General features: G+C 59.4%; 50 protein-coding genes (2 of these 50 cut by a window edge). 14 read left to right on the top strand and 36 right to left on the bottom strand.

The window, feature by feature from the left end; genetic code table 11:
- Window positions 1-291, top strand: partial view of an FAD-binding oxidoreductase gene (locus RCO31_RS09820; RefSeq protein WP_308968134.1) — the end only. 999 nt of this gene lie to the left of the window's left edge; the window shows 291 of its 1,290 coding nt (coding positions 1,000-1,290); the start codon falls outside the window, past its left edge; its stop codon occupies window positions 289-291.
- A gap of 19 nt (window positions 292-310) precedes the next feature.
- Here RCO31_RS09820 and RCO31_RS09825 read toward each other — a convergent pair whose 3' ends face one another.
- Window positions 311-1,996: a gamma-glutamyltransferase gene (locus RCO31_RS09825; protein ID WP_308968135.1), complete on the bottom strand. Its 1,686-nt coding sequence runs from the start codon at window positions 1,994-1,996 to the stop codon at window positions 311-313.
- Window positions 1,997-2,202: 206 nt separating this feature from the next.
- Window positions 2,203-3,318, bottom strand: coding sequence for an alanine dehydrogenase (gene ald / locus RCO31_RS09830; protein WP_308968136.1), 1,116 nt, complete (start codon window positions 3,316-3,318; stop codon window positions 2,203-2,205).
- A gap of 133 nt (window positions 3,319-3,451) precedes the next feature.
- On the opposite strand from ald, the gene RCO31_RS09835 reads away from it, so the two are divergent.
- The gene (locus tag RCO31_RS09835) at window positions 3,452-3,922 is read left to right on the top strand and encodes an Lrp/AsnC family transcriptional regulator (RefSeq protein WP_308968137.1); all 471 of its coding nucleotides are present in this window, start codon (window positions 3,452-3,454) and stop codon (window positions 3,920-3,922) included.
- Between the two features lie 23 nt (window positions 3,923-3,945).
- Here the strand turns inward: RCO31_RS09835 and RCO31_RS09840 are convergent, their stop codons facing one another.
- On the bottom strand, window positions 3,946-5,271 hold the full coding sequence (locus tag RCO31_RS09840; RefSeq protein ID WP_308968138.1) for an aspartate aminotransferase family protein: 1,326 nt from the start codon (window positions 5,269-5,271) through the stop codon (window positions 3,946-3,948).
- A 145-nt stretch (window positions 5,272-5,416) separates the two neighbouring features.
- Here RCO31_RS09840 and RCO31_RS09845 point away from each other — a divergent pair, with 145 nt between their 5' ends.
- A complete protein-coding gene (locus tag RCO31_RS09845; protein WP_308968139.1) occupies window positions 5,417-5,965 on the top strand; it encodes a cupin domain-containing protein in 549 nt (182 codons plus the stop codon).
- Window positions 5,966-5,969: 4 nt separating this feature from the next.
- On the opposite strand, the gene RCO31_RS09850 is transcribed toward RCO31_RS09845, so the two are convergent.
- From RCO31_RS09850 to RCO31_RS09860, 3 genes are read right to left on the bottom strand one after another with little or no spacing between them, the layout of a single operon-like run.
- Window positions 5,970-6,887, bottom strand: a complete 918-nt coding sequence (locus RCO31_RS09850) for a DUF6282 family protein (protein ID WP_308968140.1) — start codon at window positions 6,885-6,887, stop codon at window positions 5,970-5,972.
- A 48-nt stretch (window positions 6,888-6,935) separates the two neighbouring features.
- Window positions 6,936-7,847: a hypothetical protein gene (locus RCO31_RS09855; RefSeq protein ID WP_308968141.1), complete on the bottom strand. Its 912-nt coding sequence runs from the start codon at window positions 7,845-7,847 to the stop codon at window positions 6,936-6,938.
- A gap of 54 nt (window positions 7,848-7,901) precedes the next feature.
- The gene (locus RCO31_RS09860; protein WP_308968142.1) at window positions 7,902-8,690 is read right to left on the bottom strand and encodes an aldolase/citrate lyase family protein; all 789 of its coding nucleotides are present in this window, start codon (window positions 8,688-8,690) and stop codon (window positions 7,902-7,904) included.
- Between the two features lie 173 nt (window positions 8,691-8,863).
- Here RCO31_RS09860 and RCO31_RS09865 point away from each other — a divergent pair, with 173 nt between their 5' ends.
- Entirely contained in the window at window positions 8,864-9,718 is an 855-nt protein-coding gene (locus RCO31_RS09865) for a DNA-binding transcriptional regulator (protein WP_308968143.1), read from the top strand.
- A gap of 54 nt (window positions 9,719-9,772) precedes the next feature.
- Here the strand turns inward: RCO31_RS09865 and RCO31_RS09870 are convergent, their stop codons facing one another.
- From RCO31_RS09870 to RCO31_RS09890, 5 genes are all read right to left on the bottom strand, one after another.
- Window positions 9,773-10,489, bottom strand: coding sequence for an ABC transporter ATP-binding protein (locus RCO31_RS09870; protein WP_308968144.1), 717 nt, complete (start codon window positions 10,487-10,489; stop codon window positions 9,773-9,775).
- Window positions 10,486-11,244, bottom strand: a complete 759-nt coding sequence (locus RCO31_RS09875; RefSeq protein ID WP_308968145.1) for an ABC transporter ATP-binding protein — start codon at window positions 11,242-11,244, stop codon at window positions 10,486-10,488. The genes RCO31_RS09870 and RCO31_RS09875 overlap by 4 nt, the downstream gene beginning before the upstream one ends.
- Before the next feature lie 3 nt (window positions 11,245-11,247).
- Window positions 11,248-12,267 carry a branched-chain amino acid ABC transporter permease gene (locus RCO31_RS09880; RefSeq protein ID WP_308968146.1) on the bottom strand — a complete coding sequence of 340 codons (1,020 nt, stop codon included), beginning with the start codon at window positions 12,265-12,267 and terminating at the stop codon, window positions 11,248-11,250.
- The gene (locus RCO31_RS09885; protein WP_308968147.1) at window positions 12,264-13,166 is read right to left on the bottom strand and encodes a branched-chain amino acid ABC transporter permease; all 903 of its coding nucleotides are present in this window, start codon (window positions 13,164-13,166) and stop codon (window positions 12,264-12,266) included. Before RCO31_RS09885 ends, RCO31_RS09880 begins: the two co-directional genes overlap by 4 nt.
- A gap of 91 nt (window positions 13,167-13,257) precedes the next feature.
- Complete coding sequence (locus RCO31_RS09890; protein ID WP_308968148.1) at window positions 13,258-14,517, bottom strand: ABC transporter substrate-binding protein; 1,260 nt, start codon at window positions 14,515-14,517, stop codon at window positions 13,258-13,260.
- Between the two features lie 351 nt (window positions 14,518-14,868).
- Here RCO31_RS09890 and RCO31_RS09895 point away from each other — a divergent pair, with 351 nt between their 5' ends.
- From RCO31_RS09895 to RCO31_RS09905, 3 genes are all read left to right on the top strand, one after another.
- Window positions 14,869-15,498 carry a DsbA family protein gene (locus RCO31_RS09895; RefSeq protein ID WP_308968149.1) on the top strand — a complete coding sequence of 210 codons (630 nt, stop codon included), beginning with the start codon at window positions 14,869-14,871 and terminating at the stop codon, window positions 15,496-15,498.
- 59 nt (window positions 15,499-15,557) lie between these two features.
- The gene (locus tag RCO31_RS09900; RefSeq protein WP_308968150.1) at window positions 15,558-16,406 is read left to right on the top strand and encodes an enoyl-CoA hydratase/isomerase family protein; all 849 of its coding nucleotides are present in this window, start codon (window positions 15,558-15,560) and stop codon (window positions 16,404-16,406) included.
- A gap of 261 nt (window positions 16,407-16,667) precedes the next feature.
- Window positions 16,668-17,561: a LysR substrate-binding domain-containing protein gene (locus RCO31_RS09905; protein WP_308968151.1), complete on the top strand. Its 894-nt coding sequence runs from the start codon at window positions 16,668-16,670 to the stop codon at window positions 17,559-17,561.
- A 6-nt stretch (window positions 17,562-17,567) separates the two neighbouring features.
- Here RCO31_RS09905 and RCO31_RS09910 read toward each other — a convergent pair whose 3' ends face one another.
- From RCO31_RS09910 to RCO31_RS09935, 6 genes are all read right to left on the bottom strand, one after another.
- Window positions 17,568-18,410, bottom strand: coding sequence for a tripartite tricarboxylate transporter substrate binding protein (locus RCO31_RS09910; RefSeq protein ID WP_308968152.1), 843 nt, complete (start codon window positions 18,408-18,410; stop codon window positions 17,568-17,570).
- Window positions 18,411-18,737: 327 nt separating this feature from the next.
- Entirely contained in the window at window positions 18,738-19,643 is a 906-nt protein-coding gene (locus RCO31_RS09915; RefSeq protein WP_308968153.1) for a citryl-CoA lyase, read from the bottom strand.
- The gene (locus RCO31_RS09920; protein WP_308968154.1) at window positions 19,601-20,575 is read right to left on the bottom strand and encodes a tripartite tricarboxylate transporter substrate binding protein; all 975 of its coding nucleotides are present in this window, start codon (window positions 20,573-20,575) and stop codon (window positions 19,601-19,603) included. Before RCO31_RS09920 ends, RCO31_RS09915 begins: the two co-directional genes overlap by 43 nt.
- A gap of 46 nt (window positions 20,576-20,621) precedes the next feature.
- Window positions 20,622-21,980: an LLM class flavin-dependent oxidoreductase gene (locus RCO31_RS09925; protein ID WP_308968155.1), complete on the bottom strand. Its 1,359-nt coding sequence runs from the start codon at window positions 21,978-21,980 to the stop codon at window positions 20,622-20,624.
- 39 nt (window positions 21,981-22,019) lie between these two features.
- Window positions 22,020-23,219 (bottom strand): CaiB/BaiF CoA-transferase family protein, encoded by a 1,200-nt coding sequence (locus tag RCO31_RS09930; RefSeq protein WP_308968156.1) that lies wholly within the window; start codon window positions 23,217-23,219, stop codon window positions 22,020-22,022.
- Window positions 23,209-24,225: a CoA ester lyase gene (locus tag RCO31_RS09935; protein WP_308968157.1), complete on the bottom strand. Its 1,017-nt coding sequence runs from the start codon at window positions 24,223-24,225 to the stop codon at window positions 23,209-23,211. The genes RCO31_RS09930 and RCO31_RS09935 overlap by 11 nt, the downstream gene beginning before the upstream one ends.
- Before the next feature lie 151 nt (window positions 24,226-24,376).
- On the opposite strand from RCO31_RS09935, the gene RCO31_RS09940 reads away from it, so the two are divergent.
- Complete coding sequence (locus tag RCO31_RS09940) at window positions 24,377-25,276, top strand: LysR substrate-binding domain-containing protein (RefSeq protein WP_308968158.1); 900 nt, start codon at window positions 24,377-24,379, stop codon at window positions 25,274-25,276.
- 17 nt (window positions 25,277-25,293) lie between these two features.
- Here the strand turns inward: RCO31_RS09940 and RCO31_RS09945 are convergent, their stop codons facing one another.
- The 4 genes from RCO31_RS09945 to RCO31_RS09960 form a co-directional block, all read right to left on the bottom strand.
- Window positions 25,294-25,650, bottom strand: coding sequence for a hypothetical protein (locus tag RCO31_RS09945; protein ID WP_308968159.1), 357 nt, complete (start codon window positions 25,648-25,650; stop codon window positions 25,294-25,296).
- 193 nt (window positions 25,651-25,843) lie between these two features.
- Window positions 25,844-27,088: a glycosyltransferase family 4 protein gene (locus RCO31_RS09950; protein ID WP_308968160.1), complete on the bottom strand. Its 1,245-nt coding sequence runs from the start codon at window positions 27,086-27,088 to the stop codon at window positions 25,844-25,846.
- A gap of 17 nt (window positions 27,089-27,105) precedes the next feature.
- Window positions 27,106-28,239 (bottom strand): radical SAM protein, encoded by a 1,134-nt coding sequence (locus RCO31_RS09955; RefSeq protein ID WP_308968161.1) that lies wholly within the window; start codon window positions 28,237-28,239, stop codon window positions 27,106-27,108.
- 1 nt (window position 28,240) lies between these two features.
- Entirely contained in the window at window positions 28,241-29,509 is a 1,269-nt protein-coding gene (locus tag RCO31_RS09960) for a glycosyltransferase family 4 protein (RefSeq protein ID WP_374991459.1), read from the bottom strand.
- An 833-nt stretch (window positions 29,510-30,342) separates the two neighbouring features.
- On the opposite strand from RCO31_RS09960, the gene RCO31_RS09965 reads away from it, so the two are divergent.
- Together RCO31_RS09965 and RCO31_RS09970 are read left to right on the top strand one after the other, a co-directional pair.
- The gene (locus tag RCO31_RS09965) at window positions 30,343-32,502 is read left to right on the top strand and encodes a type I secretion system permease/ATPase (protein WP_308968163.1); all 2,160 of its coding nucleotides are present in this window, start codon (window positions 30,343-30,345) and stop codon (window positions 32,500-32,502) included.
- Between the two features lie 70 nt (window positions 32,503-32,572).
- Window positions 32,573-34,561 (top strand): HlyD family type I secretion periplasmic adaptor subunit, encoded by a 1,989-nt coding sequence (locus tag RCO31_RS09970; protein WP_308968164.1) that lies wholly within the window; start codon window positions 32,573-32,575, stop codon window positions 34,559-34,561.
- Window positions 34,562-34,599: 38 nt separating this feature from the next.
- Here RCO31_RS09970 and RCO31_RS09975 read toward each other — a convergent pair whose 3' ends face one another.
- From RCO31_RS09975 to rfbF, 8 genes are all read right to left on the bottom strand, one after another.
- A complete protein-coding gene (locus RCO31_RS09975; protein WP_374991460.1) occupies window positions 34,600-35,856 on the bottom strand; it encodes a DUF4910 domain-containing protein in 1,257 nt (418 codons plus the stop codon).
- A 131-nt stretch (window positions 35,857-35,987) separates the two neighbouring features.
- Window positions 35,988-37,283 carry a class I SAM-dependent methyltransferase gene (locus tag RCO31_RS09980; RefSeq protein WP_308968166.1) on the bottom strand — a complete coding sequence of 432 codons (1,296 nt, stop codon included), beginning with the start codon at window positions 37,281-37,283 and terminating at the stop codon, window positions 35,988-35,990.
- A 169-nt stretch (window positions 37,284-37,452) separates the two neighbouring features.
- Window positions 37,453-38,031, bottom strand: a complete 579-nt coding sequence (gene rfbC / locus RCO31_RS09985) for a dTDP-4-dehydrorhamnose 3,5-epimerase (RefSeq protein ID WP_308968167.1) — start codon at window positions 38,029-38,031, stop codon at window positions 37,453-37,455.
- Window positions 38,032-39,232: 1,201 nt separating this feature from the next.
- Window positions 39,233-40,693, bottom strand: coding sequence for an undecaprenyl-phosphate glucose phosphotransferase (locus RCO31_RS09990; RefSeq protein WP_308968168.1), 1,461 nt, complete (start codon window positions 40,691-40,693; stop codon window positions 39,233-39,235).
- Window positions 40,694-40,742: 49 nt separating this feature from the next.
- Entirely contained in the window at window positions 40,743-41,408 is a 666-nt protein-coding gene (locus RCO31_RS34715; protein ID WP_374991457.1) for a Crp/Fnr family transcriptional regulator, read from the bottom strand.
- A 542-nt stretch (window positions 41,409-41,950) separates the two neighbouring features.
- Window positions 41,951-42,649: a response regulator transcription factor gene (locus tag RCO31_RS10000; protein WP_308968170.1), complete on the bottom strand. Its 699-nt coding sequence runs from the start codon at window positions 42,647-42,649 to the stop codon at window positions 41,951-41,953.
- A gap of 519 nt (window positions 42,650-43,168) precedes the next feature.
- Window positions 43,169-44,227 (bottom strand): SDR family oxidoreductase, encoded by a 1,059-nt coding sequence (locus tag RCO31_RS10005; RefSeq protein ID WP_308968171.1) that lies wholly within the window; start codon window positions 44,225-44,227, stop codon window positions 43,169-43,171.
- Between the two features lie 9 nt (window positions 44,228-44,236).
- The gene (gene rfbF / locus RCO31_RS10010; protein WP_308968172.1) at window positions 44,237-45,067 is read right to left on the bottom strand and encodes a glucose-1-phosphate cytidylyltransferase; all 831 of its coding nucleotides are present in this window, start codon (window positions 45,065-45,067) and stop codon (window positions 44,237-44,239) included.
- A 215-nt stretch (window positions 45,068-45,282) separates the two neighbouring features.
- Here rfbF and RCO31_RS10015 point away from each other — a divergent pair, with 215 nt between their 5' ends.
- Entirely contained in the window at window positions 45,283-46,725 is a 1,443-nt protein-coding gene (locus tag RCO31_RS10015) for a UbiA family prenyltransferase (protein ID WP_308968173.1), read from the top strand.
- Here RCO31_RS10015 and RCO31_RS10020 read toward each other — a convergent pair.
- The 6 genes from RCO31_RS10020 to RCO31_RS10045 form a co-directional block, all read right to left on the bottom strand.
- The gene (locus tag RCO31_RS10020; RefSeq protein WP_308968174.1) at window positions 46,720-47,124 is read right to left on the bottom strand and encodes a GtrA family protein; all 405 of its coding nucleotides are present in this window, start codon (window positions 47,122-47,124) and stop codon (window positions 46,720-46,722) included. The two genes, RCO31_RS10015 and RCO31_RS10020, sit on opposite strands and share 6 nt — an antisense overlap.
- A complete protein-coding gene (locus RCO31_RS10025) occupies window positions 47,121-48,413 on the bottom strand; it encodes an NAD(P)/FAD-dependent oxidoreductase (RefSeq protein WP_308968175.1) in 1,293 nt (430 codons plus the stop codon). Before RCO31_RS10025 ends, RCO31_RS10020 begins: the two co-directional genes overlap by 4 nt.
- Window positions 48,414-49,346 (bottom strand): NAD(P)-dependent oxidoreductase, encoded by a 933-nt coding sequence (locus tag RCO31_RS10030; protein WP_308968176.1) that lies wholly within the window; start codon window positions 49,344-49,346, stop codon window positions 48,414-48,416.
- A gap of 9 nt (window positions 49,347-49,355) precedes the next feature.
- Window positions 49,356-50,159 (bottom strand): SDR family NAD(P)-dependent oxidoreductase, encoded by an 804-nt coding sequence (locus tag RCO31_RS10035; RefSeq protein WP_308968177.1) that lies wholly within the window; start codon window positions 50,157-50,159, stop codon window positions 49,356-49,358.
- On the bottom strand, window positions 50,096-51,424 hold the full coding sequence (locus RCO31_RS10040) for an FAD-binding oxidoreductase (RefSeq protein ID WP_308968178.1): 1,329 nt from the start codon (window positions 51,422-51,424) through the stop codon (window positions 50,096-50,098). Before RCO31_RS10040 ends, RCO31_RS10035 begins: the two co-directional genes overlap by 64 nt.
- Before the next feature lie 149 nt (window positions 51,425-51,573).
- Window positions 51,574-53,226 carry a hypothetical protein gene (locus RCO31_RS10045; RefSeq protein WP_308968179.1) on the bottom strand — a complete coding sequence of 551 codons (1,653 nt, stop codon included), beginning with the start codon at window positions 53,224-53,226 and terminating at the stop codon, window positions 51,574-51,576.
- Between the two features lie 339 nt (window positions 53,227-53,565).
- Between RCO31_RS10045 and RCO31_RS10050 the strand changes: the two genes are divergently transcribed.
- The 3 genes from RCO31_RS10050 (at window position 53,566) to RCO31_RS10060 (ending at window position 57,013) form a co-directional block, all read left to right on the top strand.
- Window positions 53,566-54,630, top strand: coding sequence for a glycosyltransferase family 2 protein (locus RCO31_RS10050; RefSeq protein ID WP_308968180.1), 1,065 nt, complete (start codon window positions 53,566-53,568; stop codon window positions 54,628-54,630).
- Between the two features lie 500 nt (window positions 54,631-55,130).
- Window positions 55,131-56,219 (top strand): polysaccharide biosynthesis protein, encoded by a 1,089-nt coding sequence (locus tag RCO31_RS10055; protein WP_308968181.1) that lies wholly within the window; start codon window positions 55,131-55,133, stop codon window positions 56,217-56,219.
- A gap of 47 nt (window positions 56,220-56,266) precedes the next feature.
- Complete coding sequence (locus RCO31_RS10060; RefSeq protein WP_308968182.1) at window positions 56,267-57,013, top strand: TylF/MycF/NovP-related O-methyltransferase; 747 nt, start codon at window positions 56,267-56,269, stop codon at window positions 57,011-57,013.
- A gap of 287 nt (window positions 57,014-57,300) precedes the next feature.
- Here the strand turns inward: RCO31_RS10060 and RCO31_RS10065 are convergent, their stop codons facing one another.
- Window positions 57,301-57,671, bottom strand: the 3' portion of a protein-coding gene (locus RCO31_RS10065; RefSeq protein ID WP_308968183.1) for a hypothetical protein. 607 nt of this gene lie beyond the right edge of the window; 371 of the gene's 978 nt are visible here — the last part of the coding sequence; its start codon lies off the right edge, out of view — the gene reads right to left on this strand; it ends in the stop codon at window positions 57,301-57,303.

A 57,671-nucleotide genomic window follows, 5' to 3' on the forward strand; every position in this document is an offset into this window, starting at 1 on the left:
GTCGGCTGGACCCATTGCTGGAACGGACAGCTCGCAATCACGACCGATCACTACCCGCACCTGCATACGCCGGCCGAAAACGTGATGATCTGTCTTGGTTACAACGGGCGCGGCGTCGCGATGAGTACGGCGATGGGAGGCGAGATCGCCCGCTGGGCAACGGGCGCCAGGACATCCGAGCTGAACATGCCGGTCACGACGTTAAAGGAAATTCCCTTTCACGGCCTGTGGAAAGTCGGCGCCGGTGCGCGCATCACCTATGGGCGCATCCGCGACTATCTCGGACTTTAGATACCGCAGGCCTGGGAATTCAGATTGTAATGGCATAGGCGGGCTGTCGCGGGTCGGCGCCTGATCGAAAGAATCCCGTCTTCGGCTGATAGAGGATCGCTTCTACGGACGCAAAGCGACGCGAGTAGGCCGGCAGCATTTCGATCTTGTGGCCGAGCCCTTTCAACTCGTCCGCAACGCCAGGCGTGAAACGATCCTCCAACGCCATCAGTCCCGGATAGTGACTATAGGGCGCAAATGAATTCGGAAAGCTAAGGCTGATAAAGCGGGGCGCATCGATCGCTTCCTGGATATCCATTCCGAAATGGAAGGCGTTGAGCGCGACTTGCAGCATGGCCTGGACCTGGCTGTCGCCCCCGGGAGCTCCGAACGGCATCACAGAGCCGTCATCGCGCAGAAGGATCGCCGGGTTTGGCGTGAGCCTCGGCCTCTTACCGGGCGCGACACCTGACGGATGCTTCGGATCAGGCCTCGATTGCGTGCCGCGGCCCGAAGGTACGATGCCAAGCCCCGGAACCACTGGTGAGCGCCACGAGGCATCCGAAGGCGTCGCCGAGAAAGCATTTCCCCAGCGATCGACGACACATAGATACGAGGTGTCGGGATCGCGCTCCGACGGCTGCGTCGCCGCCTTGAACGGCCCACTATTGTGGTAGAGGTTCGGCGGCATATCAGGCATGGCTGCGTTGCGGTCGATGCCCGCGACGCGCTTTCCGATGTGTTCGTCCGACAGTAAGGTCGACAGGCCGACATCCACAAAGCGCGGATCACCGTAGTGATACTCGCGATCTGCGAATGCGCCCTTCAGGATTTCGACCAGCAGATGAATATAAGCCGGCTCGTTATGCTTCAGGCCCTCCAGCCCGGCGCGCTCGACCATCAGCAACGCCTGCACAAGCATCGGTCCCTGACACCATGGGCCGCAGGTAATGACCTGGAAATCCCGCCAGCGTATGATCACCGGGTCTTCATAGCGTGAGTGAAAATTCGCCAGGTCCTCGAACGAAAGATAGCCCCCTTCTTCCTTCTGATGCTGCGCAATCCGCGTCGCGATGTCGCCGCAATAGAAGGCCGCCCGCGCCGCTTCGAGCGCCGCAACTCGCCCCTTCCCGGCAGCGGCCCTCTCCTCGTCGACCATATACTGGATCGTTGCGGCAAGATCCGTCTGAACGAAACGTTCGTTCAGCCTCAGTGCACGGCCTTCGGGAAGGAACAGTTTGGCGTTGGTAGGCCAGCGCCGATAGTCCTCCTCGTGCTTGGCGAACTCGTCGGCGAGGAACTTGAAGACAGCAAAACCTTCTTTGGCAAAGCGGATCGACGCGGCGGCCACGTCACCAAAGGACATCGTGCCGAAGTCCTTTAAGGCGGTGATCCATGCATCGGGCGCTGCCGGCACCACGGTCCGCAGCACGCCGAGCGGCATTGTGCCGTTGTGTTCGCGCATGAACAGGTCTTGCGGGAACGATTTCGGCCAGTGACCCAGGCCGGCGATCGTGACGACCTTCCCCGCGCCGGTTCGGATCATGATCGGCGCGACGCCGGCAAAATTCACCTCGTCGGGATGCAGGACCGCCAACGCCATTCCAGCGCAACATCCCGCATCGATGGCATTGCCTCCGTTCTCGAGAATTGAGAAGGCTGCTGCGGCGGCCAGATAGTGTCCTGCGGACACGGCGTGCTGAGAGCCATAGAGAGTCGGACGCATTCCTTTTCCTTATTCTTCGTTTGAAGAAAGCGCGTCTAGAGTCGTCAGCGAGTGCTGCACGATGCAACGTAGCCCGAGCTATCTGCGGCCGCAACAAGGTTTTCATATGGATGAAATCGGCGGCGGCTACCGCGGAATGCCGGTAATAAAAAAAGGCGCCGCGAGTGATCGCGGCGCACAGTTTGCGGGAGCACACCCCGGGGGAACTAAGCGACCAATCGTTCGGCAGGAACGAACTTGAGATTCTGCGCATGGGCGACGGGCTCGCACGTCACCTGATTACGAACCACGTTCAATCCCGCCATCAGATGCCGGTCTTCAAAACACGCGCGCCTCCAGCCCTTCGTCGCGAGCGCCAGCACGAACGGCAGCGTCGCGTTGTTGAGGGCGAGGGTCGACGTCCTGGCGACCGCGCCCGGCATGTTGGCTACGCAATAATGAACGATCCCGCCCAACACATACGTCGGGTCATCGTGTGTCGTCGGTTTTGAGGTCTCGAAACAACCGCCCTGATCGATCGAAATGTCGACGAGCACCGACCCCTTCTGCATCGTTCCAAGCATCGCGCGCGTGACGAGCCGCGGCGCTGTCGCACCAGGAACGAGCACTGCGCCGATCACCAGGTCCGACTGCTGAACCTGATCCTCGATGGTCGCTCGCGTCGCGTGTAAGGTTTTCAGACGGCCCTCGAAACGGGCCTCCAATCTTTTCAAGGCATCAGACGAACGGTCGAGCACGGTCACGTCCGCGCCCATTCCAAGGGCGATCGTCGCGGCGTGCGAACCGGAAACACCGCCGCCCAGGATTACGACCTTCGCCGGCAGCACGCCGGGTACGCCGCCCAGCAAGACGCCGCGCCCACCTTGCGCCTTTTGCAGCGCCGTGGCGCCGACTTGCGGCGCCAGTCGGCCCGCCACTTCCGACATCGGGGCGAGCAGCGGAAGCGCGCCAGATGGCGACGTGACTGTCTCATAGGCAATGCAGACAGCGCCCGACTCGACGAGATCCGCCGTCTGTGGGCGATCCGGGGCAAGGTGCAGATAGGTAAACAGCACCTGATCCGACCGCAGCATCGCCCTCTCTTTGGGCGACGGCTCCTTGACCTTCACGATCATGTCGGAGGTAGCGAACAGCTCGCTGGCGTTTTCGATGATCACCGCGCCAACCCGGACATACTCCTCATCGGAGAACCCGGCACCGAGACCCGCACCGGCCTCGACAAAGACTTCGTGTCCGGCGGTGACGAGCTCCTGGATTGACGCCGGCGTCAGACCGACACGGTATTCGTGGTTCTTCGTCTCTTTGGGAACACCGACTTTCATAAAATGTCTTTCCCCTGCAGGACTCTTTCAGGATATCGAAAGCCCTACGATTGATGTCACCGAATAATGCGGCTAGTTTTTTCCATGGCGCCGTTTTCGGGCGCCGATAGGGACGCTCGCGAGGTTTTCCTGCATGCCCGATCTCGACAAGATTGATCTCGCGCTACTCTCTGCACTCACGCGATCGGGACGCGCGTCGCATGCGACATTATCCGAAGAGATCGGGCTGTCGCCAACGGCCTGCGCAAGACGGCAAAAGCACTTGGAAGATCAAGGCGTCATCACCGGCTATCAGGCAATTCTCGGCCTGGATACTTTGGGACTGACAACCACGATCATCGTTCGCATCACGCTGGAAAGCCAGAACGAGGAAGCACTCCGCAAGTTCGAGCAGGCGATTGCGGCCTGTCCATCGGTGGTGCGATGCTTTCTGATGTCAGGGAGTGATGATTATCTGGTCACCGTGCTTGCTCGCGGCATCGAGGATTACGAGCATATCCACAAGACGCAGCTTTCCCGCCTGCCGAAAGTCGCGCGAATTCAGTCCAGTTTCGCGATCCGAGAGATAGTCAACCGATCGGTCCCTCTTACCGCTCTTGGATAAGCCCCCTTACGGTCGTCTGCACGTCATGCGACGCGTTTGAGCGCATCGGAGAGCTTCGCCACGATCTCGTCGATGTGCTCCCGTTCCACGATCAGCGGCGGCGAAAAGGCGATGATATCGCCTGTGACGCGAATCAAAAGGCCGCGCTCAAAGCAATCGACGAAGACGTCATAGGCGCGGGCGCCAACCGCATTGGGCCGCGAGGTCAACTCGATCCCGGCGATGATTCCTATCGTCCTGATATCGACGACATGGGGCAGTCCCTTGAGGCTGTGCATCGCCTCTTGCCAGTATTCTGCAAGCTGTGCGCCGCGGGTCAGCAACCCCTCTTTTTCATAGATGTCGAGCGTGGCGAGGCCTGCCGCGCAGGCAGCCGGATGTCCCGAATAAGTGTAGCCATGGAACAGCTCGATCTGGCTCTCCGGCCCCTGCATCAGGGCGTCGTGGATCTTGCGGCTTGCGAACACCGCTCCCATAGGCAAGGCGCCGTTCGTCAGGCCCTTGGCCGTCGACATCAGGTCCGGCTTTACGCCGAAGTAATCAGCGGCAAATGGCGTGCCGAGACGGCCAAAGCCGGTGATCACCTCATCGAAGATCAGTAGAATGCCGTGCCGATCGCATATGGCGCGCAACTTCTGCAGGTAACCTTTGGGAGGAACGAGAACACCCGTCGAGCCCGCGACCGGCTCGACGATCACTGCCGCGATGCTGTCGGCACCATGCAAGCCTACCAGGCGTTCAAGGTCGTCGGCCAGCTCAGCACCATACTGCGGCTGCCCCTTCGCATAGGCGTTCCGCGCCGGGTCGTGGGTGTGGGGTAGATGATCGACGCCGGGCAGATGGGTTGGAAAGGCGCGTCGGTTGTTGACCAGACCGCCAACTGAAATGCCGCCAAATCCGACGCCGTGATATCCGCGTTCGCGACCGATCAGTCGCGTCCGTGTCCCCTGTCCGATCGCTCGTTGATACGCGAGCGCTATCTTCAGTGTCGTATCGACCGATTCCGAGCCTGAATTCGTGAAAAAGATTCGATCAAGGCCTGCAGGCGCGATCGCAGCCAGCCGCTCGGAAAAATCGAAGGCGATCGGATGCGAGAGCTGAAAGGACGGCGCGTAGTCCAGCTCTGCCAACTGCCGCTCCACCGCCTGAGCAATTTCACGCCGACCATGTCCGGCATTGACGCACCATAGACCAGCGGTGCCGTCGAGCACCTTGGCGCCATCTGCACGGGCATAGTGCATCCCTGCGGCCGAGACGAGCAGACGTGGCGCCGCCTTGAACTGGCGATTGGCCGTGAACGGCATCCAGTAGCTATCGAGGCTTCTGATATTCGACCGATAGATGTTCATGCGCTCGCTCCCGCTTGGAGGCAAAGCGCATGGTTTCTGTGCCCCAACAAGATCTTTTCTGATTGGCGCTAAGCCATTGAAATATATTGTGCCACCTTCAAGGGTTTGCTCTATTTCGAACAGGTGAAACGGGTGGGTTGGTCAAATGACTGTCGATGTCGGGCGCAGGCTTCGTTATGTCCGGACACGTCACGGCCTGTCGCAACGCCAGCTGGCAAAACGTGCGGGCGTTACCAACTCGACCGTGTCGTTGATTGAATCGAATCACACCAATCCATCGGTCGGCGCTTTGAAACGTATCCTGGACGGAATTCCGATCGGGCTGGCGGAGTTCTTTTCTTTGCAGCCGGAACAACCGAAGAAGGTATTCTACCAGTCTGACGAACTCGTAGAGATCGGCAAGGGTCGCATCTCCTACCGCCAGGTCGGCGAGAACCTGTTCGGACGCGCCTTGCAGATCCTGAAAGAGCGGTACGAGCCCGGTACTGACACAGGAAAGATCCCGCTCTCGCATGACGGCGAGGAAGGAGGGATCATCATCTCAGGGCGCCTTGAAGTCACGGTCGATAACGAGCGCCACGTTCTCGGCCCCGGAGACGCGTACTATTTCGAAAGTCGTCGACCGCATCGCTTTCGATGCATCGGGCCAAAAGCTTGCGAGGTCGTGAGCGCCTGCACGCCACCCTCGTTCTGATTTCCTAACTTTCGAAACCCAGCACACGCGCGGTGTTGGTGGCGACCATTTTGTGAATGTCTGCGTCCTCGTAGCCGAGGTCCATGCACAGCTCCACGCCGCGCCGGAAGCCTTCGAGCGGACTTTCTCTCCCGGCCTGGCCAAGGTCCGAACACAGGATGGTGCTATCGACGCCCGCAGCGTCGATCTGTCGGCGCAGATCGGATGGCGTTCGTCCTTCGATGACCTTCTTGCCGAGAAACATCGCCAACGAGTGCTCGACGGCAGCACCCATGGCTGCGATGCCTTTGACGTCGTTAAGGCTTGCGCCGACGATGTCCTCAGGGTGCGTAAAAATCAGGCGTTTGACGCCGCGACGCTGCGCTTCCTCGAATACCAGCCAGGTCTCGCTGACGTGGATGTGGCCGCTGGCGAGCACCATGTCGTTCTTGGCGACGATATCCAGGACTTCCTTAACGTCGTCGCGGACCTTGTCACCTGCATCCACCACCGGGACAGGCGATGCCGGACGCATCTTCGTCGTCGAGGCGGGGTGCGACCACGTTGCCGTCTTCTCCCAGCGAAGATGGTTTTCCGCTGCCAGCGTCGGCATCCACACGATCCTGCCGCCCATCGCGGCGGTGTGCTCGACGGCATAGGGATTCATGCCACCGACGACATTGTTGAGCACAATGCCCGAGAAGATCTTCGCCTTCAGTTCCGGGTAATGGGCGCTGATCAGCGCAGCGGTCGCGACACCCGCATAGTCGTGGTCCTTGGTGACAACCGCCGCAAATCCGGCGTCCGACATCTGCCGCACCAGTTCGAGATGGTCGAGCGAGCGCCTGGCGATGGACGGCCCGCTGTGAACGTGCGGGTCGATGGCATCCTTCAGGATCACTTCGATCCGCTCTTTGCGAGACAATTTTTCTGGTGTCGTCATTCTCGAAATCCCAGGATCAGTGCAATGGACCGGGGTCTGTTCAACCCCTCATGTCCGATCAGGCATCGGGTAGTCGTCCGCATTCAGCACCCAGCCCTCTTTCATCGAAAAATCGACCCGAGGCGGCGAGAATATATCGACGAGTTGGTTCAAACCCGGCCCGATCGCCCGTGTCGTATGCGTCGCTGGCGGTGGAATGACCGCGGCGGACGGCGCCGCACAACGCTCGTGCTCGTCTTCTCTCCAGGCGGCCATGTCTGGAATCCACGGCCATCGGATATCGTGGATGAAATCGCCATCAAGCGCCAATGAGCACTGCTCGAAATCGTCGTGAAAGTGCGGCGATAATTTCGAGGTGTCGCGCGGGCCCGCTTTCGGCTCCAGATAGTTGATCATGAAGTTCGTGCAGCGAAATATCCGTCCGAAACGTCCCTGCTCGCCCTTTACGTCCAGGCTGTAGTGCCTGACCCTGTAACCGCCCTTCGGCTCCGGCCACGGTTCGAACGGCGGGATATTGGGATGCGGCTCGGCGTATGAGTCCGCGTTCGAGCACTTGGACGCCAGATCCTTTGCCTTGAAGCTGAAGAGGCGAACGATCCGACCGCCTTCGGGCAGGGTTATGCGGCTATCGCCAGGCGGCACGAACGCGATCGAATGGCCGGGCACCATCACGGTTTCGCCTGCGGCGGTAATTTCGACAGCAACGTCCCGGTCCGGGATCAGGACCGCGTACTCATCGGGATGTCCCTGTCGGACGAACGCCGCTTCCGGCTTTGTTTCGCTGTAGCACAGGATGAAATTCTGGCCGCGCATGTACCACGACCGTCCGCTGGCGTCGTCGTCGCGCGGGGCGGTCTCGTAGAACTTTGCATACTCTGCGCCACTGAACGCGGTCGGCGCAGGCGCCTTCCGCTCAGAAGGCTTGGCAAGGGCTGCTCTCGGATCCCCCGCTGCATACATTTGCATCTCCTTCGTTGCTTGCGCTCGTTTCACCCCACCCGAATGCCCCGCGGTTCAGACCTCGGTTCGGGAGAACTCCTTCAGCGCCTCAGACGCTGCCCGGCGAAGGAATCCCTGATCAGATGAGACGATGAAAGCCGTCGCGCCGAGTTCCTGAAACGATCGCGCCTCAGTCGCGGATCCGACCATCACGCAGACGGGCTTGTTGGCAGAACGCGCAGCCGCCGATATCCGCCGAACCGCGTCCTGCACTTCGGGAGCTGATGACGACTCGGCACCGAGCGACACCGTGAGGTCCCCTCGCCCGATGAAGAAACCATCGATCCCCTCGACCCCCGCAATTGCATCGATCGTCTCGAGTGCTTCCGGATCTTCGATCATCGCAATAACGGTGGTTCTCGCGTCGGACCGAGCGACATTTGTCCACACGGGCGTTGCGCCGTACCGACCCGCTCTCGCCGAGCCGGAATACCCGCGACGCCCTCCACCGTATCTGCTCCAGGACGCAATCTCTCTCGCCTTGTCGGCCGAGAAAACGTGCGGCACCAGAACGCCGGCAGCACCACAGTCGAGAGCCGACAGAATGCTTGAGGCTCTCGCCTCGTCCACGCGCACGATCGATGCGATGTTGCTCGCGCGCGCTGCCAACAAGGCGATATCGATCGCGCCACGATCAAAAGGCGCATGCTCCTGATCGATCACGACAAAGTCGAACCCGACGTCGCCAAGGATCTCGATTGCATGGCTTGTCTGTGTCTTGATGAATGTGCCGACAAGGCGTTCACGCGCTGAAAACCGCCGGCGGAAATCGTTCCCGGATTCGACGTTTGTCCTGGGATTCACAGCGCTATCTCCGCGCACAATTGTACCATTGGCCGCCTCGCGACGCGTGCAGCCAGCGTCGCCATTCTCTCGAAAAGAGAACCGACATCCAGTGACATGAGAGGCCATTCCACGGTATGGAATGGGGTCAAGTGAGTGGATCGAACCACGAGAAGCAAAATAGGGGGAAGCCCATGAGTCTCCCGGTCGAGTCTGTGCGGCGGACCTTTGCGCTGCTCGAGGAGCTGAATCGTCAGCGCATCAGCAGTGTACGACATCTGCATGAAGCCACGGGTTTGCCGAAGTCGACGATCGTGCGCCTTCTCGAAACGCTTCGCGCGCTTGGTTACGTGACGAACGATCCTCGACAGGGCGGTTATCAGGTGACCTCCGGTGTGCGCTCGTTGAGCGCCGGCTTTCATGGCGATCCACTGGTGGTCGAGGCCGCTCGCCCATGGGCGATCGAGTTCAGCCGGCAATTCAAGCTGCCCATCGGCGTTGCGGTTTTCGATCAGCGCACCATGGTGGTGCGCTATTCCACCGCACTCGACAGTCCGATGTCGCCCTTTCATGCAACGGTCAACACGAAGCTTCGGGTGCTGACGCGCGCCATGGGACGCGCTTACGTTGCATTTTGTCCGGCCGAGGAACGCAAATACATTATGGATGTCCTCGCGGCATCCAGCCATCCCGAAGATCAGGTCGCACGTTGCCCCGATGAGGTGCGTGAGATTATCGCACGCGTACGACGCAACGGTTTCGCTGAACGATCGCCGACGGTAGAACCGAAGTCATCAAACACGTTCAGCGTTCCCATCCTGCTGGACGGCACAGTACTGGCGACGATCGGCATCAGCTACTTCTGTTCTTCGATGCCAAAGGCCAAGGCGGTTTCGTCGTACGTTCCCTTGATCATGGAGCTCGCCAGGAAGATCGAGTCCAGCGTGCGCGCGCTGAACACGAATTTTGCAGACGGGCCGTCCCATGTGCTGGAGAACCCCACAGCCTCGCGAGCCGGCAAAGCGCGAGCGACCCGTGCCGCCTCATGAAGCTGCAACGACGGCAACGGCGCTGGCTTGGCCATCTGCACCGCTGAATCCGCTTTATAGGGCAAGATAGCGATTGCGAACGTCGTCGTTGCTTTTCAGCTCGTCGATCGTCCCGGTGTACACGGTCTGGCCCTTGTCGATCACCGTCGCATGACTTGCAAGCCCCATGCAGAAGTGCATGTTCTGCTCTGCGATCAGAACCGTGGCGCCGATGCTGCGCAGTTGCCGTAGAAGTTCGCCGATCCGCTGCACGATGATCGGCGCCAGCCCCTCGCTCGGCTCGTCCAGCAGCAGCAGCGCCGGGTTACCCATCAGCGTGCGGGCAATCGCGAGCATCTGCTGCTCGCCGCCGGACAACCGTCCTGCAATCCGGTGACGCAACGGATCGAGCAGCGGGAAGATCTCGTAGATCCGATCGATCGACCATTCGTCCTGTCCGTCGGGCCCTTTCTTGTGCCCGATGACGAGGTTGTCCTCGACCGTGTGTTCAGGGAAGATCTGACGATCTTCCGGAACGAAGCCGAGGCCGGCACGCGCGATGCGATGCGGTGCCAGTCCCGTGATCGCCTCTCCGCGCAGCATGACGGTTCCGCGCCGCGGTGGCGCAAGGCCCATGATGGCCTTCATGGTCGTCGATTTACCGGCGCCGTTGCGTCCGAGCAGCGCCATGGTCTCGCCCCGGCGCACCGAGAGACCAATACCGAACAGGATCTGACTCGTGCCGTAATATACGTCGAGGTCCCTGACCTCGATGATCGGTTGCGCACTCATGCGACCGTCCCGGCATGATGGTCGGTGCCGAGATAGGCGTCGATGACCGCCTTGTCATTGCGGATCGCGTCCGCCGTGCCGGTAGCCAGAATGCGGCCGTAGCACAGGACCACGATCGAGGGCGCGATTCTGAACACGATATCCATGTCGTGTTCGATGAAGACCACGGTGATCTTCTGCTTTTCCCAGAGCTCACGGACTTTTTCGATCATGCGCCAGCGCTCTTCGGTGCCCATGCCGGCGGTGGGCTCATCGAGCAGCAGCACCTTCGGCTCGAGCACCAGCGCGAGAGCGATATCCAGCAGCTTCTGATCACCGTGCGACAGGGTCGCCGCTTTGCGGTCACGTTTGCTCGCAAGCCCAAGCAGTTCCATGACATGGTCGGCGCGATCGCGCGTTTCCGGGAGCGGAAACCGCCGATGAATCACACTGGCGCGACGCTGATCAGCGCCGACCGCGGCCAGCATCGTCTCCTCCACTGTCAGTGACGGGAAAATGCTCGCAACCTGGAACGCTCGCCCGATACCGTGACGTACGATCTCGGGGGGCGAACGCCCGGCCATGTCAGCGCCGTCCAGCAGGACCTGTCCCGAATCCGGCCTCAAGGCGCCAGTGATCAGGTTGAAGAAGGTGCTCTTGCCGGCGCCGTTCGGCCCGATCACAGCTGTCAGCGACCCATCGGCGAAGTCGAGCGTGATATCGTCGGCAGCCTTCACGCCGCCGAAGGATTTCGAAAGGCGTCGCACCTCCAGCATGACTTAAGCCTGTTCCCCACGGCCGCGACGGGCCGCGTACCATTCGATTGCGAAATCCATCAGCCCTTTGCGCAGTCCGATCGCAAAGAACAGGATGACGATCCCGAGTACGATCCCATGGTACTCGGTGAAGCGCGTGACAGTGTCGTTGAGGATGAGAAACAGCACCGTGCCCAGCATGGGGCCGAGGAAGGTGGTCACACCACCCAGCATGTTGATGAAGATACCCTCTCCCGAAATCGTCCAGTAGGCAAATTCCGGATAGGCGCCCGACACGAACAGGCTCATGATGACGCCGCCAGTGGAAGCGAACAGCGCCGCCAGCACGAAGATCGTCAGTTTCGCGCGCCAGACATCGATACCGACAAAACTGGCGCGCGCGGCATTGTCGCGGATCATCCGCAGCGTATAGCCGAATGGCGATTGTGCAATCTGGCGCATCAAGAGAAGGCCGATCACGAGCAGCGCACAGCTCGCCACGTAGAGATGAACCTGATTTCCGAGATCGATGCCCAGAAAGACCGGACGCGGGATGCCGCCGCGCAGGCCTTGATCGCCGCCGGTTAGCGATACCCACGACAGGATTGTCGAGTGGATCAGCATCTGAAACGCCAGCGTGACGAACGCGAAATAGATTTCCTTCAACCGCACACAGATCGCACCGATGACCGCCGCAGCGACGGCCGAGAGCACAAGCGTGGCAATGAAAGCGACTGGAATCGGCACACCGGTCTTCTGCATGATGAGGCCAAAACTGTACGCACCGAGGCCGAAGAACATGCCATGACCGAACGAGATCATGCCGGTATAGCCGACCAGGAGATTGAGCGATGTTGCGAACAGGCCAAAGGCGGAGCAGCGGATAACGAAATCCAGCAGCGCTTTGCTGTCGAAAAACAGCGGCAACGAGGCGAGCACCACGAAGGCCACGATCGCAGTGAGGGCGTCGCGATAGCGTGCTCTCGTTTCGAGGCGAGGAAGATTCAAGGGCTTACCACGCGGTGCGGCCTGCAATTCGGTCATGCGACCTCCTTGCCGAACAAGCCGGTCGGGCGCGACACGAGCACGATCACCATAAAGAGATACATCAACCCTTCGGTGAATAGCGGAAAGCCGAGCGAGCCGAAGGAACGAATCAAGCCGATCAGCAGCGCACCGATCAGCGCTCCCAGGATTGATCCCATTCCGCCGATCACAGTGACGATGAAGGATTCGATCAGCACCGAGAATCCCATGCCGGGGGTCAGTGACCTCACCGGTGCGGCGAGCGCACCTGCGAGCCCCGCCAGCATGCCGCCGAGCGCGAACACGCCGCCATAGATCAAACCCGTATTGATGCCGAGTGCGGACGTCATCGACGGATTATGCGCCGCGGCGCGGACCACCTTGCCGATCCGCGTGCGGGAAAGGCCGGCGCCAAGCACGATGGCCGCAACCAGCGCCACACCGATCAGAAGGAGATAGTAGGGCGGCACCACGCCGCCAGCGATGAACAGCGGCATCACCTGGAACGCGGTCGGCATGCCCATGGACTTGAATTCCGGTCCCCAGACCATGCGCACGACGTCGTCGAAAATCAGCACGAAGGCGTAACAGACGAGGAGCTGCATCAGGACATCGGCCCCGTAGACGCGACTCATGAAGACGCGTTCGAAGATCAGTCCTAGAATGGCAGTGCCTGCTGCACCGCATAACATTGCGGCGGCAAAGCTGCCTGTGATCTGATATGTCGTCATCGCGAAATAGGCACCAAACATATAAAAGGCGCCATGACTGAAATTAACGACCTTCAGCACCCCGAAGATCAGCGTCAGCCCAACCGCCACGAGAAACAGCAGCATGCCGATAATGAGTCCGCTGGTGGTTTGCGTCACCAGGCAGGCTGAGCTGGCGAGACAAGCGATAAGCGCGTTGAGATCCAAAGCAAAGCGTCCGTTGCAGGAGGGCCGGTCTCGTCGTCAGAACGTTTGTCGGCGGCAAGGGCGCCGGCCCTTGCCGCCGTCTGCCACGAGGTCAACTGTAGCCGTTGCTCTTCTTCCACTCCGCTTCGAGCTCGAAGATCGTCTTCCAGTCGCCGGGCTTCACCTCCGGCACATAGGGCTCCTGCGGGATGGTCGTCCCCCATCCGATGGCGTAGCCCACGAGCGTCTGATCGTCGGCGCGCATGGTGACGGTACCATCGGTGCCAAAGGGTGATTTGATGGTCAAACCGCGCATGGCCTCGGCGATCTTCTTGCCATCGGCGGAATTCGCCTTCTTGGAAGCTTCCGCGAGCAGCATGATCGCGGTGGCGTTCTCCCATGACCAGTTGGTGGGATATTCGCCGTATTTCGCCTTGTAGGCATCACCCCAGGCGGCGTTCTCTGGCGTCGATGGATAGGTCTTGATGTAGCGATTGCCCGAGTGAATGCCCTTGGGCAGGTTCTTAACGACCGTCAGCGCGGTGTAGTCGGCCATGTTGACGGCAAAGACCTCCATCTGACCGAAGAGAGCGTAGATGTTGGCCTGGTCGATGTAGGACGTGAGGTCGCCGCCCCACAAACAGGTGTAAAGCGCCTGCGGCCTTGCCTGCAGGACTTTCGTGACCACCTCGGTGTAGTCGGGCTGAAACAGCTTCGGCCACGACTCGCTGATGATCTCGACGTCGGGCGCGAAGCGCTTCAGATAGAGCACGAATTCGCCGGTCGTGTCGCGGCCATAGGCGTAGTCAGGCGAGCAGGTCGCCCATTTCTTCAGACCTTTGGCTTTCGCGATCGACGCCGCATAGCTGCCGCCGACGATGGAGTCGTGCACGCCCTGCCGCGCAGTGCGGAAAGCGTTCGGGATGCGCTGCTTGGGATCGGCTGTCAGCGAAGAGGTCTCTGAATTCGTGTGAATGCAAAGTACACCGAGATCGCGCGCAACCTCGTGCACGGCAAAGGCGCCTGACGAGGCTTCCGCATCGATCAAAAGCTCGCAGCCGTCGGTGTTGACGAGTTCGCGCGCAACCCGCGCGGCTTCCTGTGGCTGGCCTTTGGAATCGCGGATGACCATCTCGATCGGCCGGCCGGCGAGCCCGCCGGTCGCGTTGACTCTCTCGACTTCCAACAAGACGGCGTTGCGCGACGACGTCCCGAGCTGCGCGACGCGTCCGGACAGGATCGTCGGCATCCCGACCTTAATGGCTTTGGCTTGCGCACGGGCGGCCCATGGGGCGGCAAGGGTCGCAAGGCCCGCGCCCATCAATGCGAGACTCGATCGGCGGCTGATGCCCGGTTTCCGGGTTCGCGTCATTCGTCCCTCCCTGTTTGGATTTGCGTTTCCTGAAATCCTTGCCGGAGATCGTGCGTCTCCTTGCAAATGAGAATTTCAGAGCGACAGGGATGACGTCAAGCCGAAACGCAGCAGCCCGCCGCCAAAACGATCAAAGAACGACGATTTACATGCGCCAGGTCAATATCGAGCACAAACGGATGATCTGGACCCATCCGGGCATAACGACATACTATCACGACAAGCATGGCGGGCATTTTCTGCGATGCTCCCGCGGTTCGTAGACTACTGGTCGAGACATGCGGTCCGGACCTGAGCCGGTATCGGTGAGGGCCAAAACTGGAGAGACCCCGGTCGAGAAGGAAGCTGCCGATGGAACGACCGCAGGTACGCGTCTACACCGACTACAAGAGTCCCTACGCCTTCGTTGCCAACAAGCAGCTGTTCGAACTCGAGGAAACGTATGGCGTCGAGCTCGAGTGGCTGCCCTACACGCTGCGCATTCCCGAGTTCATGGGCACGGTGGAGGAGCGCACACCGCATTTCTGGCGTAAGGTGCGCTATTCCTATATGGACGCGCGGCGTTTCGCCAACGCCCAGGACCTTGTCATGAAGGGCCCGAGGCGCATCTACGATGCTTTCTATTCCAGCGTCGGCATGCTGTTCGCGCAGCGCCACGGAATTTTTCGATCCTATCACGAGACGGTGTTTGCGCGCTTCTGGAACCATGATCTCGAACTCGACGAACTGTCGGCGATATCGGGAGTGATCACTTCCCTTGGCGGTTCCGCGGCGGAGTTTGAAGCGTATGTTCATGGTCCGGCACGTGCAGAACACGACCGCATCATCGATGATGCGGAAGCGCTAGGCGTGTTCGGTGTGCCGACGATGGTTTTCAACGGCGAACTGTTCTGGGGTGGTGACCGGATCGATATGCTGGTCGAGCGCATTCAAAATCCGCAAAGCGCTGCCAAGGCGCTCGGCAGTCGATACGGGAAATGACCTGACGTTGCAGCGCGCGAGCGGCTCCCGGCATCCCGTGCGCACGAGCACGGGTCTTCATGCAAGCTGAACAATGGTTCGGATTATTTGAGTTGTTCATGGGCCGGCTCGTTCATAACATCGGAGCAACCATGAAAATACCGCTGCAAGTCGACATTCAGGATGGCATCGCCAGCGTCCTGATAAACCACCCTCCCGTTAACGCGATTACGCCAGCAATGCTGGACGCACTCATGTCGACGCTTCGCCAATTGGGCAATGACCCGGACATCAAGGCGATCGTCATCGGCAGCGCGATCCCGGGACGCTATTGCGGCGGCCTCGATCTGCCGCAGTTCAGGAAAAACTCGCCTGCTGAGGCGCATGCCATCATCACCAGGCTTTACCTGCAGCTTCACGAGTTGCAATCAAGCCTGCCAAAACCCACGATAGCCGCGATTACTGGCGCGGTGCGTGGCGGAGGCATGTCCATCGCGATCACGTGCGACATGCTCGTGGCCGCAGAAAATACCACGTTCGCATATCCGGAGATGGATGTCGGCTTGCTGCCGGCAATTCACTATACTCACTTGCCGCGCATTGTGGGGCGTTACCGTGCATTCGATCTCCTGTTCACCGGCCGCGTCTTTAGCGCAGACGAGGCCATGCAGCTCGGATTGGTCAACCGCGTCGTACCGGAACCACAAGTGCTCAACGAAGCCCGCGGGATCGCCCGTGCACTGGCGACGAAATCGCCGCAATTGATGCGCGTGGGAAAAGCCGCCTTCGTTCATGCGACTGATAACGGGTACCGAAGCGGGGCAGCCGGTGCAGTCAACTTGATCGGAACGGTGATTGGAATGGACGACTCGCAGGAAGGGCTTGCTGCCTTCGAACAGAAGCGTCGTCCTGTCTGGGGCAAAGGCTAGCGGGCTTTATCCGCAATGCCCATAGAGTGCCGAATGACGCCATTTGTCGCGTGCCGCACTCGCGCAGATGACGGCAGCGGAGCGCGAGCCCTGCTGGAGGGCGGTAACGTGTCCACCCGCGGGACGAACGATATTACGCAGGTCCTGGCAGCAACCGGGCCGATGATGTTAGCGTTTGGCCTGGCGTCTGCCGCGTCGAATTGCACTTTCTCACAGAGAGATGAATAATCAGAGGCGTTATTCAAGCGGCAGGGCGTCGCAATGAGAATCAATTTCAAACTGCTGGGCACCTTCCTGGCGGTGGCAGAGAACGCAAGCTTCAGCAAAGCCGCAGAGCAGACTCATATCTCGTTGCCGGCCGTGAGCATGCAGGTCAAAAATCTCGAGGAGAGACTGGGCGTTGCCCTGTTTCAGCGCACCACCCGTCGCGTGGAGTTGACGGTCGAGGGTGAGCAACTCATGGTCAGCGCACGTAAGGCGATGGCAGAGCTCGACAGTGCTCTGACACGGATCCAGCAAGCCGCCGACATGCAGCAGGGACACCTGTCACTCGCTTGCGTGCCGACAGTAGCCAGCGCGAAGTTGCCGGCGCTAATGACTTCATTCGCACGTCAACATCCTCGCATTTCGGTGCGCGTGCGTGAGTTGATGCAGCCCGAGCTATTGCAAGCGGTGCGGCGGCGTGAGGTGGATTTCGCAATCGGACCGGAGCCGGAAAGGCTTGGCGAATTCCAATTCCGCGCCATCTTCGTCGACGACTACATGGCCCTTTTGCCAGCCGACCATTCTGCCGCGGTAAAATCCTCAGTCACCCTGAGGGAAGTCGTAAAGATGCCGCTGCTCGCACTCGGAGCCTCCCAGTTTCACCTGCAATTGCTGAAGGCGCTTCGGGCGGCGAAGCTCGAGCCTGAGCTCAACTATGAGTTCACCCATGTCAGCACGATCGTTGCGATGGCTGAGGCCGGCTTAGGGGTGGCTATCATGCCACGCCTGGCAGTTCCAAGCCATACGAAGCTGAAGCCGCTGAGGATCGTGCGGCCTTCGATCGCCCGTACGATAGGTGTCGTAAGCATCCGCGGTCATACGCTGTCACCGTCTGCAGCTCGCTTCGTCGAGATGTGCAACGCGCTAATGCCGGCACAGGCAGGAGATTGAAACGTCCTACTGCGGCTCAATACCGGCCTTGCGGATAAGCGCCTCCCAGCGGGGATTGTCGTCGGCGATTCGCCTCGCCAATTGAACCGGGGACAGAGGCATTACTGATGTATGCATCAGGCCGAAACGAGCCTGCACCTCTGGCCTAGCCAAAGCAGCGCGGATTGCCGTGTCGAGCCGCTCGACGACCGCCGCAGGCGTGCCCGTCGGCGCCATGATGGCAACGATCGTTTCGAGCGTGCCGGAAGCGTCCGGAAACGTCTCTTGAAGTGTCGGCACGTCAGGCAGCGCGCTGTAGCGCGACGCCGCCGAAATGACGATTGGCCGCATCCTTGTCGCGTCCATCTGCGACATTCCATTGCCGATATCGACGATCGCCACCTGAACATGGCCTCCGGCCAGATCCGTGAGCGCCTGAGGGGTTCCGCGGTAGCCGACAGGCACCGGGTTCGACCTGGTCACCGCCGAGAAGAGCGCAAGCGCAACCTGGGCACTCGGCGATCCGAAGCCAATCGTGACTGGCGCTGGCTCGCCCTGGACCGCCTTCGTAAGATCAGCGATGGTCCGGATGGGCGACGCATCCGCCACCATAAACAGCATCGAAGTCGATCCGATACCCGAAACTGGTTGGAAGCTCCCGATCGGGTCATAACTCAGAGCCTTGTACAGGCTTTTCGCCACAAACATCACGGAAGATCCCACGAGCAATGTATGCCCGTCCGGCTTGCTCTGTGCGACCATTGCTGCCGCCAGGGTACCCTGCGCTCCCGGCTTGTTCTCGACGATGACAGGCTGTCCGAACGATTCCTGGATCGCGTGGCCAAGGGCGCGTGCCAGGGTGTCGGTCACAGAGCCCGCCGGGAACGGCGCAACAAGCGTGATGGGACGGGATGGGAAGGGCTGCGCGTGAAGAGGCGGAATTGTCAGCAGAAGCCAAGCCGCGGTTGCGCAGGCCAACAAGTTTCCGCGAGTGAGCATGCGACGTTCCCCCGTAACGCGATTTGATTGACGGGAAGCGTAAGCAAGCCGCACCGGTGGTATAAATCAAATAAACTGAAGCATTGTTTTGCCGCGACGTGAGGCGAGGCTTTGCAGGTGCTTCGCCGCCGGCCCACAAGCTCCGAGCGAAGCAGGTGACAGCATTGGCGGACAATTCCGTCCTGAAACAAGCAGGCGTCAGATCAATGTTGCTTCAGTCATAGACCCGAGGGCGTTGGGCCAGCGCGCATGTGTTCCGTCGCCTCCTCGTCGGTTCGCAACCACTTCGCGTGCGATCGGCCTACGGGATTCTTCGAGGATGTGCCCGACAAGCCCCACCGCTCGTGCCATTACCCCGAGACCGCGGCAAATCTGCCAATCGAATCCCATCTCACAACAGAGCGCACCGAGAATTCCGGTCGCGTTGACAGGTAATGGCCTTCCCTTGATGCGTTCGGCCTCCTGCGCAATGATCTGAATCAACTGAACGTAAGGACCCTCGAAACCCGTCTCCCGGGCGAGCGCAATCAGACGAGGCGTGCGCGGATCGATCGGCTTGTGAAACGGATGTCCAATACCTGGCAGGATGGCGTGCTCGCGATTGAACTTCGCCACAACTTGCTCCGCGATCGCTGGATACTCGGACCCGGCGGCCGGCTCAGGCATGGCTTGGTAAAGCATCTTTGCGGAACCCTCGATGCTGCCAACGAACACCGTACCGAGACCACAAAGACCCGCGGCAACCGCCGCCTGGATCGATTCCGGCGCGCCCATGTAAGTCAGACGCGCCGCGAGCGCGCTGGGTGTCAACCCATGCTCGACCAGCGTCACCAGCATTGCGTTGAACATTCTGGATTCGTTTGCGGTGGGCGTCCGCGCCGTCAGCTCCAGGAAGGCCATGTCGCCGAAGCTGAGATGGCCAAGGATCTCGCTTGGAAAATCGCGTCCGAACAAGGTTATGGAATCCGGCGCACTCCAGCCTATGTCCGTGCGCAATCGTGCCTTCGGAGCCATTGCTTGTCCTTTCTCGAGTCTGCGCTTCGTATGCTCGCCTTGCCTGCCTAGTTCACCGTTGCTCCGGAGGCTTTCACGGCCTTTCGCCATTTTTCGATGTCGCGCTCAAGCAACCTGCGAAACTCGTCCGGCGAAGTCTGTAGCGCCGTTGCGCCTTGCTTCGCCAGAAGCTGTTGCATTTCGGGTGTCTTCAGAATCTCCGCGACGTCTGCATTGATCTTCCTTACGACGGAAGGGTTCAGCCCGGCCGGCGCCAGGATGCCCCACCAGGGATTGACGTCGAACTTCTCGATGCCCGCTTCGGCGATCGCGGGGATATCGGGCGCAATCGCGACACGTTCGGCACTGCTTACCGCCAGTGCGCGGACGGTCCCGGCCTGCACCGACGAAATGACCGATGGAACGCTGGCGAACGCCGCATCGACATGACCTCCGATCACATCGGCGATGGCCTGCGGCGCGCCTTTATAGGGGACATGCACGACGCGAATGCCCGCCTCGGTCTTCAGCATCTCGCCGAGCAGATGGTTCACCGAACCGTTGCCTGCAGAACCATACGTCAGCTTGTCAGGCTTGGCTCGCGCAAACCCAATGAACTCCTGCAGCGTCTTTATCTCGGACCGCGGGCTGACGATCAGCAGAAACGGCGTCACGGCGATGGTCGCGATCGGCTCGAAATCCTTTAGAGAGTCGAACGGCAGCTTCTCGTAAAGACTTTGATTGATCGCCTGCGACCCCTCATATGTCACGAGCAACGTGTAGCCGTCCGGCGGCGCCTTTGCGACGAACTCGGTGCCGACGACACCGCCGGCGCCGGGCCGGTTTTCGACTATCACCGGCTGCCCCCAGCGCTCGCCTAGTTTCTGTCCAATCGCGCGTGCAAACGTGTCTGTGCCGCCGCCTGCAGCCTGCGGAACGATGATGTGCACCGCCTTGGACGGGTAATCCTGCGCCGCAACCGGTGACAACGACATAGCCGTGACGGCCAGAACAGCTGCCACAATCGAACGAAGTAAAAGCATCCGTCTCCTCCCCATCGGTACGCGTGCTCAGGCCGGATTTGATTGTTTATGCCTGGTGCCGAGCTCTGCCTTCTGATCGCCATTGCGGCCTCGGCAATCCCAAGCTTTCTCTAAGTGTCTCACCCTGATACTCGCGCCGGAATAGGCCGCGACGCTGGAGCTCGGGCACAACGAGCTGGACGAAATCGTCATAAGTGCCAGGCACATGGGTCGCCGCCACCACGAACCCATCACACGCTCCACCGGTGAACCACTCTTCAAGCTTGTCCGCAACGGACTTTGTAGATCCGACAAAAGTCGGAAGCTCTTTCAGCCTGCCGCGCCCACTGAACTCGACGAAGTCCTGCACCGTCGGATTTGCTTTTCCGCTGAGCTGAACCACACGGTCGCGAACAGCCTGCAGGCCACCGATCGATCGCAGTTCGTCCGCACTGAATGGTTCGTCCATCGGCTTTGTCGCAAAGTCAAAATTTAGCACCTCAGAGAGAAGCGTGAGCGAGTCGATCGGGCTCGCCAGCCGATCGATCGCCGCGAACTTGTCCTCTGCTTCCGCTTGCGTTTCGGCCACAACGGGGTAGATGGCCGGCGCAATGGCGACTTGCGGTGCCCTGTCGCCAAGCGCTCGCTTCATGTCGGCATACTGTCTCGTCGCGATCTCTAGGTTGGGATAGATCACGAATATGAGTTCACCCCATCGGGAGGCAAACTGCTTTCCGCGGCCACTCTGGCCGGCTTGAATGATGACCGGGTGCCCCTGGGCGGACCGCGGCACGGTGAACGGGCCGCGTGATGTGAAGAATTTCCCCCGATGATCCAGCCGATGCACCTTGTCAGGATCTGCAAATAATCCCTTCTCCCGATCAAAGACGATCGCGTCGTCTTCCCACGTGTTCCAGTGGCCAAGCACGACCTCCATGAACTCGTCAGCCCGATCATATCTGAGATCATGGGCCAGATGTTCGGAGGCGCCGAAGTTCGCCGCCTCGGAGTCGTTCAGCGAGGTGACCACATTCCAGGCGACCCGACCATTGAGAAGGAGGTCGACAGTCGCGAAAACACGCGCGACATGAAACGGCTCGTAATAGGTCGTCGAATAGGTAAAGCCAATTCCAAGATGCCTTGTCGCAAGCCCCATCGCCATGGCAACCGCGAGCGGGTCGAGCTTGGCCGCTCGAATTCCGTGCCGGACCGTCTCCGTGAAGTCCTCACCAAACCGATCCGGTATCGCGAGGCGATCGTCGAAGAAAGCGAGATGAAACTTGCCGCGCTCCAGCGTACGGCCGATCTCTTCATAGTATTCTCGCGAGAACCAGTTCGGCTTTGAGGCAGGATGGCGCCACGAGGCGGGATAGTTGGAGCAATTCTGGGCTTGCAAAAAGCCGATCAGTTTCATCTGCCTGTTCATGACATTAGCTCTTTCTCGCCAAGGCTGGTGGGGCGCTGGTCAGATCACGCCTTCATCGCGCAACGTTGCAAGCATGGACGCCGAGACGCCTGCGAGCGCTGTGAGGACCTCGTCGGTATGAGCTCCAAGCGAAACACCTGCGTGCCTGAAGCGGGGCGGTGTGCGCGACATCCTTGGGATTGCGCTTGGTACAGCGATCGATCCGGCGCGCGAATCGACCTCGGCGATATTGCCGCGCGCCCGGTAGTGTGGGTCATTGAAGATGTCGCTGATGCTGTAGATCGGCCCGCAAGGCACGTCGTGACGGTCGCACTCGGCAAGCGCCTGCTCAAGCGACATAGTCGCGAGCCAATCGGCTACGAGTGCGTTGACCTCATCGCGATGGGAGATTCGCGCTGTCATGGTCGCATAGCGAACATCCGCCGAAAGCTCCGGACGGCGCATTGCGCGCGCAAGGCGATCGAACATCTTGTCGCTCGAACAGGCAAGCGCAAGCCATCGCCCGTCCGCAGTTTGGTAGTGGCTATGCGGCACGACGTTGACAGTATCGGGACCAAGCCGCTCCCGGATGAACCCGGTCTTGGCGTAGACGGTGGCGATCTCGTCGAGCAGGCGAAACACCGATTCATAGAGTCCGATGTCGATGACCTGGCCGCGGCCGGTCGCCTCGGCATGACGAAGGGCCACCATGACGCCAACCGCACCCCAGAGTCCTGAAATGTAGTCGGCCAGCGACGTCGAGCCGGGCATGACCGGTGGACGTCCTGGCTCACCGGCGAGATACGCAAGCCCGCTGAACGCATGCGCGATCCGCGCAAATCCCGGCTTGTCACGCAACGGACCATCCTGCCCGTAGGCGCTGATGCGGAGCATGACGAGTTTCGGATTCACATCGCTGAGCGCGTCGAAACCGAGGCCCCATTTTTCGAGCGTCCCGGGCCGGAAATTCTCCAGCACCACGTCCGACTTGCGGACGAGTTCGCGGAACAGCGACGCTCCGCGGTCGGTACGCAGATCGAGTGTGACCGACTTCTTATTGCGCGCTTCGCTTAGCCAGACGTAAGTGTCGCCGCATTCGCTCGGCGTACCGAAGCGCCTCAGCGGATCGCCCGCACCTGGCTGCTCGATCTTGATGACCTCCGCTCCGAAATCGGAAAGCACGGTGCCGCAGAACGGCGCCGCGACGAACGTGGCAATATCGAGCACGCGGATGCCGGCGAGCGGCGCATCATGCGACATCGCGAACCTTCCCAGCCCCTGACGGCGCAGCCGGCATTGCGTCGATCGCCGCCTGGCGATCAAGAATGGCCTGTGCTCGCTTCTGTACCGCCAAATCGATCAGGACGCCGTCCTGCCCGAACGCGCCGTCACCACCTGCACTTGCCGATTGGATCCTGGCCAGAATCTCCCGCGCCCAGCGGAGTTCCTTGTGCGTCGGCGAGAACACCTCGTTGGCGATCTCGAGCTGGGACGGATGAATAGCCCATTTGCCTTCAAAACCGAGCGCTGCGGCACGCTCGGCGCTCGCCCGGAATCCCACAGGATCGCCGAAATTGGCATAAGGCCCATCGATCGCGCGCAGACCGAAAGCGCGGCATGCGTTCGCAATCCGCGCCAGGGCAAAGTGCCATTGATCGTTCCAGTGAGATTGGCGCGAGCCATGGTCGTCGGGATCCGTAAGGACCGCATAGCGAGGATCCGATGCACCGATGATTTCACCGCAGGTGCGCAGGTCGATCGAATAGTCACCGATACCGAAAATCATGGCCTCGAGCCGGTTCGACGATGCTGCGATCGCCTCCACATTTGCGAGCCCAAGCGTCGTCTCGATGAGAATTTCGATCCCTAGCTTTGTCGAACGACCAGCCTCACGCTCCAACCCCGCGATCAGCGCCTCCACGAACTGGACATCGAACGCAGTGCCCACCTTCGGAACCATGACGAGGTCGAGCCTGGGGCATCTGGTGACGATTTCGATGATGTCGCGGTGTGCCCACTCCGTATCCAGACCATTGATCCGCACGGCAAGTGTCTTGCCTCCCCAGTCGAGCTCGTTCAGCGCGCGGACCGCAATCTCACGCGCTTCGGGTTTCCTCGACGGTGCGACAGCGTCTTCCAGATCAAGAAATACGAAGTCGGCCGGACCGCGCGCGGCCCGTTCAAAGAAGCGCTCCGACGTTGCGGGAACCGCCAGCTCAGAGCGCTGAACGCGGAACGAGCGTGGCCTGACAACGGTGAACGACATGGCGCATTTTCCAGGACAGGAGTTGCTGCGATAGATCCCCCCACAGCACGTACGATCATGGTAGATGTCGACCAATGATCTTACTAACGAGATTATCTAAAGAATTGTTCAGTTATTGAGATCACTGGGGAAGACAAAACCGGGGGCCAGCATGCCGCAGGTCAACTTCAAACTGTTGCACATGTTCATTGCCGTGGCCGAGAACAGAAGCTTCCGGCTCGCATCGGAACACCTGAACCGCTCCCAGTCGGCAGTCAGCATGCAGATCAAGCTGCTCGAAGAGCAGGTCGGCGTTGCGCTCTTTCACCGAACGACCCGCCGGGTCGAACTCACGGCTGAGGGACAGCAACTGCTTGCTCATGCTCGGCGCGCGTTGAGCGAATGGGACAACGGGCTTCGCGAGATTCGGGGCATCGTCGATATGCAGCGAGGCACACTGTCTTTCGCCTGCGTGCCGACGATTGCTGCGACCATCCTGCCGCAAGCACTTCGCGTGTTTCAGGCCAGCTATCCAGGAATCAGCGTCAACCTTCGCGAGCTCGCGGCAGAAGACCTGCTCGACTGTATCCGCCGTCGGGACGCCGACTTCGGCATAGGCCCGGGCATGGAGCGTTTGACCGAGTTCCAGTTCACCCCGCTCTTCAACGACCCGATCTACGCGCTCGCCACTCGGGCCTTCCCTTTTCGAAAACGGGCTTCAATCGACCTGGCGGAACTCTGTAACTTCCCGATTCTGCTGAATTCCAAATCAGCGGCGCTGCGCGCGATGCTGGAGCGTGCTCTCGCCGTTCGAGATCTTCAGATGAAGATCGCGTTCGAAGTGGTCCACACCCATACGCTAATCGCATTGGCAGCCGCCGGACTTGGCGTTGGAATCTTGCCGAAAGTCGCCCTTCCCCTCCCGCTCAGGAAAAACATGCAGGCCGCGCCGATCGGAATTCCCCCTCTGGTGCGTTCGGTCGGCATACTCACACTGAAGGGACAGACCTTCTCCCCCGCCGCAGCCGCGCTGACTGCCGCCGTCCAAAAATTCATAAGACCTCGCGGCTGAACAGCGGCGCCCACCGCTCATACGCTCGGGGCGGAGGCTCCGTTCCGGTCGGCCATCATCTCGGGGGCGTCGTCAAGCGGGTTCTTGGGAAACTGGATCGCACCAGCCCCGGTAAACACATTCGAGATCACCGTTCTCGCAGCAGCGCGAATTTCCTGCTCGATTTCCGGCGAGCCCGCCGGCAACGCCACCGCGTTGGTGAGATCCAAAAGTTTGTCGCGGAGTTGCTTCTGAAACGCGTCCGGGTCATCTGCGAGGCTCGATACACAGGCAAAGAGCATCATCAGCATGAGCTGGACTGCGACATCGCCTCCGACCTGATTGACGGTCTGCTCGCGCCGTGGCGGCAGCCCATTTATGGCGTCCATATACATTCAACAAATCCTCTTTGCTGCGTCCCCCCATTGGAAATGCGCTCGCATTGCCCCGATGCGCACGGCTGGCGCGACCTTACAGCACCCATCGCTTCGCGGCCATCCTCCCCGGGGCGCAAAGGCGCCCCTCATCGGCGTCGAAGCGGCTTGCATATGCCGTCGAAGCCCTTCTGAAACTCCGCTGCTCGGAATTCTACGCGTTCGAACTCTTCGGAAGACCGCCGGGAATGCGAGGCATTTCGCCAAGTTCAGCCAGCATTGTTGCCCCTTGTCCGATTTGCTCGCCGGTCGAGACCGGGCGCACCGGCACACCATCACGTTCCGTTCCCACGAGTTCGCCGTATGCCGCCGATGTCTTGAGCGCGATGTCGCTCCAATCGTAGCGACGCGCGTTGTCGCGCCTTAACGCCTCCCGTGCGGCCGCGTCCAGTTTCACATCAGCGAGGCTCGTAAGCTTCAAGGAAAGGTCCCGGACATCCCCCACCTTGAAGACGTTGGCCGGGTCGCTGACGACTTCCATGTTGGACGGAATGTCGCTCACCAGCACCGGCAGCCCATAGCTAAGCGCTTCCAGTAGAACGATCGGCAGACCTTCGTGCGAGGATGGAAGGACGAACACTCCGGCGTGCGCATAGAGTTGGCGCAGGGTTTCACCACTCTGGTAACCGGCCATAACCACGTTCTCTACCAGTTGCGCTTCCGAGGCGAGACGGTCGGCGTATTTGTTCTCATGATCGATCTGGCCGACAATCGCGAGCTTCCAGCCCTCAAGCTTTGAGTCTTGAAATGCGCGCAGCAGATCCAGCTGCCGCTTTTCCGGAACGAGCCGCCCGACCGTCAGCACGTATTGGCCGGGAACAAGCCCCAGCTCGATCACCTTGTCAGCCTGAAGCGGCAGTTCGGAGAATACCACGCCGTTCGGTATCACTTCGCTGGGCTTACCGTATTTGGCCGTTATCAGCTTCTCGATGCTCCGGCTTACCGCAATCCGTTTGTGAGCGAACCGCATGCCAACTATTTCGCCGACGCGGAGAATGGTGCGCGCCATCCACCCCCATTTCTCGCGATTATAGTCCTCACCGTGATGGGTGACGACCACGCGGAGCCCAAGCATGCGAAGAAGCGGCGTAACAAGGGCGGGCCCGATACCATGAACGTGCACGATCTTTGGCCTGCGAAACCCGGCAACTAACGCACAGACCACCGAGTGCAGCAATGTTTCGAGATAGGTATTGCGCACCGTCCAGAGTCGCAACAACTGCACTCCATTCCACTTTCTGTCGAACTTCGGGTCGATGTACGGCGAACGAGTGCAAGCGGTCACGCGATAACCGAGCTGGACCAGTTGCGGAGCGAGATGCTCGGCATGCGTCTCGATGCCGCCCTGTACGCCGGGAAAACCGCGAAACCCGAACGTATAGATCTCCTCCCTGCTCATTCGTATCCTCCCACGATCTAGTTGTTGACGAACGTCTTGAGCGGGTAATGCTCGTCTGGAGTCAGACGATTCTTGACGAGTCGGGCTTTGACGTTCTTGGCCAGGAAGGACTCTCGCTTGACGAGGGGCGATGGCCGCACGTCGGAGTAATCGATGTAGCTGTCGAAGCAGATCTTCTTGCCCATCGACACCTTCATCTTGTTCTTCAGAACCCACATCAGCGGTTCGGCTTTCGGCATCTGCGGGATGATGTTTGAGCGCATTGCGGTGCGTGCAGTCGTCACCATCCAGCAATTCTGAGCGCAGCCCGCGACCTTCTTGCGGGTCTTTTGTGCGACGTCGCTATTGAGGATCTCGTCCCACGACTGCCGTGCGAGGTTGCCCATCGGCAGGTCGGAGCGGACATTGCAGGCCCACACGTCCGACCATGGGTCGATGAAGGCGAAGTCCTTCCCCGCACTGCACGGTATCAGGCGATCGTGGCCGAGGATCTTTTCGATCAGGCCAAGATTGAGATAAGCGCGAAACCAGTTCTTCGGCTTCGAGCTCCGCAACATGGCTTCGATGAGCCCTTCGACCTGCCGTGCAACCGCCTTTCGCTCGTAGAAGTAATTGTCGTTCTTGTAGAACTGCCACGCGTTATGAAGCGTGGACGTCGCCAGTTCGTAACCTTGCTTGCGAGCAAACTCGTAGACATTGACGAGTTGATCGACATTCTCGTCCTGAATGACCATGGCGAAGCCGAGATCGGTGCCGCCCGCTTCCTTGAGCATCCGCAGGCCCGCGACCTTGGTCGCATATCCGTCCTTCTCGCCGCGTATCGCGTCGCTGGTTGCCTGATCGCCTTCCAGCGAAAAGCGAACCTTGATGTTCGGATACTTCTTGATGATCGGGACCAACCGCTCCGGATGCAGGCCGTTGGACGAGATCTCCGTAATCCGAGCCTTCGGATAGAGGAGATCAATGACCTCGCCGAGGTCCTTCCGGAGCGTCGGCTCGCCGCCCGACACGTTGAGATTGTCGAAACCGGACGGCAGCTTCGACAGAGTCTCGAGCGAGATCTCTTCCTTCGGCGATGTCGGATTTTGCCAGATGTAACACATCTGGCACTTCGAGTTGCATCGATACGTCGAAATGACGGTGAGGTCCATTTTATGATCCCAGCTTGCTGAGTTTCGGCACCAGGCTCTCGTAAAGAGAGAGAAGTGCCGCGCCGTGCCTCTGGATTGAGTACTCGGTCTCGACAATCCTTCTCGCCTCGCTTCCGAGGCGGGCGCGCAGATCCGGATCGTCGAGAAGCATCTTGATGCGACCGGACAGCTCGCCGGCATCCTTTGCTTCGAACAGAAGCCCAGTCGTTCCGTGCCTGACGAGTTCAGGAATTCCGCCGATGCGCGAAGCAACGACCGGCTTCGCGTAAGCCATTGCCTCGAGAACGGAGAGCGGGCTGTTCTCGTGCCATTCGGAGGGAACGACCACGAGTGACGCCGCTCGAAGCCTGGCGTTCAGCGCCTCTCCCGTGAGGTGGCCGGTGAACTCCGCCAAGGGGAAACGCGATCGCAGTTCATCGAGCAGCGGGCCCGATCCGGCAACGACAAGACGCCATGCTGCATTGTCCGCCGCATGGGCCCGCAGAAGTGTCTCGACGCCCTTCTCTGGTGAAAGACGCCCGAGAAACAGGACATAGTTTTCGTCATCACGGGAGACTTCAATGCGAGACGCATCGATGCCGTTCGGTATGTGAACGACCTTGTCCTCGCCGAAGCGGCGAACCACCGCATCACGCATAAAGCGGCTGGGAGCGATGAACGTGTCGACGTGATGATAGCTGCGCGCCGCTGCGTGATACCGAGCCTCCGCCCACAGCAGCGCGCTTTGGCCGATCGATCCGCCAGCGCAACGGTGCTGCAACAGCGCCTCGAAGCGACCATCGGAGCACTCCGTGCACGGCGCACCATTGCGAAGCTGAGTGTAGACCGGACAGACGGGTTTATAATCGTGAAGCGTCAGAACGACCGGAGTATTCAACCGAGACGCCGCGCTGATGATCGACGGCGTGAGCTGGTGGTAAATGTTGTGACAGTGAAGTATGTCCGGCTTTTCGGCGCCGATCAGCTTGGTGATGTTCCTGACTGCTTCCCTTGAATGGACAAGCGAAAGCGCCGACTTGAGCTTCTCGCTTTGCGAGCTCGATCGATACGATTTCTGCGAAACGAAATAAGGATCATACTTGGAGGGTAGGTTGCGAGGGTCGCGCATGGAGATTTCCGCGACCTCAAACTGATACGCCCTCATGATCTCCATTTCGTCGAACATGACGGCTTCCGAGCCGCCGTTCCGAAAGAAGAACTTGTTCGCGAAGAGCACCTTCAGACGCCGCGGCTCATGCGGGCCCGGGCGCTCCGTCGATTCGGCTTGCACCGGTCTGAGATGAATTTCGCCTCGACTGAGTTGCCGCCTTGCAAGATCGGCACGCAATTCACCGACTGGGCCAGCGCCGAGACCAATTGACGACCCGTTCATTTGCCTCGACCCAAGCCACACGGAAGCCGAACTCCGACTGTCGTCGCCTATTCACCACCCGAGCGGCTTGCTCAGATCTCGGTGTCGATCGGCGTCAGCGAACCGTAGCGGGGAGCAGCATGGCGATATTGACGGCCGTCAAGTCGATTGCATCGACGCCGCCTAGGTTGGGTCCGAGCAATCCCGTCAATGGCTTTTGACATCATGCACAGCGTTCGTGAGGCCTGCTGCGGAGGGTTATACCCATTGATGCAGCGGCGACCGCGTAAGCGTTGTCGGATGCATTGACGCGCGACTTGCGCCGGTAGCCGATGGTGGTCGCAAGTGCATCGTCGTGCAGGGATGACACCGAACCAATCGCCACGAGCAGGTCCAGCAGGGAATCGCCCTCTCATGCGCGAGCGCCCATCGGCTTCCTGTCATGACATTGCACAACCGCCGCACAGTGCAGTTGGCCGTCGAAGGCAAAACATCGCTTCGGACGATGGCGCGGGGTCAATCCGGCCGATCTGGATTAAAAAGGGCAATCAAGATCCTGCCCCAGTTCAGGCGAATTGCCGTCACGACCATCGCACTAACGTCGGCGCGGAGTGCCGCTCCGGACAAGCGCTCGACGCGCCGCTCGGACAGTATACTTGGAATCAACTGGGCCGCGCAGGTGCACTAAGTCACCTCTTACGCGTGCCCGCTTCACATGATGTAGCTGTGGTGATCCGCAGAAAGGAGTGACCGTGAACGAGCGCCGCGGCACAGAGGGACCGCATTTGGATCCAGGCCTCGTCGCGCTGGTGATGATGCTCCGATTCCAGGGAATCGGGGTCGATCCCGAGCAGATTCGACATCAATTCGGGGGTATGTTGATCGGCGTCCCCGAAATGCTTCGTTATGCGAAGACGCTGGGCCTGAAGGCGAAGGTTTCCACAACCGATTGGAGCCGCCTCTCCAATACGCCGTTACCGGCGATCGCGACGCTCCGGAGTGGCGAATACCTGCTGATCGGCAAGGCTGTCGAGGACAAGGTCATCGTTCTGAAGCCTGGCCACCCACATCCCACGACAATGATGCGGGATGAGCTGGAGGCCGCTTGGGACGGGCGCCTTGTCTTGATGACGAGGCGCCTGGCGCTGAGCGACCTCGCCCGCCGGTTCGATATCACCTGGTTTCTCGGGGCGATCCAAAAATACCGGCGCCTGTTGAGCGAGGTGCTGATCGCGTCATTCTTCCTGCAGCTATTCGCTCTGGTTACGCCGCTGTTTTTCCAGGTCGTCGTCGACAAGGTACTCGTGCACCGCAGCATGACCACGCTGGATGTGCTCGCAATCGGCCTTGTCGCAATTGCGCTGTTTGAAACAGTCCTTGGGCTTCTTCGTACCTACCTGTTCTCGCACACGACGAACCGCATCGATGTCGAATTAGGCGCGCGGCTATTCCGCCATCTGCTGGCGCTGCCGATCGGCTATTTTCAGGCAAGGCGGGTCGGCGACTCGGTTGCGCGGGTCCGAGAGCTTGAAAACATTCGGAATTTCCTGACCAGCTCCGGATTGACGCTGATCATCGATCTGTTCTTCACGTTCGTTTTCATTGCGGTCATGTTCGTCTATTCACCGGTGCTGACGTGGATCGTCATCGCCTCGTTTCCGTTCTATGTGGGGATATCGCTCGTCGCCGCACCGCTCTTTCAGCGACGGCTGGACGAAAAATTTCAGCGCGGCGCGGAAAACCAGGCCTTCCTCGTGGAGAGCGTCACCGCGATCGAGACGCTGAAGGCCATGGCGGTCGAGCCGCAAATGCAAAGGCGGTGGGAAGAACAGCTCGCCGGCTACGTCGCCTCGAGCTTCCGTGTGCTCAGTTTGGGAAACGTTGCGAGCCAGTCGGTTCAGTTCATCAGCAAGCTGGTCACTGCAGCCACGCTATATTTCGGGGCGAAGCTCGTCATCGACGGCGAGCTCACGATCGGCGAGCTGGTTGCTTTCAATCTGCTTGCAGGCCGCGTCAGCGCACCGGTTCTACGGCTGGCGCAGACGTGGCAGGATTTTCATCAAGCGCGCATCTCGATCTCCCGCATCGGCGATATTCTCAATACGACACCTGAACCGGTCCATAACCCCGGCAGGATGTCGATGGTTGCGATCCGGGGCGATATCCGCTTCGAACATGTCACGTTTCGTTATCGCATCGACGGGCCGGAGATCCTGCACGACATCACGATCGACGTGCCGACGGGCCAGGTGCTCGGCATCGTCGGACAATCCGGCTCCGGCAAGAGCACGCTGGCAAAGCTGGTGCAGCGACTTTACGTGCCCGAAAGCGGGCGCGTCCTGGTCGACGGCATCGATACCGCTCAGGTCGACCCGGCATGGCTGCGTCGTCAGATCGGTGTTGTGCTGCAGGACAATGTCCTGTTCAATCGTTCTGTCCGGGACAACATCGCCCTGGTTGATCCCGCCACTTCCGCTGATAACGTCATCGCTGCGGCTACGCTCGCGGGTGCCCACGACTTCATTCTCCAGCTACCGGAGGGCTACGACACGATCGTCGGCGAGCGAGGCAGCAGCCTTTCGGGTGGGCAACGCCAACGCATCGCCATTGCCCGGGCACTGATCACAGATCCACGTATCCTTATTTTTGACGAGGCGACCAGTGCGCTCGATTATGAGAGCGAACGCATCGTGCATAACAACATGGCGAGGATTGCGCAGGGCCGCACAGTCCTCATTATTGCGCATCGGCTTTCGGCACTACGGCTGGCCGACCGCATCATCACCATCGAGGGTGGCCGGTTGATCGAAGACGGCCGCCATGAGGATCTGGTCAAGACCGGAGGGCGCTACGCGACGCTATATCGACTCCAATCAGGACTGTATGGCCTTCATTCTCGAGCCGGACTATGACCACTATTGGCGGTAGACCACGCATTCGCAAAGTTGCTACGCCTCCGATCGGGCGCCGGGAAGGTTAGCCATGCGCGCTAATACCGAACACCCGCCTGAAGATCCCGGATTCTTTGTCCTGGATGTATTGCTTCACCTTCACGGCGTTGAAGCCGATTCAAAGCAGCTTCGCAAATGGGCGGGCGGCGGCCGCATAGGCGTCGCGGAGATGATCAAATGCGCCAGAGAGGCTGGCCTTGTTGCGCGCTGCCTGCAATGCAGATGGGAACGGCTTTCCAGGCTCACGTTGCCGGGCATCGCCGTTCTTCGTGGCGGAGGCTTTCTGCTCCTTGGCCGGGTCACCGGTGACAATGCAGTGGTGCTGCTGCCGGGCGCCGCGCGTCCGACGCTGGTAGAACGTGCCGAGTTGGAAGCGACCTGGGACGGCGGGGTTGTCGTACTGAGAAAGCCTCGCCCTACTGCCATTGTTCTGCGGCGGCTGTTGAAGACCGGTTCTGAGCGCGTTCAGGACCTTTCGCGAAAGTTGTTGCCGAGGATGCGTGGGCTCGCCAAGCCGGCCGCCGCGAGGGAGGTGGTGCAGGCGGGCGCGACCGCCGGCGGCGCTGCAATTGTCGTTCTTGCCGATCACGCCCGCAAGCTCGGCCGAGCCGTCGCCCAGCTGAACCCCGAGGGCAACCGCCGCTCCGACGAACTTGCGTTTTTACCAGCCGCTCTGGAGATCGTCGAAACCCCACCCTCGCCGCTTGGACGCGCGGTCGGCTTCAGCATTATCGCCATTTTTGGCGTCGCGCTGATCTGGGCATCAATTGGGACGGTCGACATCGTCGCGATCGCACCCGGCAAATTAATTCCGAGCGGTCGCACCAAAACCATCCAGCCGTTCGAAACCGGCGTGGTGCGCGCGATCCATGTTCATGATGGACAATCGGTCAAGGCGGGCGACGTGCTGATCGAACTCGATCCGACCATGAGCGACGCCGACGTCAGTCGCCTGAAAAGCGACCTGATGGGAGCACGATTCGATATCGCGCGGCTGAGCGCGGTGCTGGCGGCAAGTGACGATCCGGTCCCAGCCTTCAGGCCACCAGACGGGGCGCAGCCGGCGCTGACCGAAATGCATCGCAGATTTCTGATCAGCCAGACCGCCGAGCAGAAAGCCAAGCTCGCCTCGATCGACCGGCAACTGAAGCAAAAGGAGGCGGAACGCGCGACCTTCCGGGCAACCGTCGACAAGCTCAAGGCGACGCTTGCACCAATGCAGCAGCGCGTCGAGATTCGAGAGCAGCTGTTCCAGAGGGAGTTGGGATCCAAGCTCACATATCTGACCGAGCTGCAGGATTTTGTCGGTCAGCAACAGGAAATTCTCGTCCAGGAAAGCCGATATAGCGAGGCCGACGCCGCTATTGCCGTCCTGATCGAAACGCGGACAAAGGCTGTGGCCGAGTACACGCGTGCCACGTTCGAAGAGCTTGCCAAGGCCGAGCAAAAGGCGGCTGGCCTCGCACAAGATATCGTCAAGGCAGAGCAGCGCACCACCTTGCAGAGGTTGACGGCCCCTATTGACGGCATCGTCCAGCAGCTGATCGTGCATACGATTGGCGGCGTTGTGACGCCTGCACAGGCGTTGATGATGGTCGTTCCGAGGGATAGCCGACTTGAGATCGAAGCCATGGTCTCCAACCGCGACATCGGCTTCGTGGAAGTCGGTCAGGAGGCCGCGATCAAGATCGACACGTTCAGCTTCACGCGTTACGGCCTGCTCCAGGGCAAGATACTCGGCATCTCGCAGGACGCCATCACACGAGACAAGACGCCGGCTCGAACAAACGATGCCGGCCCGGGCTCGGAAGCATCGAGCAGCGAGCCGAAGGGCCAGGAACTGGTTTTTGCTGCCCGCTTGTCGATCGACGAGGCCCAGATGGAGATCGAAAACAAGCGCGTCAACCTGTCGCCGGGAATGGCCGTCACGGCAGAGATAAAGACCGGATCACGCAGCATCATCAGCTATCTGCTTTCGCCACTCGTTCGTTACAAGCACGAGAGCATGCGCGAGCGATAATGCCTTCGGGTGCGAACGGATAAGCCTGAATCGCGTGTTCAATCGGCCGGTTTCAGTAAACCGGCCAGGCACAGGACCCGTAGAGCCTGCTTGATTGTCTCCCACGGAAGATTGGCGCGGGCGGCGATATCCAGCAACGAGTTGTCGCCATCTGACATGTTGAGCAGCCACAGCAACGCCATCTGATACTCGCCGGCGGAACGTCCGCCAATCGTTCCGTAGAGGCCGTACTTTCCCAGCTTCGGTTCGCAATACGGCTTCACGTTCAGATAGCTGCGATTGTGCTCGATCACGTCGACCACGGCGAGCGCTTTTGCCAGGGAGTCCGCCAATGACGACGGCCGAACGAGGCTCAGATCGTCAGCAGACGTATGATACTCAGGAAATTCACCGTGCGGCGTACGCATGAAGCATCCGACCGGCAGGTTGAAGCCCGGTGAGCAGAATTGCCGCTCGTCGTAACCATAGGGAGAAAATGGCCGTATATCGAAGGCTTCGCCGGCCTGCCCCAGGACATACTTCCAAGCCCGATCGATCTCCGCATCACCACGCCGGCTCTGCTTGTAGGTCGGGGCACCTGCATCGCCGACGCAGGTCATGACGAACCCGTGTTTGATCCTGCTCACATGCGCCTTATTCATGGCCAGCCAGGCAATCGAACCTATCGTGCCAGGGATGAACAGGAAGCGATACGAGTATCGAAGGTTCATTCGGCTCAGGCGCTGCGCCAGCGCGGTCGCCACAGCGATGCCCGACAGGTTGTCATTGCAGAGAGATGGATGGCACACGTGGCAGGAAATGAGCACCTCATCCGAGGACTGACCGAGCACCCGCAGATCGCCGTAGGTCAAGTGCCCGGGTGCAAGAGAGGAGTCGATGCACACTTCGTACTCATCGTCCGGCAAGGCGAGCAGTTGATTGTGCGGCAGGCAGAACCCCCAGGTCGGGCTGTAATAGGATGTCCGGTACGGAATCCAGTCCGGATGCGCAGGGTCCGAATGCAGATGCTCCTTGAGCTCACGAAGATCCATACGCCGATGAACAGGCACGCTATAACTCACGACGTGCAGGTTGGAACGGCGAAAATCAACGATGCGCTCGCCGGCGCTATTCTTGACGTAGGCGTCCTTGATGTTCCATTCGAGCGGTACGGTCCAGTCGAAGACGTCGAATCCCGACGGCACCTCGCAGGTGGTGAGCGGAATATATCGACCGATCAGCTCAATGCTCTTGCGAACTCCATCACCGGTGATGCTTCGGCAAATCGGGTAGAGTTCGGCCGCGAACTCATGCATGGCAAGGCCGCCGTCGTCAGCCGATAGATCCGGAGACGATGCGGGCAACTCAAGCGTCTTGATTGTCGAATTCGTTACAATGTCGTGCATGGCACACCTGCCTCGCCACTATGTACATGAGCACGACAACATCAACTCACGATCTGAGGCTCCGGAATCGGCACGACGAACTGTGCGCCCCAGGCGCGGGCAAACGACAGCTGGTTGATGATCTCGCTCTTCAGATTCCACGGAAGAATCAGGATGTAGTCCGGCTTCGTCGCGTTGATCCGCTCAGGCTCGAAAATCGGAATGTGGGTTCCGGGCAAAAATCTTCCCTGCTTATGCGGATTTCTATCGACCGTAAATTCGACAAGTTCACGTCCGACGCCGCAATAGTTCAGCAGCGTGTTTCCCTTGGCCGGAGCGCCGTAACCGACCACTCGCTTGCCTGCGCGCTTCGCCGACACCAGAAACTCGATAAGCTTGCGCTTTGTCTGCGTCGCGCGTTCGCCAAACGCGAGGTAGGCGCTGAGGTCAGCAAAACCGGCATCGATCTCCCGTTGTCGAAGGTCGACCACACGCTCGGAGATAGGATGGCGGCCGGTGGCAGTGCGTTGCGCGAAGATCCGAAGCGATCCTCCATGCGTTGGCAATTCCTCGACGTCGAACAGCGTCAGGCCGTGTGCCGCGAAGATCTTCTCTGCTGTGATGAACGAGAAGTAGGAGAAGTGCTCGTGATAGATGGTGTCGATCTGACACTCGGCACAGAGGCGCATCAGATGAGGAAACTCAATCGTGATGACACCGTTATCGACCAGCAGTGTCTTTAGCCCCCTGACGAAGTCGTTCAGGTCCGGAACGTGTGCCAGCACATTATTGCCGATCAGAAGATCGGCGCGCATGCCTTCCCTTCGTAACGCGCGTGCCGTGCTTTCTCCGAAGAAATCGACGCGGGTCGGAACACCCCTCGAGCGGGCGACCGCTGCGACGTTTTGCGCCGGCTCGATGCCGAGGACCGGCACTTCGCGCTCGACGAAGAACTGTAAAAGGTATCCGTCGTTGCTCGCGACTTCGACCACCTTGCTCTTCGGACCGATGCCGAATCGATCGATCATCGTGGAGACATAGGTCTTCGCATGCTGGAGCCATGACTCGCTGTACGAAGAGAAGTAAGCGTAGTCGCCGAAAATGTTCTCCGGCGTTTCCCATTCCTCGAGCTGCACCAGGTAGCATTCGCTACAAACGAAAACCCGAAGCGGGAAGAAATTCTCGTCGCTGCTCAGCTCCTCTTCTTTCAGATAAGCATTTGCAAGCGGCGACAGCCCGAGATCGACAAAAACATGTTGCAGCTTCGTGCCACAGAAGCGGCAGCAGCTATGTCCGGTCGGTCGCGCCGACGCCTTCGTGGAGCGAAACAGCGGGACCACGGGCTCATGCTTCAACATCGAGCAGCTCCTATAGGCAACCTATCACATTATCCTGATAAGCCTACGTCCTCTCAGCCAACTTCAATTGACAGTCGTCAACTTAACCACTCAATCGGGACAAATGAGGACGATAATCTGATCAGCGGATAGACATATTACCCAGGCGCTTCACCGGCCTGACGCCCGATCAGACGACGGGTTCGCTCACGCTCATGCGCAGCTTGAGGTCGGCTTCAACTTCAGCGAGCGGTGTCCAGTCCAGGTCTCGAGTTGAAATCACTTCAACCTGCAGCGGCCAACTCACCCCGAGCATCGCGTCGTCGTAACGGAGCCCGCCTTCGGCGCAAGAAGTATATGCCTCACCGATCAGGTAGATCAGCTCTGTGTTGTCTTCCAGCGTGATGAAACCGTGGGCGAAGCGTTCCGGCACATAGAGCCCACGTCCGTTTTCCGCTGAGAGGTGAAACGTCACGTGCTGTAGATAAGTTGGAGATTCTGGGCGCAGATCGACGACAACGTCGAAAATCGCCCCTCTCGTGCAGCGTATGTATTTGGTCTCCGCCACCGGCGGGTATTGAAAGTGCAAGCCGCGCAACGTGCCCCGTTTTGCGTTGAAACTGATATTCCCTTGCGAGACCGCCGGCTTCAAACCGTTTGCCGAAAACTCCTCGCGGCAATAGACCCTCGCGAAGTACCCGCGACTGTCCTCGCGGCGATCGACATCGATCGTATAAACGCCCGCGATCCTGGTTTCCGAAAAGATCATCCGTCCGAAGCTACCTCTGAGCCACCTTGCCTGCCATGTTCGCCCATGTCGGCGGCTTTCGAAATAGGAAATTGAGGCTTACGCCAGTTTAAGGCTCGTCAATCCGACGCGCTCGGCTCCCTAACGACGCCTCGAGATGACCGTTCCTCGTCAGAAAAGGGCAGCCTGCAGGACACGCGCGGCCGCCCAAAGCCATACATAGATCCAAGCCAGAGTACAGCCCAAGGCCGACAGAACAACGAGCATCGCCCAATTGATCCGCCGGTCGACGCCAGAGGCATCGTTTACCGGCTGGCTCCGTGGCCTAACCTCATCCAGCTGCGACATCGCGCGCACTCATTCCTCGACTGAACGAGAGCGGGCAGCATATCCGTGGGCAACTACGCCGATCTGAGAAATCTCAATAACAATGACGGAGGCGAGGTGAAGAATGGATGGTCGCTCGCCGTCGGGACAACGTTTCGTCTTCGACGTACGGCGATCTGGCAGCCTTTCTGCCCGCCCTGCTTGATCCGGTGACCCCGATCAGGAAGTCAGGTAGTCCGCTCGAGCTAGGCGCTGCGAGAGCGTCTTCGCAAGCGGAGGCTCTCTCACGCTAATCGCAGATCGCGGCAGAAGGAACGCTAGCGGGTTCTTGTCGGAGTGGCTTCGGCACTGGTCAATGCGCGGGCTAGTTTCCCTCGCGGCTCCGCATCGTCATGCCGACGAATTCGCTGCCATTCCTTTTGGAGCAAGATCGCTGCCCACAACATGTGGGCCAGAACGCAAAGCGCAAACAGATGCTGTAACCAGAGCATCGCATCCCATCCTGAGAATCGGCGGTCCCGTGCCGCGTTGCTTCTCAGCACGATGCAAACAGAATTGTATTAAGACAGTCTTGACGCGGACCAGTCGCACGAAGGGGCGGCTACGAGTGCCGGCGATTCGACTTTCGCCTCGCAGCCTTTTCGGCGAATCAACGCTATCAACGCGGCGCGGTCAGTTCCGTAGCTCCGGCGTATCCGCAAGTCAATTATTCCGCGCGCCAGATCGCGTTATTAACTGCGACGCCGAGCGCGCAGTGCGGCCGCTTCGACTGCTCGCCGCCCCTCAAACCCTCAAAGTCGTCCGGAAATCGGTTCAGCTGCGCTCCAGCACCGGGCGAAGCGTCGGAATGGACTTTGGCTAACCCAACTGGCGGCGCAATGGGTTAGCCCGCGGTTCAGTAGGCATTGTCCGACTTTAGAATGCGGACAACCGTCAGTAGCAGAATACGAATGTCGAGCCACAGCGACCAATACTCGATGTACCAGAGATCGCTATCGACACGCTGCTTCATCATCCCAACCTCGGGCGTTTCGCCGCGATAGCCGTTGACTTGAGCCCAACCGGTGATGCCCGGCTTCATCTTGTGCCGGATCGCGTATGTCGCAATGAGCCGATCATATTCATTGTCGTGCGCCAGCGCGTGCGGACGAGGGCCGACCAAGGACATTTCTCCGCGCAAAACATTGAAAAGCTGCGGGATTTCGTCGATGCTGAGTTTCCGCAGAAGCGCTCCGAGATGAGTTATGCGCTTGTCATTCCTTGTCGCCTGAACGACGATCGGCCCGTCATCACGCGCGCGCATTGTTCTGAACTTATAGATTCGGAACGGCCGTCCGTTGAAGCCGACCCGCGTCTGGAGAAACAACGCGGGTCCCGGCGTTTCAAGGCGTATCGCCGCCGCGATCACCGCGATGAACGGAGCCAGCACAAATAAGCCTAACGCAGCCAGGATCTGGTCCATCAACCGCTTTAGATTTCTCTGCGCAATGCTGAGAGGAGCGCGCTGAAGCTCCACAGCCTTGGTTGGGCCTAGCTCAAACAGCGGATGCCTGAGGACGCGGCTTGTCATCATATCCGGCACGAGCTTGACCGGAATGGGAAGCATCCGCAATTCGCTTTCGACCTCATGGATGACGTCGGGCCGATTCCACGGAAGCACCAGGACCACTTCGTCGATTCTTTCTTCCCGGACGCAACGCACGACCTCGCGCATGCGCTCTTTCAGCTCTTCCTTGTGCAGTCCGGCGTCGTTTTGGCCGGGAAGCTGAAACACTGCAGCGACCGAATAGCCATAACGCTCGAGGACCGGTAGTGCGTCGTTGGCGGCAAGCTCTTGCGGCGATCCCACTAGAACTACCCGGTTTGGCGCCAGGGCCCGCGACGCCACGACGTAAGTGCAGACACTCGCCACAGCTATCCTCGACGCGGCGGTAACGATTAGTCCGCCCGAAAAGAACAGTAGCATCTCGCCGCGCGAGAACATCGCCCCGATCTTCAACAAGAACGCGAGGCTCGCCAGAAACACAAAGACGCCCACCCAGATGAGAACCGATCGCCCAACCCGCCGCTTCAGCAGGTTCGGCGCCCGATAGAGGCCGGCGGCATGAGCAAACGCCGAATAGAGCATCGCGACCGCCATGCCGGATCCGACGTAATTTCCGGCGTCTCCATAACCTCCTCGCGCCAGCGCATCGTAAAGGAGACCGGCGCCGATACCGAGCAGCACAATCCAGCAGAGGTCGAGGACCGCCACCAGTGGTGATACGATATTCAACGAGATCGGAGCTGCGAGTTGCTCGCGTGATGCAGAAGCCGCAAGGTTCGTCGCTAGATCCGAGTCAGGCATCGCATCCATTGAGAGCCTCCTGCTCGCATGGTGAAACCCGCACGACCGCGTAGATGCGTCAGTCTCCGGCGATTCGCTGCAAACCCTGCAGGTTGATGAAGCGGATCGTCTTGCGGTTCGGCAGATCGATAAGCTTCTTCGTCTTGAACTCAGCCAGTGTGCGGCAGACCGTTTCGAGCGAGGTGCCCACGTGGTCGGCAATATCAGCGCGCGAAAGCAGAAGCTGAAGCGCGAGCGGCCGCTTCGGATCCTCCGGCAAGTGCTTTCGAATGCGCAGCAGGAACCATGCGATACGAGCGATGCTGTTCTTCTGGGTCATGCTGATGACCAGCGACAAGGTGTCGGCGAGAACCTGACGCGCTCCGCAAGGCTCGCTGTTGTGGCAAATGCCGGACACCGTCGAAAGGCGCACGCGACAGTTGGTGACGGCCTCGGCCGTGAACTGCTGGCACGACGATTGGGTGGGCATGACAACGTCGCCAGGCCAATAGAAAGCCAAAATCTGCCGATTACCGTTCTCGAGCAGTCGAACAGCCCGAACAACGCCTTCGACGATTTCGATCTTCTGGGGCTGCTCCTCACCTTCCCAAAACAGGGCCCGACCGCGGGGGATGAGCGATGCAGTGGGGGGCCGGCGGCTTTCGATTGGAACGTTTTGCGGCTCACCATACAAGAGCGGTGGCACTTTGCAGGGAATCGCCTCAGAAAGAGTTGCAGCACGCATTCTTTCAACCCCTCAAGTATTGACGCTTGAAGGGTGGCACGCAGAAAATTTTTCAAAAATTCGGGCTGATGTTCTAGACGGTGTACGTCGGGCACTAGGCCGTTCGGCTTAGGTCCTCAGGGGTCAAAATCTATACGCTGCCCGTGCAATCATCAGTGCGCGGGCTTATTGCTTCATTCCAAAGCATTGACGACGTGAACCGCGACGACACTGCAATCCTCGGCAGCTTCAAGGCCAAAGTGCAGCCGGCGTGAAAACGAATCAGCAAGCGATCCGTTCCGTTGCATTGTAGATTTATTTTATGCGCGCTCACGTTGAGAGAGCCGGGTTAAGGCCCACCTCCGCGTAGAAACAAAGCCGTTTCGCCATCCACAACGCGGTATGTGCGTATGGTACCGACGACGAACCCTTTGCTATCGGGCAAGTACGCTGATTCGCAGCGCGACGCATCTGCAATGACCGCGCTCGCGGTATTCGGCTGCTGTTTAAATCGCCACTCGTGCAGTCAGCGTCCGATGGAAGGGTGTCGAGACCATTCGTCGTTACGCTCTTGCGCGCATGCCGCCCGGTCCGATCATGAACCGGTTATTGAACCGGCTTTCGAAGCGGGTGCTCGATCCCACCAGCTTCGCGGCCATGAAGGCCGCCTCGGTGCGATTGCGCGCGCCAAGAGCACGCAGAAGCGCTGCAGTATGAATCTTGGTTGTTCCTTCGGCGATGCGCAGATGTTTGGCAATTTCCTTGTTCGACATGCCCTGGGCAAGCAGCGGCAAGATCTCATGCTGGCGAGGCGTGAGCTTCAGTGTCTGCGGCCGCACATTGACGGAAGGTAAAATATCCGGCCTGCCGCCATCACCATCCGCGAGCCATCGGGGGACGTATATCCGGCCCGAAAGCAAGTCGTTGATAGCCGTAAGCAGTTCGTCGTCAGATTGCAGCTTGTACACAAAGCCGTGGAATCCGGCAGAAAGACAATTCAAAACATCGACCCGGGTGTTCGAATTGGACATCACCGCGAAGCGCGTTCGTGGATTCAACTCGTGCACCTCCTTCAGCAAACCCAAGGAACGCTGAGTTAGACTTCCGGAATCGATCAGGACGAGATCAAAGCATGCTCTCTCATCCACGCACTCTATGGCCGAAGCTTCGACCACGCGAGATTCGACAACTCTCGCCTCAATAACATCACGGAGTCCGCTCCGATAAACGCCGTGTTCATCGACCACCAAGATCACAGACACGATAAAATCCTCCAGGTCCCCCTAATCCACCCAGGAGCCCAGTACCTGCAGTTCAGTTCACCTCCGGCATGTGTGTCCCCAATACTTGCGCAGCGGTAGACGGAGTAGCGCTTCCGCAGCGCAACAATACTAGATGCCATTCGCGAATTGTCAAAGCGCGTAAATCTTTCTTCATCTTCGACAACAATTTGATGAAGTCGATCCTGTTCACAGCGATGAAGTGCAAAAAGTTTGAGTGGGCAATTGTAATCTCTGACTGCAGTTTGGCTGACTGAAGCGGTAGGAAAATGGTCATCAACATGCCTATATCGTGGGCACGATGGCACGCGCTTCATCGGGGAGGAAGCAAAAACGCCGAACACCCAATAATGATTTTTGTAGCCGCGAACGGCTGGACAGTAACCCGCCACCACCGGCGGCACGCTAAAAGCACGCCTGCCGGTGTCGGGTAACCTTCGCTGCCTGGTACGCCTCGGGCGAACGGCGAGCGATGGCGGGCCGAAGGCCCCTTAGCTGGTCCTAAAGGTTAACGGCAGCCGGGAGCATTTCCTTGATCGGCGTCCACAATAGGCGCGGATCCAGTTGTTCGGTCGACCGCAGATGGCGGAGTTCAGAAAGCCTCGTAAACGGCGCTGCGTTGAATGTCGCGTCATCGAGCCTAATTCGCTCGAACACACCCTTCAGTTGCAATGCCCCACGCTCTGCACTCCACTGACAGCGGAAGCTCGGCATATGTTTCTTAATTTTCGCGAACGAGACTCGGTAACTGCGAGTGTCCGGACCGCTTGGACCATAGCTCACCTCGCTTCCAGCGAACGTCCGACCGACGATCTCGGCAATTTCGCGCACGGTATAATTCTGGGCGTCGTCGCCGACATTGAAGGCTTCGCCGCACACAGCCTCTCGCGGTGCTTCCAACGCGCACAGGATCGCCTGGCAGATGTCATCAACGTGCACGAGCGGCCGGCAGGGCGTCCCGTCGCTCATGACGCGAACCTTGCCGGTCGTAAAAGCGAAGCCGGCGAGATTGTTGAGAACAAGGTCGAAACGCTGTCTCGGCGAGGCACCGAATGCGGTCGCGTTGCGCAGGAATATCGGCGTGAAATGCGGGTCGACCATTTCCCGCAGATCACGCTCCACCAAAATCTTGCAGCGCGCATAAGCGGTCTGCGGCTCGAAGCTCGATGTCTCTGACTTGATCTCGTCGCCCGCAGCCCCATAGATGCTGCACGAGGAGGCGTAGACGAAGCGTCCGACACCCGCAGCCTTGCATTTTCTCGCGAAATCGACCGAGCCGCGATGGTTGATCTCCATCGTGATCTCAGGATCGTTCTCTCCGAGCGGGTCATTGGAAAGCTCGGCGAGATGAACCACAGCGTCGATTCCCACAAGATCGGCTTGCGAGAGCTGGCGCGTATCCTTTGAGATGACCATCGGCCTGGTTTGTCCATCATCGAACAGCCAACCCCGACGATACAGTCCGGTATCGATACCGGTCACGTCGTGACCGCGGCCGAGCAGTTTGGGACCGAGCACTGCGCCAATATAACCATCGGCTCCGGTGTAGAGAATGCGCATTGTGTTTCCTTACGTATGTGCCGGAGCGGCGGAAGATGCTGCCCTGCCAGCGACGGAAGCTGCCTTGTCCCAAACGCACCAAGGCGGATCTCCGCGATCCCACAGCTCCTGCAGGACCATCTTGTCCCGAAGCGTATCCATGTTCTGCCAGTAACCGTGGTGCCGATAAACTGCGAGTTGATCCTGCTCGACCAGGCGGGCGAGCGGCTCGTTCTCCCAGCTCGTGCCGTCATCGTCGATGGTATCGAGCGCCTCCGGCTCGACGACGAAGAAGCCTCCGTTGATGACCTGACCGTCGCGCACGTCCTTCTCGCGAAACTTGGCTGCACGCGGACGATCCGACGACAGGTTGAGCGCACCAAAGCGGCCGGGCAGCTGCACCGCGGTTACCGTCGCAAGCGCTCCCTGCTGGTGATGGAAGGTGACGAGCTCACGAATGTTCACGTCACTGACGCCATCGCCGTAGGTCAGGCAGAAGGTCGAATTCCCCAGATGCTCTCGGACGCGCTTCAACCTGCCGCCGGTCATCGTCTTCTCGCCGGTATCAACCAGCGTGACCTTCCAGGGCTCGCTGTCGTTCCGGTGATTTTCAATCTCGTTCCGCCGGAGATCGATCGTGAAGTCGCCCTGATGAGCAAAATAGCTCAGGAAGTAATCCTTGATCACCGAGCCCTTGTAGCCACAGCAAATGACGAAGTCGTTGAGACCATGATGCGAGTACAGCTTCATGATGTGCCAGAGGATCGGACGCCCGCCGATTTCGACCAATGGCTTCGGAACGACCGTCGTGTGCTCACTGAGGCGCGTTCCATACCCGCCCGCGAGAATAACCACTTTCATGGACATCTCCTGTCTCTCCACCGGCGTGCGGCAGCTGCAGCCACGGGCCGCCCGCTCCAGCGGTATGTCACGACCATTAAGCGAAACGGCGCAAGGGAAGTTGACAGCCGTCAACTCGAAAGCGCGCGACGCCCGCATTACTTACGCGCGCCGCACTCTGGATGTTGTCTGCCCTCCAAGCTCGCGCGCGTATGATCGACCGTGGACTGACAGCCATGCTTACTCGATCCACCGACATTCCTCTCTACGTTGACTTCGACAGAACGCTTTGCAAGACGGACTCCCTTTACGAATGCTTCGTGGCCGTCCTGAAGGCTCGTCCGCTCTCACTGTTGGGAATTTTTCCGCGACTGATGTCGTCGAGAGCCGCTTTCAAGGCAGCCCTTTGGAGGCTTGCAGCCGACATCGTTGACATCAGCCACTTTCCGCGAGAGCCGACGGTGTTGAACCTTGTCGCGCAGGCGCGACACGACGGCCGGCGGGTCGCGCTGGTCAGCGCCGCGGATGCGGAGATGCTTCGCTCCGATCCTTCGCTTGCCGCGATCTTTGACGAAATCATCGGCAGCGATGGCAGCACCAACCTCAAAGGCAATACCAAAGCGGCTGCGCTGAAAGAGCGAAGTCCTTACGGATTTGAATATGTCGGCGACAGCAGCGCAGATATCCCCGTATTCGAGGCGGCTCAGCGGGGGTACGGCGTCGGCCTATCGAGCTCGACCGCCGGCGCGTTGGCTGCGCGTGGGATTTCGGTGGAGCAGCTCGTCCCACCGTCAGATTGCGTGCGGGCCCTCATTAAATCCTTTCGATTGCATCAGTGGTTCAAGAACGTCCTGATCTTCATTCCTCCTGCCTTGACGGTCGGCTCGCTCGGCATCAACGATATCGTTGGAGTGACGATCGGGTTTTTCCTGATGGGCGTCCTCGCGAGTGGCACTTACCTGGTCAACGATCTGTTCGACCTTCAAGCTGACCGTCGCCACCCGCGTAAGGCGAAGCGGCCGTTGGCGAGCGGCAGGCTGCCGATCAGCTGGGCGTTAGTCGCAGCGCCCGCCATGATCTTGTTTGCGCTCGTCGGCGGCTACCTGCTCAGCCCTGCCTTCGCGGGGACCCTGGGATTGTACGTCGTACTGACACTTGGTTATTCGTTTCGCCTCAAAAGAACCGCACTGCTCGACGTTCTGGTAATCGGCTTGTTGTTTACCCTGCGCGTCGTCGCCGGCATGGCGCTCATTTCCGCGCCTTCATCGCAATGGCTTTTGATCTTCTCCGTCTTCTTCTTCACCGGCCTCGCTCTGATGAAGCGCGATGCGGAAATCGCCCTGCGCGTCGGAGCGCAACAACAGGCCCTTCAGGGCCGCGGCTACAATGTCGATGATCGGTTCTTTATCCAAGTCGCGGGTATCGCGACTTCGATCGCCTCTCTGGTCATCTTTGCGCTTTTCATCGTCGCGATCTTCGAAAACAGCCGCCAATACTCCTCACCCTACTTCCTGTGGGCCGCCTATTTCCTTCTGGCGTACTGGATGTTGCGCCTTTGGTTTATCTGCTTTCGCGGGCAAATGAATGACGATCCGATCGAATTTGCAGTCAAGGACCCGACGAGTATGGGGATTTTCCTTGGTATCGGCGCGGTCTGCGTCTTGGCGCAGCTCCTATAAGGCTCTTGGCGCGAACGAAAAATACCTATGACCAAAATAGCTCGTGAGTATCAGTGACGCGAGACCTGTTCCGTGCGCAATCGTCTCGGCATAGGGGAAAAGGCCGATCGTCGGAAACAGATAATGTGCCAGAGCAACGCTCACGAGCCAAACTTGAGTAAGCCCGACTAAGTTGATGAGCCCAAATCGTACAAACTCGCTTGCGACCGTCCGGCCTGATCGTCCGAAGACATAGAGCCTGTTCAACACATAGGCGATTGCCATACCGCAGAAATAGGCAAGCACGATCGACAGACCATAGGTGATCACCGTACCAAGGGCGGTCCGCAATGCGAGATTGACGACAGCTGAGAATCCGCTGACCAATACAAAGACAATGAACTTGCTGTCCGGCTTCATTCGGAACGTTTATTGATCCGCCTCGCCATTTCGGCGCCGAATCGGACGCTTTCGGCGATGCCGCGATCCTCCGGGTAATAAAAGCAAGTGTCTGCGATCTGCAATCCAGCGATTGGCGTCTCGACTGGGGGAAGCATCGCCTGAAATCCCGGCGGGCAGACCGGTTGAGCATGACGCAACCTCCCGACATGCATGCCGAGAAAGTCGGCGTCGGTGATTGCCGGATTTATGCGCTTCAAATAGCCGAACGCTTCAGCTTTGAAGTATGCGTCGTCCTTGCTCCATTTCGGCTGCGTTGTCGGCATATAATAGGGTATGTACACGATGGCGTCGCCCGTGGGCCGCAAGTTCGAGAACTCTATGATGCCGGGAATCTGGAATGTCGGGTCGATGATGTTGATCCAGAAATGCGGAGACACGGAATGGCGCAATTTGAAAACCACGCAGATGACGCCAATATTCTGGATCGCATCGTATTTCGCCCTCCACTCATCGGATAACGAAGGCACGAGGCGAGACACGTGAGGCGTCGGCACGGTACAGATCACCGCGTCGGCAACGAACTTCCTCTCACCCGCGACCACTCCGGATACTCTTCCCGCCTCACTTGTAATTTCCGTCGCGGGGCATCCAAGCTCGATCCGCCCGCCCCTTTTCTTAATTTCAGTGACGAGCGCCTGAATCAGCGTTTCGGAGCCGCCATCTATAAAACCAAGTTCCTCCTGGAACATTGACCGACGCGATGTGCCGACCCGCTTAATGCGGGTCCAGATCCAGGCCGCGGAAACATTGTCGGCGTACTCATAGAACTTCAGGTCGAACAAAGGTTTCCAGAGCTTGCGATAGACTCCCTCACCGCACCACCTCACGATCCAGTCCTTGGCCGAGAGATTTTCCAGGCGCGACCAGTCCTTTCGCTTCGTCTGCAGAAACATCATCGCGCCATAACGAAGCTTCTCAACAGCGGAGAGCTTGGGAAAGGCCAACAGCGACAGTGGATCACCCCACGGGTAAAGCCGGCCGTCCACGTAGTATCCCATGGACGTCGGCACCCAGCGCAGCCGATCACCGATGCCGAGTTCCTCCATCAGCGCGAACGTGGGTTGGTCGGCCTTGCAGATGAAATGATAGTAGCGCTCAAGCGACAAGCCGTCGAAATCGAAGTGCGCGGCCATGCCGCCCGCCTGCGACCCCGCCTCGAGCACCGTCACGTCATGGCCAAGCTTCAGCGCATGATAGGCTGCCGCCAGACCCATGGCGCCAGCGCCGAGAACGACTGTGCGCGTCATTCAGATCTCCATGATCTGCGAGTTTGTGGGATCGTGAAACGTAGCCTCCAACGCAGCCAACAGCGGCGTTGACGTCACACCGAACATTGTCGGCCAGTCGATCACCTCGAACACGTCAGGCGTCGCCAGCGCCTCAAGCTGTTTCGTTGTAAAGGGAGGATCGGGGTCGAACGCCGTATAAAGCGACAAGAGGACGTGAAAGAGGCCGTATGGAATGTTGACGAACGCGGCCTTCGCCCCGGTAATCACCTTCACCAAGCGCATCAGCTCGATGAACGTGATCTGCTCCAAGCCCGAGATGTTGTACACTGCCCTGTTCGGGCGACGCTCAATGCAGGAGATGACGATCTCGCAGAAGTCCCCAGCATAAAGTGGTTGACGCAGGTATTCGCCGCGCCCCGGAATCGGAAACACGGGTGTTTTCCGCATGAACCTTGCAAGCCACGCAACGTGTTTGCGGTCGAACGGACCGAACATCAAGGTCGGGCGCAGGATGGCATACGGCAGGCCCGAATTGGCATAGATGCGCTCTCGCTGAGTCTTGGTTTCGACATACCAGTCGGATGCGGCGCTCTCGACCGCCGACGAACTGATACCCACGAGGTAGGCATTATTGCGCGGCTTAAGCGCGTCGATAACGCGCTGCGTGGCGACCACGTTGTTGTCGATATAGGCCTGCGGATCAATGCCGCCAATCTGCGCATGCGAGATCACGACGATATCGCTGGCGCCGACTGCATCCTGCCAGCCGTCCGTCCGGGCAAGATCAACCTCGAGGATGCGGATATCAGGATGCAGCGAGCGCAGGGCGCGAGTGCTGGCGGGGTGCTTATCCAGGGCCACGATGTTTGCGTAGCCGCGCGCCTTAAGACGCGGAATGAGATTTTGCCCGACCAAGCCGGCGGCGCCGGTTATTGCAATCCGAGCCGTCATACTTTCCCGCTAGATGTTCAGGCGATTGAAAACCGCACGCGGTAGATTACGAACAGTCGTCATGATTCCCCACCAGAACCATGGCGTGTAGACGCAAGGCCTGCCGGAGCGTGCCGCCTTGACGATGTCGCCGGCGACCGCCTCTGCTGTTGCCCATAGCGGCCCCCCTTGATTGGCAATTCCATCGGTCATCGGCGTGATGACGAAGCCCGGCTTGATCAAGACAATGCGGACCCGGCCTGATGCATGCGCGTGTTGCATCCCCTCGACGAAGCGCTCCAGCCCGCCTTTCGCCGCACCATAGATGAAGTTGGTCTTGCGACCGCGGTCACCCGCCACCGAACCGACCACGACGATCGTGAGCGGCGTCAAGGCCGCCTCTTTCACCAGGGCCAGCAACCAGAGCGCAGCGCTCGTGAAATTCACATCGATAAGTGTTCGCGCTTGCGTGAGATCGGCTTCAGCACGCGCCTGATCGCCAAGCATGCCATAGGCGAGCAGGACCTCGTCGAATGTCGCAGAGTGCGCGCGACAGGCCGCCATCGTCGCCTCGACTGCTGATAGGTCAGCCAGGTCCGCAGCGACGAGGGCCGTCGATGACGCACCTCGCGCCATGAGGTCGGCGGCATTTGCCTCCAGCATGTCGGTGCGGCGACCTGCAAGCACAAAGGCGGCGCCTTCTTTGGCTTTAAGCCGCGCATAAGCATGCGCGATTGCCGATGTTGCGCCAAGGATGAGAATACGCTGCGTCATTGCGAGATACGACCAGTTACGCGCCGCCAGAAGTCCGACATGATTGCCGCGTCGCGGCATCGTTCGACCTCCTGCCAGCGTGGATACGACGATTGAAACTGCGCCGCGGTCATGGTGGCATCCTTGGCGGGATAGATGCGGCCGCCGGCGTCAATTGCTATCGCGTTCAAACGGGCTAGCAGCTTGCTTGTGTCATTGCCCTTGTTCGGGAAGTCCAGCGACAGTGTCACGCCTTCGTGCGGAAACGACAGTATTCCAGGCGATGGAAGATTGCCGAAGGTCTTCAAAACCACCAGGAAAGACCCCTGGCGCGCTTCGGCTGCGGTTTGCAGCAGCTGTCGCACCACATCGCCACCCTGCGCCATCGGAACGACGCACTGGAACTGATAAAATCCGCGCGCGCCATAGAGCCTGTTCCACGATCCGACCGCATCGAGCGGATAGAAGAATTTGTCGTAGTGCACTCGTACCAAGCCATCATGCGTGGCCATGCGCCGGTAAAACGCGTTGAAGCTGCGTATCGTCAACGGGTTCAGAATGACTGACGGAGCCGTAAACGGAACCGCAATCGACGGTCTCGGGTGAGCATCGAAAGCACTATCGTCAAGCGGCCGCCCACGCATGTAGAGACCACGGCCAATCGTTGCACCTGTCGCGAAACAGTCGACCCATGCGACCGTATAGGGCCACTTCTCGCTCTCGGCACTGAGGTGGAAGAAATCATCGGTGTTCGCCATCGGCAGCGTTTCAACCTCCAGATAGCTCGATGCGATCTGCAGCAGTTTCAGCTCGAGGTCGACGATGATGCCCGTCAATCCCAGGCCACCGACCGTCGCTGCAAACAGCTCAGGCTGCTGCTCCGGCGAGACTTCGACGATTTCGCTATCAGAACGTGCAAGACGAAGCCGTCGCACATAGCGACCGAACGTTCCTGCCAGGTGATGATTCTTGCCGTGAACGTCGTTGGCGACTGCACCTCCGAGCGTCACGAACTTGGTGCCCGGCGTCACCGGCACGAACCATCCGTTGGGCACCGAAACACGCAGGAGTTCGTCGATCGTCATCCCAGCCTCGACGACAACGACGCCCCTCTGCCAATCCGCGTGAATGAAGCGATCGAGATGGACGGTTTCCAGCAACCTCCCGCCTGAGTTCAGGCAAACGTCGCCATATGAACGTCGAACTCCCACAGGAAGCGTAGTCGATGCGCCGCCGCTGAGCCTTTCGCAAGCTTGCGCAGCATTCGTAAGTCGCACCACCTCATGCAGGTTTGCCGTGAGTCGGCCCCACGCGGAAACCTGGCGCGACGCGCGTCCACCGGTCACCTGAAATCCTCAACGAATGCTCCAAGCGGAACTGAACACCACCGGACGTTCCCGATCCCGTGCACAGTGGAAATGGAGCTTCTTTGCCGTGGGTCTTGAGTCTTCTTCATGCTCATCCCCTCAGGTGAGGGCCACGCATCGTGAATGGATTAACTCAGCGATTTGGAACACTCCGCAAGTATCGCCTTAAGAAGGTTGAGCTCGTCAGAGGTGGCCACTTCGTGGTTAGAGACGACGCAGATCGGCGCTCTGTTCATGGGCAACAGCTGCGGCGGGATGCTCGGAAAGCGCAGCGTGAGCCTTAGCGTCTTATCCAGCATGTTTGATTCGCCATTATCATTACCAAGGCCAACCGTGCTGCTTGTCGGATAATAGCGTCCCCGGAACGCGGCATTGATCTCCTGGGGGTTCGTCCAATGAACCTTGCCTCTTGCGATCAAATCCGATGTCCAACGATACAAGACCTGTTCATGCACGACCCAGATTGCGTCCGACCGCAATGCGGACGGCGTTGGAGGCCAATATTGAGGAAAGCTCTCCGAAAAATACCAATCCTTCGCTCCTTCCGGCAGGGTGAAGTCGAAGACAAGCCGGGCGGTAAGTGAATCAACGAGGATGTTCTTGATCTCCTGCTCTTTTTTCTTCTCCCCTATTCTTTGCAAGGTCTGCGCAACGAGCGGGCCATCTAACTGAAGTCTCTGCAAGCGCACGACGGAATATGCATGGCCGAGCACTGTGACACAAACGAAGACGGCCACAGCCAGACGCTTCAGTTGCCCGTTCAGCTGCGTACCAAGGCCTCGTTTTGCCAAGACGCGCATCACCACGTCGATGGCCTCGACGATCACGCCAATCACCATGAACGACCTGAACAGCAGCTCGATTGACGGCCTTACGTGAATAGTTTTGACGAAAGGATAGGAGGCAACGATGAAGCACAATGTCAGGAATAGCTTCTCGAACGGCAAGCGAAAGGCATATTTGACAGCAGCAAGCGCGGCGAGCACGATCATGCTCGAAAAATAGAAGTAGCCGAGACGAACGCCGCCACCTTCGTGTATGGTCTCACCAAGCAGTATCCAACGCTGGCTGTGGTAACCGATGGCCCGGACCATCTCTGCCACCTGCCCCTCGATCATCAGCGCTGTCATTCCGAGCATTACCGCACCTGCAGCAACGCCAGCAAAAAGCATGCTCACGAGAGCGCGTCGGTCGCGTCTGTTATGCCATAACCACACTGCCGCAATCGCAAATACAATTCCGAGCAATACCGGAGCTGCGAGAACGCTGAGTCCGAGCAGGAACACGCCTGCCGCTTCCACTGCCCGGCCTTGCCCGTAAAATACGTAGTACAGTCCAGCAAACAGAAACGCGAAGCCGACGAATTCAGGGCGGAAGCCGCTGTATGCGAGCGCTCCGAACAGCAGTGCCTGAGAAACCGGCCACCAGATTGAGATCCCAAACGCCCGCTCCAGAAACCGCGCGAAGAACGTCGTCGCAATTGCGCTGCAGATCGCCCAAAGCGCTGCGAGAGCCCAGGTCGAAACTCCAAGGATTTTGGTCCATGCAGCGACGATGTAAAAGAAGAGAGGCGGATAGACGATAAAATGATCGGTTCCGGGAAAGTGCCCGAGCAACCAGGGATTAATGAGCTGACCGGACCTTCCCAGTTCGAGTCCCGCACCAAGATAGAACATGTCGTCGACGAATGGCGCCGGCAGGCCGGCAAATATCAGGCTCAGCCAAAATGCGAGATTAGCTGAGAAGCAAAGTGCAACGCGATGTTGTCGGACTGTCATCATCGGCCCAATCGTTCGTCACTTTATTGGTCTTCCTTCGCCGACGGCGGCAGGGACAAATACATGTGTCGTGGACATGCACGCCTAAGCGTTCGCCCAGACCAGCGGGAAGCTTTCGAAGCGGCCCGCCTTTATCCATCCTTTCGAGCGACTAGCGCTTTCCGCCTACTTTGGTGACGGCAGCGTCAACTGATACCGGCCAGGGTCGGGAGGGCAATGGAACGCCTATAACTGCCGCCCGCAGCCATCCACAACGATCGAGCAAAACCGCAAATCGGAAGTTGACGCCCATCAATTCTACGGCGCGCAAAGTTCGCATTAGTTGCACGAATAGCGCCGTGGATGACCTATCCGGCACCCGACGTCGCGTCTCTTGGTGACCTCATGACCCTTTCCGATTCAAGCCTGGCTCCTACCTACCCGCTGATCACGATCGCCATTCCAACGTTCAACCGGGCGACGCTGTTGAAGGGGTGCGTAGCCTCCGCATTGTCGCAGACCTATCCGCACTTGGAGGTCGTGGTGTCGAACAATGCTTCGACGGACGGCACCCTGAGCGTGCTCAGCGAGTTCGACGATGCCAGATTGCGCGTGATCACTCAGGCCACAAATATCGGCATGCACCCGAACTGGAACGCCTGCCTTGCGAACGCGAAAGGCGACTACATCGTCTTCGTTTCGGACGACGACCGGATCGCTCCCACGTTCCTGGAACAATGCACTCGTCTGATCAGACAACAGCCGCAACTTCCGATCGTCATCGCGCTGAGCAATATTCATGCAGCTGCGCTCCAACGGACAAAGCCTGCACACACCAGCCGATTTCATGACACCGGCGTCTGGAACGGAACCGAGATTCTGACGGACTTCCTGACCGACCAGACCACCGTGGCGGTCTGCAGCGTCATGATGAGAACCGACCTCTTGCGCGCACGGGGCGGATACCCGCTCGACCTGCCGCACACCGCCGACGTTGCCTGCTGGGCTCCGCTGCTGTTGCTCGGAAAGGCCGGCTTCGTCAATGAGGCTTGCGCAACCTTCACGTATCATAGCCAGTCGGCAACGGCCCGGCTGGGAGTCGAGCTACTACTGCGTGATGGGCGCGCGGTCGCCGACCTCATCGCGCAAACCGCGGAGACCCATGTCGCCGATCCACAGCAACGCAGGACAATCCAGATCGAGGCCCGGCGGCACTTTGCGCGCCGCGGGCTGACGGCCTTGTCCGATTATCGCAGCAGCGGCGGCGGGATTCAGGAACTGTTTAACGTCCTGTGGCAGTTCCGACACGATCTGTCCAATGTCAGCGTCAAGGCCGTCCTACGCTTTCTCGCCGTCGTCCTTTGCCCGCAACCGCTCGCGACTCAGCTCCGGCAGTTGAGGTACAGTATCCAGGAACGCTTGGCCTGATTGCCCGTCCGCATGACCTTTCGACGTGACGATGCCGGCTACTTCGTCCGGGAACCGACCGATATCGCGAAGATGGGCCGATCGGGATGCACACATCCCGTCACACCGCTGTTCTTATTGACAACCATCAACTTGCCCGCGAACGGCGTGCGCAAGGTTACTTGCGGGAGTCATTGATGGCCTTCAGCTCACATGAGTTCAGCCTCGCGTTCCAGCTGAGTGGACCTGGCGAACGGCGCGGGAGCCTGCCGCGACGATTGCGGAGTATGCGGCTGGCTTACTCTGATTCGTCGTCTGCCCAGTGAGACCATGCACCTATGTCCGCTTCAGTCAGTCGGTTTCTTGGCGTTCTGACAATCATGGCCATGCGGGCGAGCGTAATGGGCACCAAGTTCGCCCTTGCGATCTTCATTGCGCACTATCTCGATCTTTCATCGCTGGGCTTGTATGGGCTCGCCGTCGGCGCGATCGCGGTCGTACCGACGGTCGTCAATGCGGGAATGAATCACCTGCTGATGCGTGACGCAGTCACGACTTCCCGCGCTGAGTTGACCAACAGTCTACGCCACTACTGGGCTTTCGTGACATTGATCTACGTCGTCATGTTCACGGTCGCGGTTCTTTTCGCAAGCATGTTCGGAACGTCTTCTCTGTGGGTCCTGATTGTCGCCGTGACGTTCTTTGAGCATATCGGCAACGACGTCTTCTACCTTTTCTCCAGCATACAGCACCACTTCCTGGCCAACGCGAATGCCTTCCTTCGCGGCGCCGCCTGGATTTGCGTCTACATTCCGCTCGCGATCTGGGACCCCGATCTCAGGACGCTCTCGCACCTGTTCGGCTTCTGGTTGATCGGAAGCATGCTCTCTTTTACGCTGTTCGTATACGCGAGCTGGTCCTGGCCCTGGAAAGCATCTCTTTCCCTCCCTTTTCAACTGTCCGTCGTTACGACGACCATCCGGAAATCCTTCATCATCTACGTTACCGACCTTTGCTTCATCGCAAGCCAGTACATTGATCGATATCTCGTCACGCTGTTCCTCGGGATAAAGCTCGCCGGCGTCTATTTCCTCTTCTGGACCGTAGCCAATGCCGCTACCAGCTTTCTCGCACTGGTCCTGCAGCAGCAGCAACGTCCTCTCCTTATTCAGGCCTATCGTGTCGGAGGATCGTCCGCGCATTGCCAACTGGCCTGGCGTTTCACACAAACGACGGCGCTGGCCACGGCCGCGCTCAGCATAGCCGTCGGATCCGCTTTCCAGATTTTCCTGCCATGGCTAGGCCAGCCCTCACTCGCTGCAGACTTGCCTGCATTCTGGCTGATACTTGCCGGAATGGCCGTCCGCTACCTCGCCGACTTCGCTGCCATGGGACTGTTCACTGCGCATCACGATCGACTGATGACGCTGACAACCGTGGTATCGGTCGGCGTGTTGGTCATTGCCCAGGTGACGCTGCTGCCATTGGCAGGATTCTATGGCGCGGGAGGAGCGATGCTGATCACTTTTATCGGAATCGGGCTTTGGCGTTACCGGCTGCTGTTTGATTCCTTACTCACGAGTCCCGAGTCCCGGCAACTCGGAGCCTGATCTGCGCTCCAGAACCGGTAAGTCAAGGTCGTTCGGCGGAGGTTCAGATGAGCTACAAGGATACGCCTCTTTTCAAAGGTGCAAAGAAGCAAGTCCGGCAGGTCAGCAGACGAGTCGTTGGCTGGCATGAAGCGTTCAGCCATGAGAACGCCAGGCGCCTGCAGGCAGCGCTGGAAGGCGCGGATTACGCGGAAAAGCATATGAAGGGAGCACTTGCATCAAGTTGCAAGGAAGAAGTCCTTCTTCACAGCCTGGCGCATGCCCCGAAGGAGGGCCTGGTTCTCGAGTTCGGGGTATGGAGCGGTGCGACCATCAACGTCATTGCGGACAATGTCGGACGATCCAGGGCAGTTCATGGTTTTGATTCGTTTGAAGGCCTGCCGGAAGATTGGTTCGGCATGTACAGGAAAGGAACCTTCCATACTGGCGGGAAGCTTCCGCATGTGCGTTCCAACGTGACCCTTCACAAGGGCTGGTTCCAGGATACCCTCCCGACCTTCGCGCGCAATCACAATGAAAAGATCGCATTCCTGCACGTCGATTGCGACCTCTACTCTTCGACAAAGACCATTTTCGACGTCCTCGGCGACAGGCTCGGACCAGGGGCGGTGATCTTGTTCGACGAGTACTTCAATTATCCAGGCTGGCGCGAGCACGAATACAAGGCGTTTCAGGAGTTCGTCGCCTCTCGATCGCTCAAGTACCGCTATCTTGTCTACAACACGCAGGAGCTCAATGCTTCTGTTCAAATACTTTCGCCCGGCCTCTCAACGCCGCTATCCGACGTGGCATAGAACAGCTGCGGCGGCGTAGCGCTCAAATACACGCCTCGCCGCGTATCCGTCGACGTTACGAGGATCGCTTAAGGCGGTAAATCGCGCCCGCAGGCGCCGGTGCCGTTCGATAACGCCATCAAGATGGATGAGCGCAGTCCGTGCCTGCTGCGCTCTCCACGACCCGCCCTGCCCATCCGTCTTGGGTGCGAAACGGCATATGGCCGGGACAAGCCCGGCCATGACGATGATTCACTTGTCCGAGCGGAGCGTCGCTAACGTCGTAGCGCGTCACACAAACAAGGGGGTTACGCCGGCGAATGCGACGCACCGGGCCCCGTGGCGCCGTTGCCGGCATGTGTCTCCTGAAGCAGTTTGTCGCCGAAATAGAGAACGCGCTCGCCTTTTGCGGTCTCGTCATCGTAAAGCGCGATCGCTTCTTCCGGCAGATGCGTCAGGTCGCTTGCCCTCAAGTAGTCGCGCATGGTGGTCCCGGTACTCCGCGAGTCGACGTTTGGCGCGCCGCGGTGGGCGAGCACGTCGTCGTAGTGGACGGTGCGGAAATCGATGCTGTACCGGGCCGCGTTGGTGGTGTTCGGGACCGTCTCGTGCATCTGAGCGCCGGAGAAGATAATGGTACCGCCCGGCGGAGGCAGCAGGCGTACGGTCACCGGCTCCA

Source organism: Bradyrhizobium sp. LHD-71, assembly GCF_031157255.1.
GTDB lineage: Bacteria > Pseudomonadota > Alphaproteobacteria > Rhizobiales > Xanthobacteraceae > P52-10.

Excerpts from the sequence above, each read along its gene's own strand:
- RCO31_RS10060 (WP_308968182.1), top strand. The coding sequence starts at position 56,267 with ATGAGCTACAAGGATACGCCTCTTTTCAAAGGTGCAAAGAAGCAAGTC.
- RCO31_RS10020 (WP_308968174.1), bottom strand. The coding sequence starts at position 47,124 with ATGAAGCCGGACAGCAAGTTCATTGTCTTTGTATTGGTCAGCGGATTC.
- RCO31_RS09990 (WP_308968168.1), bottom strand. The coding sequence starts at position 40,693 with ATGGATGCGATGCCTGACTCGGATCTAGCGACGAACCTTGCGGCTTCT.
- RCO31_RS10030 (WP_308968176.1), bottom strand. The coding sequence starts at position 49,346 with ATGACGGCTCGGATTGCAATAACCGGCGCCGCCGGCTTGGTCGGGCAA.
- RCO31_RS09900 (WP_308968150.1), top strand. The coding sequence starts at position 15,558 with ATGCAAGCTGAACAATGGTTCGGATTATTTGAGTTGTTCATGGGCCGG.
- RCO31_RS09865 (WP_308968143.1), top strand. The coding sequence starts at position 8,864 with ATGAGTCTCCCGGTCGAGTCTGTGCGGCGGACCTTTGCGCTGCTCGAG.
- RCO31_RS09950 (WP_308968160.1), bottom strand. The coding sequence starts at position 27,088 with ATGAGCAGGGAGGAGATCTATACGTTCGGGTTTCGCGGTTTTCCCGGC.
- RCO31_RS10035 (WP_308968177.1), bottom strand. The coding sequence starts at position 50,159 with ATGCCGCGACGCGGCAATCATGTCGGACTTCTGGCGGCGCGTAACTGG.
- RCO31_RS09870 (WP_308968144.1), bottom strand. The coding sequence starts at position 10,489 with ATGAGTGCGCAACCGATCATCGAGGTCAGGGACCTCGACGTATATTAC.
- RCO31_RS09890 (WP_308968148.1), bottom strand. The coding sequence starts at position 14,517 with ATGACGCGAACCCGGAAACCGGGCATCAGCCGCCGATCGAGTCTCGCA.
- RCO31_RS09845 (WP_308968139.1), top strand. The coding sequence starts at position 5,417 with ATGACTGTCGATGTCGGGCGCAGGCTTCGTTATGTCCGGACACGTCAC.
- ald (WP_308968136.1), bottom strand. The coding sequence starts at position 3,318 with ATGAAAGTCGGTGTTCCCAAAGAGACGAAGAACCACGAATACCGTGTC.
- RCO31_RS09930 (WP_308968156.1), bottom strand. The coding sequence starts at position 23,219 with ATGTCGCATGATGCGCCGCTCGCCGGCATCCGCGTGCTCGATATTGCC.
- RCO31_RS34715 (WP_374991457.1), bottom strand. The coding sequence starts at position 41,408 with ATGCGTGCTGCAACTCTTTCTGAGGCGATTCCCTGCAAAGTGCCACCG.
- RCO31_RS09970 (WP_308968164.1), top strand. The coding sequence starts at position 32,573 with ATGCGCGCTAATACCGAACACCCGCCTGAAGATCCCGGATTCTTTGTC.
- RCO31_RS09975 (WP_374991460.1), bottom strand. The coding sequence starts at position 35,856 with ATGCATGAGTTCGCGGCCGAACTCTACCCGATTTGCCGAAGCATCACC.
- RCO31_RS10025 (WP_308968175.1), bottom strand. The coding sequence starts at position 48,413 with ATGACGCGCACAGTCGTTCTCGGCGCTGGCGCCATGGGTCTGGCGGCA.
- RCO31_RS09915 (WP_308968153.1), bottom strand. The coding sequence starts at position 19,643 with ATGGCGAAAGGCCGTGAAAGCCTCCGGAGCAACGGTGAACTAGGCAGG.
- RCO31_RS10045 (WP_308968179.1), bottom strand. The coding sequence starts at position 53,226 with ATGATGACAGTCCGACAACATCGCGTTGCACTTTGCTTCTCAGCTAAT.
- RCO31_RS09840 (WP_308968138.1), bottom strand. The coding sequence starts at position 5,271 with ATGAACATCTATCGGTCGAATATCAGAAGCCTCGATAGCTACTGGATG.
- rfbF (WP_308968172.1), bottom strand. The coding sequence starts at position 45,067 with ATGAAAGTGGTTATTCTCGCGGGCGGGTATGGAACGCGCCTCAGTGAG.
- RCO31_RS09855 (WP_308968141.1), bottom strand. The coding sequence starts at position 7,847 with ATGTATGCAGCGGGGGATCCGAGAGCAGCCCTTGCCAAGCCTTCTGAG.
- RCO31_RS09905 (WP_308968151.1), top strand. The coding sequence starts at position 16,668 with ATGAGAATCAATTTCAAACTGCTGGGCACCTTCCTGGCGGTGGCAGAG.
- RCO31_RS09935 (WP_308968157.1), bottom strand. The coding sequence starts at position 24,225 with ATGTCGTTCACCGTTGTCAGGCCACGCTCGTTCCGCGTTCAGCGCTCT.
- RCO31_RS09945 (WP_308968159.1), bottom strand. The coding sequence starts at position 25,650 with ATGTATATGGACGCCATAAATGGGCTGCCGCCACGGCGCGAGCAGACC.
- RCO31_RS09825 (WP_308968135.1), bottom strand. The coding sequence starts at position 1,996 with ATGCGTCCGACTCTCTATGGCTCTCAGCACGCCGTGTCCGCAGGACAC.
- RCO31_RS10055 (WP_308968181.1), top strand. The coding sequence starts at position 55,131 with ATGAATCACCTGCTGATGCGTGACGCAGTCACGACTTCCCGCGCTGAG.
- RCO31_RS10005 (WP_308968171.1), bottom strand. The coding sequence starts at position 44,227 with ATGCGCATTCTCTACACCGGAGCCGATGGTTATATTGGCGCAGTGCTC.
- RCO31_RS09980 (WP_308968166.1), bottom strand. The coding sequence starts at position 37,283 with ATGTTGAAGCATGAGCCCGTGGTCCCGCTGTTTCGCTCCACGAAGGCG.
- RCO31_RS09955 (WP_308968161.1), bottom strand. The coding sequence starts at position 28,239 with ATGGACCTCACCGTCATTTCGACGTATCGATGCAACTCGAAGTGCCAG.
- rfbC (WP_308968167.1), bottom strand. The coding sequence starts at position 38,031 with ATGATCTTTTCGGAAACCAGGATCGCGGGCGTTTATACGATCGATGTC.
- RCO31_RS09880 (WP_308968146.1), bottom strand. The coding sequence starts at position 12,267 with ATGACCGAATTGCAGGCCGCACCGCGTGGTAAGCCCTTGAATCTTCCT.
- RCO31_RS09875 (WP_308968145.1), bottom strand. The coding sequence starts at position 11,244 with ATGCTGGAGGTGCGACGCCTTTCGAAATCCTTCGGCGGCGTGAAGGCT.
- RCO31_RS09895 (WP_308968149.1), top strand. The coding sequence starts at position 14,869 with ATGGAACGACCGCAGGTACGCGTCTACACCGACTACAAGAGTCCCTAC.
- RCO31_RS09850 (WP_308968140.1), bottom strand. The coding sequence starts at position 6,887 with ATGACGACACCAGAAAAATTGTCTCGCAAAGAGCGGATCGAAGTGATC.
- RCO31_RS10050 (WP_308968180.1), top strand. The coding sequence starts at position 53,566 with ATGACCTATCCGGCACCCGACGTCGCGTCTCTTGGTGACCTCATGACC.
- RCO31_RS10015 (WP_308968173.1), top strand. The coding sequence starts at position 45,283 with ATGCTTACTCGATCCACCGACATTCCTCTCTACGTTGACTTCGACAGA.
- RCO31_RS09835 (WP_308968137.1), top strand. The coding sequence starts at position 3,452 with ATGCCCGATCTCGACAAGATTGATCTCGCGCTACTCTCTGCACTCACG.
- RCO31_RS09940 (WP_308968158.1), top strand. The coding sequence starts at position 24,377 with ATGCCGCAGGTCAACTTCAAACTGTTGCACATGTTCATTGCCGTGGCC.
- RCO31_RS09920 (WP_308968154.1), bottom strand. The coding sequence starts at position 20,575 with ATGCTTTTACTTCGTTCGATTGTGGCAGCTGTTCTGGCCGTCACGGCT.
- RCO31_RS09925 (WP_308968155.1), bottom strand. The coding sequence starts at position 21,980 with ATGAACAGGCAGATGAAACTGATCGGCTTTTTGCAAGCCCAGAATTGC.